Genomic DNA, 56,319 nt, shown 5'->3' on the forward strand with positions numbered 1-56,319 from the left:
GCGTTGACGGTCATTGAGCGCTTGCGCGGAGCGCAGCCGAAGGCGTTGATGCAGCCACCATTCAAAACTTCACCGCCACACTCATCCAGTACCGCCGGCCATCCTCTACATGCCCATAGTCGGTGTAGTTCACCTGCTTGTCGAAGAGGTTGTAGATCCCGGCAAACACCGACACGTTCTTGGTAACCGCATAGGTCGCCCCCAGGTCGACAAAGGTGTATGACGGCGCCACCACGGTGCTGGAAGACGGCCCCGTGATCGGCTGGCTTTCCTTGCCGCGGTAGTTGACGCGCGCCCAGGCGTTGACCTTCTCGGTAGGCCGCCAGTTCAGCGTGGCCACCAGCAGGTGCATCGGCAACTGGTTCAGCGGCTGGCCCTGGTACTGGCCGCTCTTCTGTTCCGACTTGGTATAGGTATAGCTGCCGGTCAGCGACCACGCTTGCGCGATCGGCCAGCGCAGGCTGGCTTCCACCCCGCGCGAGTAGGCGCGGTCCACGTTCATGTAGGTGGTCGGGGCGGCGCCGAAGCGGTTGGGTCCGTCGGTGCACTGCGTGGCCGGGCAGGCGACGCGCGTGATCTTGTCCTTGAAGTCGTTGTTGAACAGCGTCACGCCCGCCTGCAGGCCGTTGCCCTTGTCATAGAGCAGGCCCAGTTCCTGCGACAACATCGTCTCTGGCTTCAGGTCCGGATTGCCGTACATATTGCCGCCGCGGCTGGTCTGGCCCCAGCCGGCCACGGTCTGGCGCAGGTCCGGCGCACGGAAGCCGGTCGACACCCCGCCCTTGACCGTCCAGCGCTCGGCCGCATGCCACACGCCGTACAAGCGCGGGCTGTAGTGCTGGCCGAAGTTCTGGTCATGGTCCATGCGCACGCCGCCGGTCAGGGCAAAGCTCTGCGCCAGGCGCCACTCGTCTTCGGCAAACAGTGCCCACTGGTAGCGCTCGACCTGGTTCGGGCCGCCGGCGATCTGGTTGCCGGTCTGGTCGTTCAGGCGCTGGTTCAGGTATTCGCCGCCGACCGACAGCATATGGTTGCCCAGCGGCATGGCCCAGCTGGTGCGCAGGTCCAGGTTCTTGATCTTCATCCGGCGGCTGCGGTTGTCGAACTCCTCCTGCTGGATATAGCTGTCAGAGACGCCGAAGCCCCAGCGGCCGGTATGCGACAGCGCGTATTTCTCGCTGCGGTAGTCGGTCTCGGAGGAGGTGGGGCAGCCGGACCGCGGGCAGGCGGTGCCGGGCGGCAGCGGCGGCACGGTCTTGCCCACGGTCTCGCTGCGCAGCTGGCGCATGCCCGTGGCCTCGAACACGATGTCGTGGTTGCGCGTGGGCGTCAGCGCCAGCTTGGCGGTCAGGCTCTCGGCGCGGCGGCTGCGGAAGCCGTAGTCGATATCGTCTTCGATGCGGTGCGTGCTCTGGCCGTACAGCTGCAGGCCCAGCAGGTCGCTCTTGAGCGGGCCGGCCAGGTAGAAGTTGCCCTGGTAGAGATTGCCGGAGTCGCTGTTCTCCTGCAGCGTGGCGTCGCCGCGCAGCTCGCCCGTCCACGTCCTGGGCACCTTGCGCGTGATGATGTTGACCACGCCGCCTATGGCATCGGAGCCGTACAGCGACGACATCGGCCCGCGCACCACCTCGATGCGCTCGATCGCGGACAGCGGCGGCGTCCAGCTGCTTTCCACGCCGGACGAGTCGGAGTTGGTGCGGGTCTCGCGCGAGCTCTGGCGCTTGCCGTCGATCAGGATCTGCGTGTACTTGGCGCCCATGCCGCGCAGGCTGATGTCGGTCCGGTCGCCGCCGCCGCTGACGATCACGCCGGGCACTTCCACCAGCGCATCGTTGATGTCGCGATAGGCCTTGTTCTCCAGGTCTTTGCGCGTGACCACGCTGATCGACGCGGGCGCGTCGCGGATGTCCTGCTCACTGCCGGCGGCCGTCACCACCACGGTGGCGAGGGTAGCTTCCGCCTTCGGCGCCTGCGCCTGCGCCCAGGCTCCGGTCATGCCGGAGGCGGCGCATACCGCCGCCAGCATCCGCATCCATTGACCCTGTTGTACGCCCGCCGGTGCTGCCAACTCTGCCGCCGCCCTTGTTGCCGACCCGATCCCGGCGACCTGCCTGAACTTCATCATTTTCCCTGTCTTCTGTAAATAACAATCATTCTCATATTAGAATTCCAGGTGAAGGTGCCTACCAGTCACTTCAGCAATGCGGTGAAGTTCACCGAGCAAGGCAAGGTGATCGTCACGGCCATGCGCAAGCCGGGCGGCGGCGTGGAAATCCGCGTCATTGACACCGGCATCGGCATCGCCGGGCGAGACCAGATCCGGCTGTTCGAGCCCTTCGTCCAGGCCGAGCAGCCCGACACGCGCCACTACGGCGGCACAGGCCTCGGCTTGTCGATCTGCCGCCGGCTGGTCGAACTGATGTCTGGCGAGATTCGGGTGGTCAGCGAGCCCGGACTGGGCAGCTGCTTTACCGTCAGCCTGCCGCTGGTCACCGCCGGTGCCGCGGCGTCAGCCGACGCCTGGCCGCGGACCGCGCTGCGTGGACTGACGGTCGGCCTGAGTGTCACCTTGCGCGAGCTCTACCAGGGTGTGGAGCAGTTGCTGCAGTTCTATGGCGCACGGGCGGTCAAGTATGACCCCGACGCGCCGCCGGCCACGCCGGTCGATGTCCTGGTGTGCGATGAGCAGGCCATGCCGCGCTGCAGCGACGCCGATGTGGTGGTGTCGGCCATGGCGCCTGCAGTGCCGGACCTGACGCAGACGCCGGTGGTGGCATCGCCCTATGCATGGCGCGGCTTGCTGGCGGCGATCGCGGCAGCGGCAGGCGTGGAAGTGACGGAAACGCAGGCGCCACTGTCGGCGCGCGAGTATGCGCCTGCCACGCAGCTGGCGCTGCTGCTGGTGGAAGACCATCCGATCAACCAGGTGGTGATGCGGGAGCAGCTTGAAAACCTGGGGCAGAAGGTCGATCTGGCCAGTGACGGGCCCGAGGCGCTGTTGATGGCATCGGGCCGGCACTACGACCTGGTCCTGACCGACCTGCAGATGCCTGGCATGGACGGCTTCACGCTGGCGCGGCGCCTGCGCGATGCCGGCCTGGCTACGCCGATCGTTGCCGTCACCGCCAGCGTGGGGCCCGATGTGGCCGAGCGATGCCAGCAGGCCGGCATCGACCGATGCCTGACCAAGCCAGTGGGGCTGGTGACGCTGCGCAAGCTGCTGGAAGACCTGTCCAGCGCCCATATGGCAGCGCGGGCAGCGCCGGGCCAGCATGCAGGCGGCGACACACTGCTGCATGCCGACGCGCTGCGGCGCGACCAGCGCGCACTGGCCGAGGCGCTGCTGGCAGGCGACGCCGAAGCGTTTGCCCAACGTTTGCACGGCTTGGCCGGGGCCCTGTCGGTGATGGGCCATGCGCTGCAGAGCCAGGCGTGCCGCTGGCTGGAGCAGGCGGTCAGGCGCTCGGGGCTGGTGGCCATTGGTGCTGACTGGCAGGCCTTCCATGCCGAACTCGAACAGCTGGCAGATGGGCTGGAGTCACAGGGCGGCACGCAGGGTGCCAACTACACGACGGATTTAAGGCATGCCTGATGGAGCGGTCACGCGCCGGGCGCGATACTGCATCCGTGGAGCGTCTTCCCGATCGCTCCGCATTCTCCCGGGTGCGTCCTGTCGCGAGAAACTTCCCTGCCGCCTGCTTGCCCAGCAGGCGTTTTTTTGCGCAGGGCAAACTGATCGAGGTGGCGAACCATGGCTAGCAAACTGCTGAAGACACTTCACGAGACGGCTCAGGATTTCGCGGAAGGCGGCCTCATCGATGCACATCACGCGCAGCGCATCATCGCCCATGCCTTCAGGGGCATGGGGGGGGGGGCTNATCTCCGCCCATTTGCTTTCTCAGGCCGTCACGGGCCGGGTCCCGGCGGATGCGCGCCCTGGGGTATGATCGGAGGTCAAGATCACACCCACATCCGATCCGTTGCCATCGCCGGCAATGATTCGCGTTCCCATGCATCGGCGTTGCGGCACTGCCCGGATACGTCTGCCAGGCTATGACGAAGTCACCGGCTCAGGACCCATCCAACGCAGCGCCGCTGCATGAGCAGATCTACGCTCGGATTCGTGCCTCGATCCAGCAAGGGCAACTGAAACCCGGGCAGCGGGTGCCATCCTTGCGTGCGTTTGCGGGCGAGCTCGGCGTGGCGCGCGGGACCGTTCAGGTCGCCTATGAGCGGCTCCTGGGTGAAGGTTACCTCATCGCCAGAGGCCCTGCGGGAACGTTCGTTTCCGAGCAAATTGCGCCATCGCGCCCCCACCGCGTGGCCGCCGCGGCTGGATCCAGCCGCACGCCACCGGACCAGGAACTTGCCGAGGTTTCACTCGAAACGGATGGTGGAATCCCCGCGCCGTTGCAACTGGGGCTTCCCGCGCTGGATGAGTTCCCGCGAAAACTATGGACGAGGTTGATGGCGCGGCAAATACGCAGCGCCGGCTCGCTGACCAGGCCGGCGTCAGCCGGATTTGGCCCGCTGCGAGAAGCGCTGGCCGCTTACCTGCAGCGCTCACGGGGCATCGACGCCCAGCCGCACCAGGTGTTCGTCGTGCCGGCTTATACGGCCAGCCTTGCGCTGATTGCGGATGCGCTCAGGCTGGCGGGCGAAAGCGCCTGGGTTGAGGATCCCAGCTACCCTCCGACTGCCCAGTCACTCAGGCGCCTGAACCTGCAGGTCCGGAATGTGCCAGTGGATGATCATGGCCTCGACGTCGAATTTGGGCGTCAGCATTTTCCAGAGGCGCGCCTGGCCGTAGTGACGCCATCGCACCAGAGCCCGACTGGCGTGGCACTGACACTGCAACGTCGCGTCGAACTGCTCGACTGGGCCGGTGAGCGGGGCGCATGGATCATCGAGGACGACTACGACGGCGAGTTTCGTTACCGCGGCCACCCGTTGCCGGCCTTGAAGAGCCTGGACACATGCGACCGGGTGATCTATTGCGGCACGCTTAGCAAGGTGCTGTACCCGGGGCTACGGCTCGCTTACGTGGTCGTGCCACAAAGTCTGGTGCCGACCATGGATCTGGCCTGCAGGCGCACGGTGCATGGCGGCTGCCCCGAACTCTTGCAAGCCGTGGCGGCGGAGTTTATTGCGCAGGGGCACTTCGCCCGGCATATCAAACGCATGCGCACGCTTTACGCGCGACGACGCGCAATGCTGGCCGAGGCGCTGGCGCCATACAAGACGGACGGCTTCACTGTTTGCCTGCAGGATGGCGGCATGCACCTTCTGATCGACGTCAGGGACGATCTTGACGATCTGGCGATGGCCCGTCGTGCGCGCAAGGCAGGATTCGCCGTCCATTCGCTGACCGCCTGGCGGTACGGTGCGCCAGGGCGGCGTGGCTTGATGATGGGGTTTACCAATCTGCGCAGTCAGACTGAAGCCGATCGCCTGGTTGCCGAGCTGATGCGCGCGCTGAAAGCATAGACGATCGCCATCGGGCGCTTGACAAATAGTCAACCAGTCGTCTATTGTCCTTCCCATCTGCTCACTAACTATTGCGACGTGCCAAGACCCCCCAACCCCGAAATCCGTAGCCGGCTGCTTATCGACGGTGGTCGTGTGATTCACAGCGCCGGTTTCAACGGGTCCGGCGTGCAGGACATCGTCGCTGCCGCCGATGTTCCTAAGGGTTCCTTCTACAGCTATTTCGACAGCAAGGAAGCCTTTGCCGCCGAAGTGCTCGAAGCCTATTGGGATGCCATTGAGCAACGCCATGGCAAAGTGATGTATGACGCGCGCATCACGCCGTTGGCCAGGATCGAAAAGTTGTTCGAGTTGCTGGTGGCGGACCACGCGGCACAAGATTTCAGGCTCGGGTGCCTGGTGGGCAACCTTTCTCTCGAATTGTCCAATACCAGCGGTGAAGTCCGAACGGCTCTGGAGCGCATTCTGGCGCGCTGGGAAGGTATCATCACAGCCTGCCTTGATGAGGCCAGGCTGCGCCAGGAACTGCCAGCGGACGTTGATTCCGCGCAGCTCGCGTCCATCATTATCGAAGCCTGGGAAGGGGCGGTCCTGCGCAGCAAGGTCGAGCGCAATGGCGACGCCTGCCGACGATTTCTGCAAATCACCCTCAAGCGCTTGTTGTACTGAGATTTTTTTGCGATTTTAAATAGACGACTGGTCATGTATATTCAGGGCATGGCCTAGTTGAAAACGATAAACATGTGTCTATTGACTGTGTCATCGCCCAACTACATTGAAGCCTGCTCAAACCAGCACGCATCGGCACCATGACCAGGCACCTGACGCTCAGACCTATTCAAGGCAACGCGCGCACGCGCCAATAAAGGAGTCTCACCATGTCTTCAGATCGCAGCCTCGACCAAGGCCTATCGCGACGTAACCTGCTGTTGGGCAGCGCGGCCGCAGCCGGCGCGCTGGTGGCTTCCGGCTTGCCCGGACCTGCGGCGGCAGCACCGTCGGCAGAAAAGGCGAACACCGCAAAGGCAAGCGGCAAGGCTTCAGGCAGCTACATCACGGCAAAGGACGGCACCCAGCTCTATTTCAAGGACTGGGGCGCCGGTCGCCCCGTTGTATTCAGTCATGGCTGGCCACTGAGCTCGGACAGTTGGGAATCCCAGATGATCCTTGTTGCTTCGGAAGGGCACCGTGCCGTTGCACATGACCGTCGTGGCCACGGCCGTTCAAGTCAGCCATGGAATGGCAATGAGATGAACACCTATGCCGACGATCTGGCCACGGTGTTCGAGACGCTCGACCTGCGGGACGCTATCCTGGTGGGCTTCTCCACGGGTGGTGGCGAGGTGGCCCGATACATCGGCCGGCACGGTACGCGACGCGTTTCAAAGGTGGTGCTGGTTTCAGCCGTGCCGCCTTTGATGGTGAAGACCGCCGCCAATCCGCGCGGACTGCCAATCGAAGTATTCGACGGCCTGCGTGCCGCACAACTTGCCAATCGGTCCCAGTTCTACAAGGACGTGCCGGCGGGGCCGTTCTATGGCTTCAACCGACCCGGTGCAAAGCCGTCGCAGGGGTTGATCGACGCATGGTGGGCGCAGGGCATGCAGGGTGGACACAAGAGTACGTACGACTCGATCAAGGCATTCTCCGAGACCGATTTCACCGAGGATCTCAGGAAGATCGATGTGCCGACCCTGATCATCCACGGCGACGACGATCAGATCGTGCCGATCGACGCCGCTGGACGCGCATCGGCAAAGCTCGTCAGGAACGCGAAGCTGATCGTCTACCCCGGTGCGCCGCATGGGCTCACCGACACCCACAAAGATAGATTCAACGCCGACCTGTTGGCATTCATCCGTAGTTGAAACGACGCCGCATCTGCCGGACCCCACGAAGGCGCCGGCAGACCGGCTCACCATAAGAGGTACTTCCCATGTGCAACCACCACACCCCCTATGCAGATCCCGTTGATCCGGCTCTGCCGAAGTCCGGCATTACGCTGGACCTGCCACGCACCGCGCTCGTCGTGATTGACCCGCAGATCGACTTCATGAGCCCCGAAGGCCGCAGCTGGGGCGTGGTCGGAGAAAGCGTGACGGAGCAGAACCTCGTGGCCAACCTAGTCCGTCTGTTCGAGGCCGCAAAACAGGCGGGCATCACGGTCGCCATCTCTCCCCACTATTACTTTCCCCATGACCACACATGGAAAGTGCAGGGCCCCGCCGAAATGTTCCAGCATGCCATCGGCATGTTCGACCGTCCGGGCGCGCTGAACCTGGACGGATTCCGTGACTCGGGCGCGGACTTCATGCCGGAACTCAAGCCGTATATCGAGGATGGCAAGACCATCATCTGCTCCACGCACAAGCTGTACGGCCCGCAGGCCAACGACCTTGTCCTGCAATTGCGCAAGCAGCGCGTCGACCAGGTGATCCTTGCTGGCATGGCCGCCAATCTGTGCGTCGAATCCCATCTGCGGGATCTGCTGGAGCAAGGTTTCGAAGTTGCTGTCGTGCGCGACGCCGTAGCAGGGCCGAAGCTACCCGAAGGGGACGGATATCACGCGGCACTGGTCAACTTCCGCTTCATCGCAAACGCGCTGTGGGATACCAACGAAACCGTGCAGCGGTTGGCAGGAAAGGTTGGAGCAGCCGCGTAGCGCCTGTCGTGCGCCGGGGGCGCCAGCCCCTGGCGCGGCAATGGCAGGGTGCATGACTGTCTAGTTCAAAGAATGCATAGAGGCGACTCACATGCCTAAGATTCCTTCGCGCTACAGCTATTTCGCCTATGGTGTTATCCAGGCCGGATTGACCTGCTCCATCGCTGCTGCCATCGCAAGCCTTCCATTTGCAGAAGAAGGCCTGTTCTTTCAGCACTGGCTAAGGTCCTGGAGCGTTTCCTGGCTGACCATGCTGCCGGTTGTCGTGTCGGCCACGCCCATCATTCGCTGCCTGGTCGATCGCATGACAAACCACTCTTAGGTCATACCGTCATATGTCGATGGTCGATGGCCTAGTTGAAATCGATAAACATGTGCCTGTTGACTGTGTCATCGCTCAACTACATTGAAGGCTGCACAAACCAGCACGCATCGGCACCATGACCAAGAACCTGATGCTCGGACATGCGGAAACGGAGGCCGAGATCCGCGCCTGCTTCCCTGTCATGCGGCAACTGCGCCCCAAGCTGCAAATGCCGGAAGACTTTCTCGACACCGTCATGGTGCAAAGTGGACAAGGGTACCGGCTGCTCGCGCTCTGGGACGACGGCAAACCTGTTGCGCTGGCCGGATATCGGCGTCTTGAAAACCTGATCCACGGGCGCTTTCTGTACGTCGACGACCTGATTACCGATGCCGAGGGCCGGGGGCAGGGTCACGGCGAGCGTCTGCTGCAAGCGCTTTGCGAGCTTGGACGCACAGAAGGCTGCCAGCGACTTGTCCTGGATACCGCACTCGCGAACGCGCTGGCCCAGCGCTTCTATTTCCGTTCCGGCCTGCTCGCCAAGGGCCTCCACTTCTGCATGGAGCTGCAATGAAGCTCCTCAACCTGCTGCTGCTCGATTGCTGCCCGCGCCGTGACTATTCCACGAGCCGGCGCTCCGAGTCGATCTGGCGCGGGGATGCCGCGCTCCCTAACATGGAATCGTTCCACCTTCCTCAGCACGGAGAAGCATCATGAAGATTGTCATCATTGGCGGGACTGGCCTGATCGGCTCGAAGACCGTCGCCATTCTGCGCCAGGGCGGCCACGAGGTCATGGCCGCCTCGCCCAGGAGCGGTGTCAACAGCATCACTGGCGAGGGGCTCCAGGAGGCCCTGACCGGCGCCCAGGTGGTGATCGACCTTGCCAATTCCCCATCGTTTGAAGACAAGGCGGTGCTGGAATTCTTCGAGACTTCCGGCCGCAACCTTCACGCGGCGGAGACCGCAGCGGGCGTTCAGCACCATGTCGCGCTGTCCATCGTCGGCACCGACCGGACGCCCGAAAACGGCTATTTCCGCGCCAAGGTCGCGCAAGAAAAACTGATAGAGGCCTCGGGCATCCCCTACACCATCATCCGCTCGACCCAGTTCATGGAATTCATCGGCGGCATCGCCGATTCCAGTGCGCAAGGAAATGTCGTCCGCCTTTCGCCTGGGCTGTTCCAGCCGATTGCTGCGGACGACGTCGCCGGACTCGTTGCCGATGTAGCGCTCGCGCCACCGCGAAACGGCATCGTCGAGATCGCCGGCCCGGAACGAGCCCCGTTCAACGAGATCGTCGCCCGCTATCTCAAGGCGGTGGGCGACCCGCGTGAAGTCGTGCGCGACCCCGAGGCCCGCTACTTCGGCGGCCGGGTCGAGGAACATTCGCTGGTGCCGTTGGGCGAGGCGTGCCTCGGGCGCATCGGCTTAGAGGAATGGCTGCGTCAATCGCAGCAACGATAGTCCGCAGGGCGCATGCCCACGTAAGCAGCACCGGTTCGTCAGTCCCACATTGAGCAGATCACCAGGAGCAAACATGACCCAACGTACGAATTACTTCCAGCAATCCCCGGAACTGTCCAAGAAGCTCATGGAGTTCGGCGCGCTGTTCCAGAAGACCACGATCGAACAGCCCATTCGCGAGCTTGTCGAGATTCGCGCATCGCAGCTCAATGGCTGCGCGTTCTGCGTCGACATGCATATCAAGATGGCGAAGATCCACGGCGAGCGCGAATTGCGCCTGCATCATGTGGCGATCTGGCGCGAGTCGACGCTGTTCTCGCCGCGCGAACGCGCCGCGCTGGCCTGGACCGAGGTGCTGACCAGGCTTCCCGCCGAAGGCGTGCCCGACGATATCTATGAGCGCGTGCGCACCCAGTACAGCGAGAAGGAACTGTCTGACCTCACCTTCCTCGTGGGGGCGATCAATACCTGGAACCGCCTGAACGTGGCATTCCGCATGGTGCCTGGTTCGTCGGACAAGGCGTTCGGGCTCGACAAGGCCAACCTGGAGTGATGCCATGAAGACGGTCACTTCCGTTGCGGCAGCACTTGTGTTGTCGTGCCTGACGGTTGCAAAGCCGGCCGCCGCCGCGCCGGAGGCGAGTGTCACGCCCCTGGTCAAGGAAGCGTTGCCCGAATATCCGGGGAAGGAAGCCGAGATGATCATCGTGGAGTATCCGCCGGGCAGTGCCGATCCCGTGCATCGCCATGACGCCCACGCCTTCGTCTACGTGCTCGAGGGCAGCATCGTCATGGGCCTCAAGGGCGGAAAAGAGGTAACGCTCAAAGCGGGCGATACCTTCCACGAAGGTCCCAACGATATCCACACCGTCGGACGCAATGCCAGCAAGACGCAGCCAGCAAAGTTTGTCGTGTTCCTGATCAAGAACAAGGGCGCGCCGATCCTGACGCCGGTGAAGTAGTCGTCGTCCAATTTGGCACCGGCAATGCCGGTGCGCACTGTCCGGCCGGCAAGAGCGGCGCTACCGCATGCTCTTGCCGTGCCGCTGTTTTCTAGGGTGGCGTGAAGGGTTGTGGGACGGAAATTGATACTACGTCGGTTTCTTGGCAATATCACCATCACAAAATCAGGTCCCGGGCAGCGATCTGGTCGGTGGTGAGGGCGGTTGGCCGTGCTGCCTGCCGGCAGTTCGGACCTCGGACCCGCGACCTGCCGCCCCGCCGCGAGATGCGCACCATGCACCTGGGAAAATCGTACACAATATCCGAGTTCACGTTCTGGTCGAGACGGCAACTTTATGCCTCGCTAGCATGCGGTTCGCTGCCCGTAGTCCTTTATCAGTTCTTCGGGCTGAAATGGCTGTCAATCCCGGTCTCGGTTGTGGTGCTGCTGGGCACCGCCACGTCATTCATCGTGGGCTTCCGGAACGTGCAGACCTACAGCAGGGCCCTGGAGGCACAGCAGATCTGGACTGAGATCCTGAACGGCAGCCGGTGTCTGGGTGTGATGAGCCGGGACTTTCTGGCAGGGCAGGCGGCCGGGCGGGATCTGGTTCTCCGGCATTGCGCATGGCTGACGGCGCTCCGCTATCAACTGAGAACCCCAAGGATCTGGGAAAGCGCGGGCAAGGCATCCAACGTGGAGTACCGGAAGTACTACCGGGTTCCAGAGTGGGAGACTCCATTGGACGAGGCGCTTGCGCGTTATCTGCCACAGGCCGAACTCGACTCGCTTGCGCACGTCGAGAGCAAGACAAGCCGGTTGCTGGGAACGCAGTCAGCGACGATCAGGCGGTTCCTTGACGCTGGCGAGATCGGCAATACCTTCTATCTGGAGTTGGTAGGATCGATCAGAGGCTTCTTCGCGCAGCAAGGACGGGCGGAGCGTATCAAGGACTATCCGTATCCCAGGCAATATGCGGTCGTCAACAAGCTCTTTGTCCGTACGTTTTGTCTGCTACTGCCTTTTGGCATTCTTACAGAGTTCGAAAAGCTCAATGCCAGCGTTTCAGGCGTCATGCATGGCAACATGATCTGGCTGGTCATTCCATTTAGCACGATGATCTCCTGGATGTACCTCGCGCTGGAGCAAGTGGGCGAAAGCACGGAGAACCCGTTCGAAGGAAACGCCAATGATGTGCCCATGGCACAGATCTGCCGGAAGATCGAACACGAACTCATGGACATGCTTGGCGAGAAGTGCGATATCCCCGCGCCAACGGCCGGGCACGGTATTGTCCTCTGACCACTCAAGGTTATCGCTTTCCCACCTCCGACCACTTAGTCAGGCATCCTGTCATGTCTGCGGGCCGTGCGTCGTCTTATCGCTCAGTGCGCAGCCGCGATCGACAGCTTGCGAGTCGGCGTTTCGCGGTCGCGGTAGATCGCCCAGGTAACGGCGGCGGCGACCGGGCCGACCGGCACGTTGATGTAGAAGATCCACGACCACGCGTAGCCGTCGGTTAGCCAGCCGCCCAGCGCCGGGTTGGCGATGGGGCCGAAATTTCCATACGACCGACTTTATTTCTCGCGATCACAAGGCCATGACGCGGCTGACCGATCTGCCCCTATAATGCTTGATAATGCAACGATTGATCGAGCAATAAAATGACCCCACAGCCAGATAAGTCCGTGGCCAACGGCCAGGTGCTGCCGTTTCGCGAGTCCCTGCTGGCCATGCTGGGCGTGGCCTTTGTGGTGATGCTGGTGGCGCTGGACCAGACCGTGGTCGGCACGGCGCTGCCGACCGTGGTGGCCGAGCTGCAAGGCTTCGAGTACTACGCCTGGGTTGCCACGGCCTATCTGCTGACATCGGTGATCACCGTGCCGGTGTTCGGGCGGCTGGGGGACTATTACGGGCGCAAGCCGTTCGTGCTGGCATCGATCGTGGTCTTCTCGGTGGCCTCGGCGCTGTGCGGCATGGCGCCGAGCATGCCGTTCCTGGTGCTGGCGCGCGCGCTTCAGGGGATTGGCGGCGGCATGCTGGTCGGCACCGCCTTTGCCTGCATTGCCGACCTGTTTCCGGATACGCATGTGCGGCTGCGCTGGCAGGTGATGATGAGCGCGGCATTCGGCATTGCCAATGCGGTGGGGCCGTCGCTGGGCGGGCTGCTGACGGAGTGGTACGGCTGGCGCGCGGTGTTCTATGTCAACCTGCCGATTGGCGTGCTGGGGCTGTGGTTTGCGTGGCGCTACCTGCCGCACCTGCGCCAGCAGGCGCACAGCGGGCCGATCCGCGTGGACTGGCTCGGCGCCTTGCTGATCGCAGCCGGGCTGGGATGCGTGCAGCTGAGCGTTGAACTGCTGCCGGCACGCGGGTTCGATGCCTATACGGGCGGCTTGCTGGTGCTGGCGGCGGTGGCACTGGTGGCGCTGTGGCAGTGGGAGCAGCGTTGTGCCAACCCGATCCTGCCGGTGGAGATGTTCCGCAACCCGGGGCTGGCGCCGTTGTTCCAGCTGGCGGTGTTCACGGGCTTCACCATGTTCGCGCTGCTGCTCTATGCACCGCTGCTGTTCCAGGGCGGCTTTGGCTATTCGCCGAAGGAGGCCGGCATCCTGATCACGCCGCTGGTGGTCTGCATCACCGTGGGCAGCATTCTCAACGGCCGCATCGTCACGCGCATCCGCCGCCCGAATACCATGCTCTTTGCCGGCTTTGGCATGCTGGCGGTGTCCTGCCTGGGCCTGTCGCAGGCCACGCGCAGCATGCCGCACGGCGTCTTGCTGACGATCATGCTGATCGGCGGATTCGGGCTCGGCTTCATCATGCCGAACCTGACCGTGTTTGCGCAGCAGACGGCAGGGCGCGAACACCTTGGCATTGCCACGGCCATGCTGCAATCGCTGCGCATGGTAGGCGGCATGGTGGGCACCGCGATCGTGGGCACGCTGGTCACGCGCAGCTATACCGGCGGTGTGGAACATGCGCTGTCCGCCGCCAATGCCGGACAATGGACGGCGCGCATGGCGGATCCGCAGGTGCTGATCGACAAGGCGTCGCAAGTCGCGTTGCTCGGCCAGCTGGAGCAAGCCGGGCACAATGGCGCACTGTTGCTGGAACAGGCACGCGTGTCGCTGGTCAGTGCCATCCACCTTGGCCTGGTGGTGGCTGCGGTGGCCGCCGCGCTGGGCGTGTGGTGCGCCCGCCGGGTGCCGTCGATCAAGCTGACCCGGGCGCCGGCGCCCGCCATGGCCGCCGACTGATGCGCCGGCCTGCAACGTAACCTGAGGAAAATGGATGGAACTGGAGCGACAAAGCGTGGCCGTACTGCAGCAGTTCGGCCGCACCTACCGCGCCTACGCGGCTGCGTTCGAACAGCGCCTGGGGCTGCCGCTGCCCCGCTGGCGCATCCTGCATGCGCTGCATCACCAGGAGGGCGCGATCGGCCAGAAGGCGCTGGCTGACCTGGTCGGCATGGACCCCGGCGCGCTGACGCGCCAGCTCAAGGCCATGCAGGAACTTGGCTGGGTGGAGCGCAGCACGTCGGAACGCGACAACCGCGTGACCCACGTCACGCTGTCACGGGCCGGCCAGCAGGTGGTGGCGCACGCCATGCCGCTGCGCTCAGCCTTTCTGGAGGATGTGCTTGCCGAGGTGTCGCCGTCGACCATGCGCGAGCTGTCGCGCGGCCTGGCGCGGCTGGAGGCCGGCATCGCATACGCGCAGGCCCACGCGGCACAGGCAGCCGACGCCGCCTGATACGGCGCGCCCGTGCCGCCGGCGCTCAGGCAGTCGGCAGCATGCCGTTAAGCGCCGCAAACTCAAACAGTTCCCGGTCGTTGGTGACGCCGAGCTTCTGCATGGCGCAGTTCTTCTGCCGGCTGATGGTCTTGACGCTGCGGCAGAGCAGGACGGCGATCTCGCTCACGGACCGTCCGGTCAGGTACAGCCGCAATACTTCCATTTCACGCCGGGACAGGCGCTCCGCGCCGGCCTGGCCGGGTCCGGCCGGGTTGCCGGGATCGGCCTGCGACAGCACTTCCAGCGCGGATTTGCCGATGTAGTGGAAGCCCCGCTGGATACGGCAAACCACGGTCACCAGTTCTGACAGCGGCGAGTTCTTGAGCAGCAGGCCGTGCACCTGGGTGTCGAGGATGGAGCGCAGCACCAGCGGATTGGTGATCATGGTCAGCACGATCACGGCCAGCGACGGATGCCGCCGCCGCAGGCTGGCAAGCAGGCGCAGGCCGTCGCTGTTGCCCTCGCCCTGCGCGGGCATGTGGTAGTCGGTGATCACGACATCGGGACGCAGGCTTTCCACGCTGTTCAGCAAGGCCGTCGCGCTGGTCACGCAGCCGCACACCTCCCACCCGGTCTGGGTATGCAAGCGGTCCGCGACGGCCGCGCTGACCAGGGGGTGGTCGTCGGCAAGCAGGATCCTCAATGTCATCTGGTTGCTCCTCGATTCTTGTTCGTGGCAGCGCCGGCATCAAGAAAACGCCGCACGTCGGCGAGACGTGCGGCGCAAAAACGACGCCAAACAATACGACGCCAGACAACTGCGTGCATTGCCCCGGGACCGGGCCAAACGGGAGACGGCCGGACCGCAGCAATGCCATTGCAGGATATCGGCCGCGCGGTCTGGCGAAACTAGGAGGATTCGCAAAGCGCAGCCGTGGCGCAGCGGCCTGCACCAGGCAAAGTGGCGCGAGTGTAGCGCAGGGTCAGCGCTCGGAAAAATGTCTCAAGACTGTAATAAAAGCGCCGCCGCTGCCGCGCAGCCAAAGAAAAAAGCGCTGGCAGCCATGGGGCTGCCAGCGCCTTCCGGGCGCAGGTGCGGGAGTTGCGTCAGGCCGGCGCGGGCTGCGCGTGGGCTGCGGAGCGCCCGTTACGGCGGCTGTCGATGGCCTTGAGCGGGTCGCGCAGCACGGCGCTGCCGACATCCATGATGTCGCGCAGCACGCCCTTGTCGCCGCTGCGCTCCGGTGCCCAGAAATGCAGTGCGGCCCATTCAGGGAAGCTGCTTGGCGGTGCCAGCAGGCGCGTCTTGCGCTCGCGCGTGACCAGCGGCACGTTGAAGTCCAGCACCGGGCAGATGCCCCCGGCCGAATGCAGCAGCGTGATCTGGGTATGCCATGACGGGACCACGGTCTCGCGATGCCCCGGAGTGCTGGCCTGGCGGCTCAGGAAGGCCCGCAGCGGGCTGCCGGCCTCGCAGTCTTCCTGCAGCAGGATCCAGTCGCTTTCGCCTTCGTCATGGCTGCCGCCGCGCGTGGCGCTGACCAGCCGGCGCGGCGTGGCCATGATGTTGTGCTGGCGCACGCGTTCGGGGTCGTGGCCGCTGTCGACGATGAAGGCGCAGTCCAGTTCGCCGCTGCCGAGATGGCCGGCAAGGGCGGCGTCGGCAATCACCGGACGCGTGACAAAGCTGTCTTGCGGAAACTGCTCGCACAGTGCCGTCAGGATCTCGGTGATGACCGGGTCGCCGATCGACGATGAAAAGCCGATCGAAACGCGCCTGCCGTCGTCGCGGCGCTTGCTCAGGCCAGGCTCGCCGGGGCGCACCAGCAGGTTCCATTTGGCCAGGATCTGCCGCGCCGTCTGCTCCAGGCGCAGCGCATGCGGAGTGGGTTCGAGCATCCCGTTGCGCTTGACGAACAGCGGATCGCCGGTGATTTCGCGCAAGCGCGCGAGGCTGTAGGCCACCGTGGGCACGCGTCCCTGCGTGCAGGCCGCAACGGCGCTGAGGTCCCGGTATTCCATGACCAGGACAAAGACATGCAACAACTTCGTGCTGACGTGACGCATTCCGACTTCTCCCGATCCATGACTTTGTTTTCTTTATTTTCTTGTTGGTCCGACACCTACAGCGCTGCGTCGGACAAAGGGCGCAAGCGCGGCCTGGTGTCAGGGCAATGATCCGGTCCCTGGCAGTGACAGGCGCAAGCGGCATGCACGGCGCGCGCTGCGGGCATGCACGGATGAGAACCAGGTGGGCAAAAGCCCGGGCAGGATGCTGCGAAAACGCATGGCACGACTCCTAAATGTCCGACTTGCGTCGACAAATGGCGCAGTGACGACTCGATCCTTCAGGCCCGGTACATGTTGGCAGCGTGGAATGCGCACCGTACAACGTCAGGGTGGTGCGGGCTGCCTGGCCGCTCTTCTGCCGGCGCCGCCAGGGCGCCGCGCGAAGGCGTGCGAAATTTAGTTGTGCCGAGGAATCTTAATACATGCTCAGCGAAAGTCATAGAAACTTGAATTGATGGCAGTCTTCTAATTTTGTTTAGCACCTCTTTGTCTGTACATCAATACATGGCTTGAAATCGGGGCTGCAGGGAGATTCATGCACGACCACTGCCATGCAGAAGGCCGTCATGCCGATGTGTTATCGGGGCCTGGCATCTCCGTTTCCGCGATGCGCAGTGCTAATGGTCTAACTGGATTCCAAATTGGCTTAACGAAATTTGGCAATGCGCGCCAGCGCCGGCGGCAGCTTGCGCAGAGATAATTTTCTTAACTCGCGCAGCGAAGACACTGAATTGCCTTTTGGCGCGGCCGTGGGCTAACGTAGCGCCAGAGTCGGCACGGTTGGCGGCGCGGCTGGCGCCGCTTGTGGCCCGCCGTTGTGATGCGGAGAGATTCGTGAACAGACGGTATTCGGAAGAGCAGATCCGCAGCTACCTGGCCGAGGCTGCCAGCGGCGTGCCGGTGCGTGAGCTGTGCGCGCGCTATGGTTTCAGCGATGCTTCGTTCTACGGATGGCGTGCCCGTTACGGCCAGCCCAACCAGGGTGATGCACGTGACGGCCGCAAGTTGCGCGAGCTGCAGGAAGAGAACGCCCGGCTGAAGAGTATGCTTGCGGATGCGCTGCTCAAGCTTGAGCTGATGCGCAACCGTACCGGCCGCCGCAATGGCACTGGCAAGGATCGCTAGCGGCGGACGGTTCTTGCAATGCGCCGCGGTGTCGGTACCACGTACCGCGGAGGGTTCTGGAGTATTGGTTTGACGAAGTTTCTGATCAAGGCGGGCGTGCTGGCATGCGCCGCCATGGTGGTTGCCCCGGCGTGGGCGGCCAGTAATGCATCGGCGGCCGCGGCCGCCGGCACGCCGATGGTGGCCCCGCCGCCACCACGGATGCTGGACGAAGCCACGGCCGTGGTGGAGGGACCTGATGGCAAGGTCTCCGCGTCGCAACGGCAGCACTGCCAGTCATTGCTGGACCAGATCAACGCGCTGCCCGGCGGGCCGCAGTGGTCCACCGGCAAGTCGTCGGTAACCACTGCCGACGGACGCACGTATCCGACACTGGAACGCCAGGCAGACCGCAAGCGCCTGGAAGACGCGTATCGCCAGGAATGCACGCAGCAGCGCCGCTGAGGCGCCCCCCGGCAGCAGGCCGTCACCTGCGATTTGTGGAGAGCCGACATGCACCGTTTCAAACACCTCTTCGCATGGTGCCTGGCACTGATGCTGATGGCGCCGCTCGGGCCAGCAATGGCGCAATCCAAGCTGAGCAACGCCCAGCTTGACCAGCTGACCGCGCCGATTGCCCTGTATCCCGATGCGCTGCTGTCGCAGGTGCTGATGGCGGCCACCTATCCGGCCGACGTCGCGGCTGCGGCGCAATGGTCCAAGGCCAATCCCAGCCTGTCTGGCGATGCCGCGACCAAGGCGGTCGCCAGCCAGGCCTGGGACCCCAGCGTGCAGTCGCTGGCCGCGTTTCCATCCGTGCTCGACATGATGGGCCGCCAGCCGCAGTGGGTGCAGTCGGTCGGCGACGCGTTCCTGGCCCAGCCCAACGACGTGATGGATTCGGTGCAGCGGCTGCGGGTGCAGGCGCAGAAAGCCGGCACGCTGAAGACGACCGAGCAGCAGAAGGTCGTGACGCAGACCACCGGCGGCACCACGATCGTGCAGATCGAGCCGGCCAACCCGCAGGTGGTCTACGTGCCGGCCTACAACCCGACCACGGTCTACGGCACCTGGGCGTACCCCGCGTATCCGCCGGCCTACTACCCGCCGCCGCCGGGCTCCGTGTTTGCCACGGCACTGGTAACGGGCATCGGCTTCGGGCTTGGCGTGGCGGCGGTCGATGCGATGTGGGGCGGGTTCGACTGGCATGACCATGACGTCAACATCAATGTGAACCGCTACAACAATATCAACGTCAACCAGCGCCTGGACGTCAATCGTGCCAACGTGAACTGGCAGCACAACCCCGCCAACCGCGGCAACGTGCCCTACAACAATGCGGCGGTGCGCGGTCGCTATGACCAGCAGCGCCAGTCTGGCCTCGCCAGCCGCCAGCAGGGTGCGCAAGCCGGCCAGCGCGTGGGGGCCGGCGGCGGGGTGCAGCGCCAGCCGTCCCAGCGCGACCAGGCGCGTGAGCGTGCCGCGCAGTCGTTCGAGGGCCGTACCGGACAATCCATCCCCGGCCATGCGGGCGGGGCGGCAGAGCGCTCGCGGCCCGGTGCCGCCGGCGCTGGCGTGCAGAATCCGCGGCCTGCCGGTGCCGAGCGCCAGCGCGCAGACCAGGCCCAGGCCCGCGACCGTGCCCGCAATGCCAACCGGGACAGCGCGCTGCGCGATGCCGGCAACGGCGACCGCGTGCGCCAGCAGACCCAGCGCGCGGCGACGCCGCAGCGGGAAGCGCCGCATGCGCGCCAGGCCGGGTTTCACCAGAACGGCGGCGCGCGCCAGGGCGGTGGGCTGGGCGGCGGCGGTGGAGGCCGGCCCGGCGGCGGCGAACATTTCGGCCATGGTCGGAGGTAAATCATGATGCACATGACCGCTAATCCCTTCTCTGCCGCAGCCGGAGCGCGCGCGCTGCGCACGCTGGTGGTGGCCGCGGCCCTGTCCCTGGGCCTGCCGGCGATGGCTCAGCAGGTGTTCCCGAGCCCTGACGCGGCCGCCGAGGCGCTGGGCGATGCCATCGCGCGCAGCGACGGCGGCGCACTGCAGCGCGTGCTGGGCAAGCAATACCAGTCGCTGGTGCCGGAGGGCTCCATCGACCGGGACGACGTCTACGAATTCCTTGGCGCCTGGGCGCGCCACCATGCCGTGCAGCCCGATGGCGAGCGCCGCGCGCTGATCGCGGTCGGGCAGAGCGGATGGACCTTCCCCGTGCCGCTGGCAAAGCAGAAGGACGGCTGGCAGTTCGACCTGCGTGCCGGCCAGCAGGAAGTGCGCCGCCGCCGGCTCGGGCGCAATGAATTGGTGACGATGGAAACGCTGCTGCAGTTGGCCGATGCCCAGCAGCGCTACGCGGAGCAGGTGGGGCAGGGGCGCTACGCAACCCGGTTGATCAGCGCGCCGGGCAAGACCAACGGCCTGTACTGGCCCGCGGCCAGCGAGCAGGACGCCAGCCCGATCGGCCCCGATGCGCTGGCAATGGGCCCGGACACGCCCGCCGCAGACGCTTTCTACGGCTACCACTACCGGATCCTGCCGCCGGCCAAGGGCAGCGACGCCAAGTACGGGCTGATTGCCTGGCCGGCCCGCTATGGCGATACCGGCGTGCATACCTTCATGCTCGGCAGCGACCGTGTGTTCTATGAGCGCGACCTCGGGCCCGGCACGGCATCGCGCGCCAGGACCATCCGCAGTTTTTCGCCTGCCGGCTGGCAGCGCGTGGCGGACCGCTGAGCCATTGGCCCCTGAGCCCCGGCCAGCCGCCTAGGCCAGCCGGGGTTCGCCGAACTCCCCGCCGTAGGCTTCTGATCTGGCCGCCGCCGGGCGCGGGACCGGATCCAGATCGGCATAGACCGCGGCCAGCCCGTCGCGGTCGATGATGCGCAGGTGCCGCTGGCGCACCGAGATCAGCCCGACCGAGGCAAAGCGCGACAGCAGCCGCGACACCGTTTCCAGGGTCAACCCCAGCAGGCTGGCGATGTCCGTGCGCGACATGGCCAGCGTTAGCGCGCCGTCGCGGTTGCCGTCGCGGCGCGCCTGCTCGCCGGCCAGGTCGAGCAGCAGCATGGCCAGGCGCTGCGCCGCCTTCATCGATCCCACCGCCACCAGCAGTACGCGTTCGCGCTCGGCGTTGCGGCGCATCGCTTCCAGCACCGTTTCACGGAATGGGGCGGCCTGCATGAGCGTGCGCAGGGATTCGACCGATACCGCGCAGACCACCGCATCCTGCAGCGCGATTGCGCCGGTTCCGTGGACCGGGCCTTCGTGCGGCTCAAGCCCCAGCACATCGCCGGGCAGAGAAAACCCCGTTACCTGCCGCCAGCCCAGCGGCGATTCATAGACCTGCTTGGCGCTGCCATGGCGCAGGGGGTAGACCGTCAGCGCAGGGCGGCCCTGGCGAAACACATGCTCGCCCGTGCGTACCTCTACCGGCTCCGGCAGCAGCGCCATCGGCGCGTGCGACAGGGGCGCTTGCGCCCGGGCGTTGTGGCAAACGTGGCGAAAGAGGCAGAGCAGGCAGGCTGGGGCGCCGCTGTCCGGCATGGTGTCATTGTCCTCCCGGTGGCGATGGCCAAGTATAAAACGCCGGCAACGCAAGCCATCTCGCTGCGATCTGCATTCTTTCGTATTGCTAATTTAAAAATTTCGCATTGCGGGGGCAAGGCTCGTTGCGTTTGTGCCATAAGGGCGGAAGCACGGCGGCGGGCGTAATGCTGATTGTGATATGCTGCAACGCAACAATAAAGGCATAGGAGGAGATCGCGTCACACGATCAGGAGTCCTCATGACCAAAAGCTTTGCCGCTGACTGGCACGCGCAGATCCGGCGACTGAGCCGTGCGCAAGCCCGCACGGAAGCCCAGGTGAAGTCCTGGCTGGGCCGCATGGATTCGCTTAATCCGCACACGCCTGCTCGGCCTGATGGCCCGCCGGGCAAAGTCCGGCCAGCCCGGCCGGCACCCGCGCCGGGTTCCCTGCCCGGTACCTGGCAGGCGCACAGGCTGCGCCTGGCGCCGCTGCCGGGCGAACTGGTGCCGCAACTCTCTTATCACCTCTACATACCGTCCAAGGCCCATCGCGGCCCGTTGCCGGTGGTGGTGGTGCTGCATGGCTGCCGCCAGACGCCGGATGACCTGTCGGCCGGCACCCGCATGAATGCGTTGGCAGAGCGCGAGGGATTTATCGTGGCCTACCCGCAACAGCCCTTGCGGCGCCAGGTGCAGCGCTGCTGGCAGTGGTTCGACCTGGGCGCCACCGAGGGCGGACGCGAGGCGCAGGCGGTGGCCGCGCTGATCGACACGCTGGCTGCGCGCCACGACGTGCGCGAGCGCGAGATCTACCTGGCCGGTATGTCCGCCGGCGCGGCCATGGCCGCGGTGGTGGCGCTGCGCTACCCGGGCAAGGTGGCGGCCGCGGCCCTGCATTCCGGCGTGGTCATCGGCGCGGCCGACAACCCGCGCGCCGGCCTGCGGGCCATGCAGCAAGGCTCGGCCGCCGATCCGTCATGGCTGCTGGATGCCGCCGGCGTGACGCCGGGCGGTCCCGAGATGCCCGCGCTGGTGATCCACGGCCTGGCCGACGATGCCGTGCATCCGGTCAATGGCCGTCTGCTGGCGCGGCAGTTCCTGGCTTACAATGGCTTGGAAGACCGGCTCGCCGGTACGCCCGCGCAGTCCGACCCGGAGGACGAAGCGTCGGGCCGGTCCCATGAATACCGCTTCGGCCGCTGGCGCCGCGACCTGGTGACGCTGGTGGAAGTGGAGGGCCTGGGCCACGCCTGGAGCGGCGGCGATGCCAGCTATGGCTACCACAGCGATATCGGCCCGGATGCCAGCACGATGATGTGGCAGTTCTTCAGCCAGCACCGGCGTTGAAATCCGGCAGCACCAATGCGCATGAAGCGCGCATGAAAAAAGGGAGGGCGCCTGCCCTCCCTTCTTCTTTGCAGCAGCAGCGTCAGCCGCGCGAGCGGTTCTTGACGAACAGCGCAGTCACCATGCCCAGCACGCACAGCGCGACCACATAGTGGGCCGGCGCCAGCGGATCCTGCTTCAGCATCAGCGTGACGGCCATCGGCGTCAGCCCGCCGAAGATCGCATACGACACGTTGTACGAGAATGACAGGCCCGAGAAGCGCACCTGCGCCGGGAACGCATTGACCAGCACGAACGGCACCGCGCCGATGGTGCCGACCAGGAAGCCGGTCAGCGCATAGAGCGGCAGCAGCAGGTCGGGGCGGGTGAAGATCGTGGTGTAGAACGCGTAGGCGCAGATGGCCAGCAGCAGGCCGCCGAAGAACAGCGTGCGGCGCGCGCCGATGCGGTCGGCCAGCGCGCCGGAGACGACGCAGCCGACTGTCAGGCACAGCGTGGCGACGCTGTTGGCGACCAATGCCGTGCGCGCGTCAAAGCCGTACAGTTTCTGCAGGAAGGTGGGCGTCATCAGGATCACCACCACGATGCCGGCCGACAGCATCCAGGTCAGCAGCATCGACACCGCGACGCTGCCGCGGTGGTTGCGCACCACCGACTTCAGCGGCATTTCCGCGGCCAGCGCCTTGCGCTTCTGCAGTTCGGCGAAGACCGGCGTCTCATGCAGCCAGCGCCGCAGGTACATGGAGGCGATGCCGAACACGCCGCCGATCAGGAACGGCACGCGCCAGCCGTGGTCGGCCAGCTCGGCCGGGGTGAAGACGCTGTTGATGCCGGTGGCGACCAGCGAACCCAGCAGGATGCCGGCAGTCAGCCCCGCGGTCAGCGTGCCGCAGGCATAGCCGACATGGCGCGCCGGCACGTGCTCCGATACGAACACCCAGGCGCCGGGCACTTCGCCGCCCACGGCGGCGCCTTGCAGGATGCGCAGCACCAGCAGCAGCACCGGCGCGGCCAGGCCGATCGACTGGTAGGTGGGCATCAGGCCCATCAGCAGCGTGGGCACCGACATCAGCAGGATCGACAGCGTGAACATCTTCTTGCGGCCGAGCAGGTCGCCGAAGTGCGCCATGATGATGCCGCCCAGCGGCCGGGCCAGGTAGCCGGCCGCGAAAATGCCGAAGGTCTGCAACTGGCGCAGCCAGTCCGGCACCGACGGCGGGAAGAACAGCTGCCCGATGACGGTCGCGAAAAAGACGAAGATGATGAAGTCGTAGAACTCAAGGGCGCCGCCAAGCGCGGCAAGGGCTAGGGTCTTGTAATCCTGGCCGGTCAGCGGGCGCGCGCTGGCTCGCGGCGCGCCGACGCCTGCGGCGGTACTGCTGGTGGTAGACATGAATGGACTCGCATGGAAGAGATCGCATGCGAAGCGCGCAGCACGGAATACGTGATGGGTGTGGCCGGAGGGTACAGCGCAGGGGGAGGCAGGCACGATGTGGCGGGTAAGCCGCAGGCTTGCGACAAAACGCTTCGCAAAGGACGTAAAGATACCAGATCGGCTCATGCAGCGTTGAGGGGTCAATTCTGATTTCTTTGCTTTGTCCTAAACCGTTGCCATAATGTCGAAAAATGTGAAATCCGGGGCACAAACCATCGTGCAGCGCCGGAATGCGGGGTCAGATCTTCTGGAACGACATGGCTTTCAAGCAATCCATCCAGGCAGTGGCTGCCACGCCACGCGGCCGGCTGGCGACTCGCGTCGCCGGCGGCGTGGTCGCGGCGCTCGCGGTGTTCGGGCTGGCGGGGTATTTTGGCGGCCCGCCGCTGCTCAAATACCTGATTGAAAAGAACGCGACCGAGGCGCTGGGGCGCAAGGTCACGCTGGGCAAGGCCCACGTGCGCCCGTTCGAGCTGGCGGCCACGCTGACTGACCTCACTGTCTATGAGCGCGACGGCAAGACCCCCGCGCTGACGCTGGGCGAGGCCGAGGCCAATACTTCGCTGGCCTCGGTCTGGCATCTGGCGCCGGTGGTGGACAACCTGCATGTCGACCGGCTGGCCGTGCACGTGCTGCGCGGCGCCGACGGCCGCATGAGCTTTGCCGATGTCCAGGACAAGTTCGCGGCCCTGCCGCCCAAGCCGGCCGATGCCAAGCCGGCGCGCTTTTCGGTCAACAACATCGCGGTCACCGGCAGCAGCTTCAGCTATGACGACAAGCAGCTCGGTTCCAGCCTGCGCGTCGACAACCTGACGCTGACCCTGCCGTTCCTGTCGAACCTGCCGCATGACGTCGAGATCGTGACGCGGCCCACGCTGAGCGCGCAGGTCAACGGCACGCCGCTGGCGCTGGACGGCGAGGTGCTGCCGTTTGCCGATTCGCGCCAGACCCGGCTCAACGTCAACCTTGACGGCCTGGAGGTCGCGCGGCTGATGGCGTTCGCGCCGCCGCTGCGCGATGCCGAGGTCAAGTCCGGCAAGCTCGATACGCGCCTGACCGTGGCCTTCCGCCAGCAGAAGGACACGCAGGAGATGCTGGTGATGGGCACGGCCGCGCTGCGCGATGCCGAGGTCGTCACGCGCGCCGGCCAGCCGCTGGTCAAGAGCGGCCGCCTGGCGGTGGATATCGGCAGGCTCGAGCCGCTGGCCCACCGCGCGCAGTTGCGCAGCGTGGAGATCGAAGGGCTCGGCGTGGAAGCCGCGCGGCGCGCGGATGGCTCGCTGAACCTGGCCACCGCGTTCCTGCCGAAGGCCGTCAGCAAGTCCACCGATGGCGTGGCGCCGGCACCGGCACCGGCGGCACCAGCATCCGCGCCGGTCGCGGCGTCAGGCGCCCCGGCAACGCCCGCGGCGGCGCCGGCCACGGCAACCAAGGACGTGCCGTGGCGCTATGCGATCGACCGCATCGTCGTGAAGCAGGCCAGGCTGGGGTTTGAGGACGCGCTGGCGCCATCGGGCCCGGGCAAGCTTGCACTCGGCCCGCTCGATGCCGAGGTCAAGGGTTTTGCCGGCACCGACGGCGACAAGCCGGCCAGGATCGAGGCCACGCTGACCGTGGCCGACGGCCAGACCCTGCAGCATGCAGGCGACCTGCTGCTGCGCGACGGCACGCTGGCCGGCACGCTGGAAACCACCGGCCTGCGGCCGCAGGGGTTTGCCGCATGGTGGCCGCGCGAGCTGCGCAGCCAGTTCGGCACGACCGCGGTCAATGCCGAGCTGAACTACCGCATGTCGTGGGGCACGCCGCAGTTCCAGTTCGTGCTGGAAAAATCGCGACTGGAACTGGCGCCGCTCTACGTGGCCACGCGCGATCCGGTGACGATGCCGGTTCCGGCCGCCGCACGCGATGCCGATGCCAGCGCAAGACCCGCCGGCAACGACAATGCCGCCCCGCGCAGCGCACGCCGCGCGCGTGAGCGCGCCGCCGACCGCGAGGGCGCCAACCTGCCGCTGCTGCAGGCTGAAAAGCTGGTGCTGGAAGATATCCAGTTCGACCTGGCCAAACAGACCTTCGCCACCAGCCAGGTCACCCTGGCCAGTCCGCAGATCGCTGCCACGCGCGACCATCGCGGCGAGCTGATCGAGATGGCGCGGCTGTGGGCCACCGAGTCGGCGCAGCAGGCGCGCGCCACGCCGCGCCGGAATGGAGCGGCCGCCGCACCGGCCACCAACGGCAAGCCAGCGGGTGGAGGCTGGAAGGCAGACATCGGCAAGGTCACGGTGGAAGGCGGCAGCGCCCGCCTGGCTGACTACCAGCCGGCCGGGGCCAACCGCGGCCGCCCGGTGATCCACGAGTTCCGCAATATCGCGCTGAGCACCGGCGCCGTCGCCTGGCCGCTGACGCCGGCGGCGGTGCCGCTCAAGCTGCATGCCGAATCCGGTCGCCGCGGCGTGATCGGCCTCGATGGCACGGTGTTGCCGACCGTCCCTGCCAGCCGGCTGCAGCTGGACCTGCGCGAGGTGGAGGTGAGGCCGCTGCAGCCCTACCTGGCTGACCGCTTCAACGCCGCCCTGCGCACCGGCACGCTGACGGCAAAGGGCAAGCTCAATGTCGATGCGCCAACCGGCAAGCCCATCGCCGCGCAGTTCAGCGGCAATGTGCAAACCGGCAACGTGCGCACGGTGGACCGCGTCAGCGGCGAAGACTTCCTGCGCTGGCGTTCGCTGGCGGTGTCGGGCATCGACTTTGCCATGGACGAGAGCAAGGGCCCGATGCGCGTGAGCCTGGGCAATGTCGCGCTGTCTGACTTCTATGCCCGCGTGATCCTGAACGCCAACGGCCGCCTGAACCTGCAGGACGTGATGGCCGGCGGCGCCGAGAAGGGCGAGGCGGCGCCATCCACCAGCCTGACACAGGCCAACCCGGCATCGGCGCCGGCAACGCCGCCGGTGCAGGCCGGCGCTACGCGCACGGCCCAGGTCGAGCAGAAGCCGGGCGGGCCCAAGCCGCAGGTGCGCATCGGCGGGGTCTCGGTCGAGAAGGGCAACATCAATTTCTCGGACTTCTTCGTCAAGCCCAACTACACCGCCAACCTGACCGGCATGAAGGGCAAGGTGTCCAAGGTGTCGTCGGGCGACCCCACCCCGGCCGACCTGGTGCTGGATGGCCGCATCGACGACGATGCGCCGGTCAATATCAGCGGCAAGCTCAATCCGCTGGGTGAGCAGCTGTTCCTGGACATTTCCGCCAAGGCCTCGGGCGTGGAACTGACGCGGCTCACGCCGTATGCGGCCAAGTACGCCGGCTACCCGATCACCAAGGGCAAGCTGACGGTGGACGTGGCCTACAAGATCGAGAACGGCAAGCTCGATGCGAGCAACCACCTGTTCCTGGACCAGCTCACCTTCGGCGAGCGCGTCGACAGCCCGGATGCGACCAAGCTGCCGGTGCTGCTGGCGGTGTCGCTGCTGAAGGACCGCAACGGTGTGATCGACGTGAACCTGCCGGTGTCGGGCTCGTTGTCGGATCCGGAGTTCAGCATCGGCGGCGTGATCGTGCGCGTGATCGTCAACCTGCTGACCAAGGCGATCACGTCGCCGTTCTCGCTGATCGCCTCGGCCTTTGGCGGCGGCGGGGGCGAGGAGCTGGGCTATGTCGAGTTCGCGCCCGGCACCGCGGCGCTGACGCCGGCGGCCAAGGACAAGATCACCAAGCTGGGCCAGGCGCTCAATGACAGGCCGTCGCTGCGGCTGGAGATCAGCGGCCGCATCGACCCGGCCACCGACGAGGCCGGCGCGCGCCGCGCGTGGCTGGATGCGCGCGTGGCCGAGCAGAAGCGGCGCGACCAGCGCGACAGCGCACAGGCAGGCGGCGAGGCCGGCAACGACGAAGCCGGCGAGCAGGGCGCCGAGATCAAGGTCTCGAAACAGGAATACCCGAAGTACCTGGAGCAGGTCTACAAGCGCACTTCCATGAAGAAGCCGCGCAATTTCGTCGGCTTCACCAAATCCCTGCCGCCCGAGGAAATGGAAAAGCTGCTGATGGCCAACACCACGGTCACCGAGGCCGACCTGAAGCGCCTGGCCGAGCAACGCGCACTGGTGGTCAAGCAGTCGCTCGAACGCGAGGGCAAGGTGCCGGAAAGCCGCCTGTTCCTGACCGCGCCCAAGCTCAGCGCCGACGGCATCAAGGACAAGGGTGCGCCCAACCGCGTGGACTTTTCCATCCGCGGCTAGCGCGGGTGGCGGCGCCGCACCGTGCGGCGCCGCCACAGGCCCTACCCGGAAAACCGGTATGATTCGGCCCGGACAATCCGTTCCATAGCCGATTCAGGAGTATGTTTTGCAGCAGGATCAAATGGAAGCCGCCGTCGCCTACAAGACCTGGGTGTGTGTGATCTGCGGCTGGGTCTACGACGAAGAACAGGGCTGGCCGGAAGACGGCATCGCCCCCGGCACGCGCTGGGAAGACATCCCCGACGACTGGCGATGCCCGGAATGCGACGTCGGCAAGGCCGAATTCGCAATGATCGAGCTGTAACGCCGCAGGCACTTCCCTGGCTGGCAGACCCTTGCTGGCTCAGCCCTGGGCTTGCGCCAGCATGGCAGCAAGCAGCACATTGGCGCCCGCCTCGAGATGCTCGGGCCTGGCGTCCTCGATCTCGTTATGGCTGATGCCGTCCTTGCACGGCACGAAGATCATTGCCGTCGGCGCCACCCTGGCCAGGTAGACCGCGTCGTGGCCCGCGCCGGTAACGATGTCGCAATGCATGTAGCCACGCGCCGCGGCCGCCTGCCGGACATGCGCCACAAGCTCGGGCGCGAAAGGCGTCGGCTCGAAGCGCTGGATCGCTTCGACTTCCACCGCCAGCGCGGCACCTGTGGTGCTGCCGCTGGCCAGTGCCGCGCACGCAGCGCGCAGCCTTGCTTCCATCCGGTCAAGCTGGCCGCCATCGAGATGGCGAAGGTCGACGCTGAATTGCACCCGCCCCGGGATGACGTTGCGTGAAGACGGGTGGACATTGACCACCCCGACCGTCCCCCGGCCATGGGGCGCAAAGTCGTTCGCGATCTTCGTCACTTCCTGGAACAGGAACGACGCGCCATGCAGGGCGTCCCGGCGCAGCGGCATGGGGGTGGGGCCGGCATGCGCCTCCATGCCCGTCACCGTGACGTCATACCAGCGCAGGCCAAGCGACCCCGTCACCACGCCGATGACCTTGTCCTCGGCCTCGAGGATCGGGCCTTGCTCGATATGCGCCTCGAAGTACGCGCCAACCTTGTGGCCGACCGGCGCGGTGCCCGCATAGCCGATCGCCGCGAGTTCGCCGGCAACGGACTTGCCGGCGTTGTCGGTTGCCGTCAAAGCGGTGGCTTCGGGGAAAACGCCGGCGAACACGCCCGATCCCATCATCACCGGCACGAAGCGCGCGCCTTCCTCATTGGTCCAGATCGCCAGTTCCAGCGGCGCCTCGGTGGCCACGCCGTGCTGGTTGAGCGTGCGCATGACTTCCAGCCCGGCCATCACGCCATAGCATCCGTCGAACTTGCCGCCGGTGGGCTGGGTGTCGATATGGCTGCCGGTCATGACCGGGGCAAGCGCGTCGTTGCGGCCCGCGCGGCGCCCGAAGATATTGCCCACGCGGTCAATGCGCACCGCCAGGCCGGCGTCGCGCATCCAGCCGGTGACGAGGTCGCGCGCCTGCCCGTCCAGCGCGGTCAGGGCCAGGCGCGCATTGCCGCCCCTGGGCGTGGCGCCGATCCGCGCCAGGTCCATCAGCGCTTGCCACAGGCGTTCGCCATTGATCGTGATTGCGTTCATGTGCCCGTCCCTGACTGTTGGATGCCGCCGAAGAAGGCCGTTGCATTGGCGGCGAGCGAATCGAGGTGATACCCGCCTTCCTGCACGATCAGCGTGGGCAGGCCCAGTGCGGCAACGGCGCGGCCGAGGCGGCCGAAGCCTGCGGTGGACACGTCCACCAGCGACTGCGGATCCTCGCGGTAGATGTCGAAGCCGAGCGACAGCACCAGCGCGTCTGCCTGGAAGCGTTCGATGGCGCCGCGTGCCGTGTCCAGCTTGTCGAAGAAGACGGACTCGGGCGAACGGTGCGGCATCGGCAGGTTGATGTTGTGGCCGGCGCCTGCGCCGCGGCCGTGCTCATCGTCGAAGCCCGCCACCACCGGATAGAAATTGGTCGGGTCGCCGTGGATCGACACGTAGAGCACATCGGCCCGGTCGTAGAAGATCTCCTGGATGCCCTGGCCGTGATGCATGTCGGTATCGAGGATGGCCACGCGGCCAAAGCGCGCGCGCAGGGCCTGGGCGGCGATCGCGGCATTGTTCAGGTAGCAGAAGCCGCCCGCCGCGTCGCGCCGGGCATGATGGCCCGGCGGCCGGCACAAGGCATAGGCGCGGCGTTCGCCGTCCAGCAGCGCGCGGGCCCCGGCCACCGCGCTCTGCGCCGACCAGTAGGCCGAGCGCCAGGTGTTCAGGCCCACCGGGCAGCTGCCGTCGGCGAGATAGCGCGCGGCCTGCGCCAGCACGCCGCGCAGGGCGTTGGGCTCGCGCACGAAGATATTGGACATGACCTCGTCGCCCCAGTCCTGCGGCAGCTCGCGCCAGCTGGCATGGGCGTCCTGCAGGAACCGCAGGTAAGGCTGGTCGTGCACCGCGGCAAGCGGCGCGAGGCCGTGGTCGGCGGGGGCGTGGAGCGCGAAGCCAAGCGCCTCTGCCGCCTGCACCAGCCGCTGCGCCCGCGCGGGCAGCTCCTGCGGCGAGCGCATCCTGCCGCGCGAGTAGTAGCTCTGCGGATGGTGCAGCAATTGCTCGGGATGGAAAAACGTCAGCATGGGGTTTGCATTCTCTGTGGAAAGCCGTCAGGCCTGCGCGGCTTGCGCGGCGGGTTGTGGTTGCTGGCGCTGGCGTGCATCGATGCCGGCGATGCACAGCAGCGACACGCCGGCCAGCAAGGTGTAGAACACCGCCAGCGGCCACCATTGGCCCTGGAAGCGCTGAGCTAGGATGGTCCCCACCAGCGGTGTCAGCCCGCCCGCCACCGCGCCGCAGACCTGGTAGGACAACGAGATCGCCGAGTAGCGCACGCGCGTTTCGAAGACACCGCTGACAAAGCCCGCGATCACCGAATAGAAGCTCGCCATGCACACCACCGCCAGCGCGATGCCGAGCACGATGGCCGGCGCCTGGCGCGTCTGCACCAGCAGGAACATCGGATAGGGTGAAGCCATGGCCAGCAGCGCGGCCAGCTTGAGGAAGCGCGCGCCGCCAAGCTTCTCTGCCAGCCAGGCGGCCAGCGGCTGCGCCAGGAACTGGATGATGGCGACGGCGAACAGGCAGTCGAGGATCAGCGTCCTGGGCAGCGACAGGTATTGCGTGGTGTAGGCAATCATGAAGGTGTTGGTGAAGTACACCCCCGCAATGCCGATGGTATTGGCGCCGATGCACAGCAGCACCGGCACGCGGGCCGTGCGCCAGACTTCGGCAAGCGGCAGCCTGGCAGTCTTGCGCTGCGCCTGCACCTGCGCGAACTCGGGCGATTCATTCACACCCAGCCGGATCGCCACGCCCACCAGCAGCAGCGCCGCGCTGGCCAGGAATGGCAGGCGCCAGCCCCAGTCCATGAACACGTCGTGCTCCATCGACGTCACCGCGCGGAAAGCCAGCAGCGACAGGATCAGGCCGGCCGGGCTGCCGAGCTGCGCGAACGAGGCGAAGAAGGTGCGGCGGCCCTTGGGGGCATGCTCGCCCGCCATCAGCACCGCGCCGCCCCATTCGCCGCCCACGGCGATGCCCTGCACCACGCGCAGCAGCACCAGCAGCACCGGCGCGATGGCGCCCGCGGTGGCGTAGGTCGGCAGCAGGCCGATGCCGATGGTGGCCACGCCCATCATCATGAGCGTGGTCATCAGCGCTTTCTTGCGGCCGATGCGGTCGCCCCAGTGGCCGAACACGATGCCGCCGAGCGGACGGGCAAAGAAGCCGACCGCGAAGGTGCCGAATGACGCCAGCGTGCTCAGGAAGGGATCGCCGCCGGGAAAGAACAACGGGCCGAACACCAGCGCGGCCGCGGTGGCGTAGATGTAGAAGTCGTACCACTCGATCATGGTGCCGACAAAGGCGGCGGTGGCGGCGCGCACGGGCTGGCGCGTGCCGGAAGGGGACACTTGCATGGACTGGCTCCTCACTATGTTTGTGCCGCTGCATCAGGGGCAGCTGTGGGAGGAGTTATCGCCCGTTGACAAACATCAGTCAAATTTCTAATATTTATTTTTCATATAACCTGAATTTATATGGTGGCGTGATGGAGCGTTCTGCCCTGGACCGGGCCCTGCTGACCGACCGGCTCGACTGGAACCTGCTGCGCACCTTCCTGACCATCGTCCACGAACGCAGCCTGAGCCGCGCCGCGGTGCGGCTGCATATCACCCAGCCGGCGGTGAGCCTGGCCTTGCGCCGGCTCGAAGAGCATCTGGGACACACCCTGATCGAGCGGCGCGGCAGCAATTTCCGCCTGACCCGGGCCGGCGAAGAGGTGTTGCGCATCGCCACCGACGTCTATGGCAGCGTGGCGCGGCTGGGGGCGGAACTGGCGGAGCAGCAGGATGAAGTCAGCGGCCTGCTGCGGCTGCTGACTGTGAGCCGGATCCATTCCGGCGTCTATGACGAATGCCTGGCCGCGTTCCATCGGCAGCATCCGCGCGTCACGCTGCAGGTTGACGTGATGCGCAGCACCGAGATTGCGGACGCGCTCGCGCAGAAGGCTGGCGGCGTGGGCCTGAGCCTGTACCGGCAGCCGGGCCGGCAGTCGGGCGACGGGCTTGAGCACATGCTGTTCCTGCGCCAGCGCTACGCCATCTTCTGCGGGCGTCATCACCGGCTGTTCGGACGCACCGGGCTGGCCATTGCCGACCTGCTGGCCGAGAACTTCGTGTCGTTCAGCAGCGACCAGCTTGGCGACGTGCTGGCGCCATTGGCCGTATTCCGCGACCAGCACGGTTTTTCGGGCCGCATCGTCGCGACCTCGCCCAGCCTCGATGAAATCCGGCGGCTGGTGTTCGCCGGCTATGGCATTGGCTGCCTGCCGGAACACATCGTGGCCGACGATGTCGCCCAGCAACGGCTGTGGCGCCTGCCGCCCGAAGAGGGCGTGGCCGATATCGACATGTACCTGCTGTGGAATCCGGAGCGGCGCCAGACGCCGGCCGAGGCGGCGTTCCTCGATCACTTCCGGCACTACGTGGCGCGCTATTCGCTGATGGAGCGGCTGGGAGAGTCAGTGAACGCGCCGCTGGCGGCGTTGCGCGCGCCGACGGCGTGACGGACTACTGCCCGGTTCGCGTACCGGGCAATGGTGCAGGAGGAGGTTTGTTGCGCCTAGCCGTGCCGTCGCAACGTTTGCCGGCACAGCCCCGCGCGTTGCCGTTGTGCAGCGCAGCGCCGGTAGCGCATCCGGTATGGATGGCTGCAGCGCCAGATGGCCCGCAAGACGGTAATGAACAACAGCGCCGCCATGACGGCAGCGAGCAGGCCGATCGACATAACGGCCCTCCTCCCCAAAAACCGTCTGTCCGGCCTCTGGGGGTCAGATCAGCAGCGGTAATGCCTCCAGCACCAACACCGCAACCAGTGCGCCGATCAGGGCGCCCATGGTCCGGCAACTGATGCGCAGGTATTTGGCGGTCACCGGGATCGAACCCATGGCGATCACGCCTACCAGCGCCATCGGAATCAGGAATACAAGATCATGCGCGTTGAAGTGCATGGTGGTCTCCTGTCTCTCTCTTTTGTGATTCCAGTATAGGCAGTGTGTGCCCGATGCACGGCTGCTTGCATCGGGATTGTCCCGAACCCGGGCGATGCGGATGCCACCCAGGTATCGATGCGCGCACATAGGGCCGTTCAGGCGTTGCGCTGCGTACGCATGCCCCACGTTTTTCGCCATGCGAACCCCGAAGCGCGAAACACGTGTCCTATGCTGATCAGAGACGCGGGGCCCCGTTCCCATTCAAGTCCAATGCCCCGCGGACCGAGAGAGACGGAGGTGGCTATGGAACTTCACATGCAATCGCACCACTACGTGCGGCGGCAGCCGGACTGGACCGCGGCAGCGGTCTCGGGGCTGGCGGCCGGGGCGTTGCTGCTGGTGCTGGAGCTGTTCTGGTCGTCGATGGTGTCGGGCGTGAACCCGTGGATCGCCACGCGCATGATCGCCGGGATCCTGATGGGCCAGGACGTGCTGCAGAGCGCAACGTTCACCGTCGGCACGGTGGCCGCGGCGCTGGTGATCCATTTCGTGCTGGGCGCCGTGCTGGGCATGATCCTGGCGGCCATCATCGCGCCATTCACGCTGGATTCCAGCCTGGGCATGGCAATGCTGGCGGGCGCCGTGTTTGGCCTGGTGGTGTACTTCTTCAATTTCTATGTGATGACGCGGGCCTTCCACTGGTTTGTCGAGGTGCGTGGGTGGCATACCTTCATCGGGCACCTGATTTTCGGGATGGCCGCGGCGGCATGCTACTGGAAGCTGGAGAGCAAGGACGTATCGCACTGACATCGCTTCGGGGCAGGGCGCGGCGAGCGCCCCGGTTGCGTTGCGCACGCCAGCCCTTGGGGTACGTGCGCAAGGCCTGCGGCGGCCGGAACCAAGGGTTCCTGCCGCCGCTTTTTCTCGCGCTGCGCGCTTGTGCAGTGCGACACCAATGCATTGGCATGTCGCCTTGCAGTGACCTGACGGCATGCACTAGTCTTATGTCTACCTGCGTGACTTGCGCATCCCTCGCCGCGCGCGAGGAGGAGGGTGGATATGGCGTTGGCCATCGCACTCGTAGTCATGGTCGTCGCTTCGGTGCTCTTCCATTTCCTGAGCCCGTGGTGGGCGACCCCGCTGGCGTCCAACTGGCAGCAGATGGACGACACGCTGACCATTACCCTGGTCATCACCGGCATTTTCTTCATCGGCATCAACCTGTTTGTCGGCTACATCGTCTGGCGCTTCCGGCATGACGCGCCGCATCCCAATGGCGGCACCGGCCACCGCGCGTCCTACCACCCGGAGAACGGCAAGCTCGAGCTGTGGCTGATCGGCGGCACCACGCTGGGCGTGGTGCTGCTGCTGGCGCCGGGCCTGTTCGTCTACGCCGACTACGTGCGTCCGCCGCGCGAAGCGATGGTGATGGAAGTGGTGGGGCAGCAGTGGTCCTGGGCCTTCCGCTTTCCAGGCAAGAGCGGCCAGCTGGGTGCGTCCGATCCGCGCTTTGTCACCGGCGCGAATCCGCTCGGGCTGGACCCCGACGATCCGCGCGGCCTGGACAATATCGTCATCGTCGGCCCGGAGGTGCACCTGCCGCTGAACCAGCCGGTCAAGGTGCTGTTGCGCTCCAAAGACGTGCTGCATGACTTCTACGTGCCGCCGTTCCGCGCGCGCATGAACATGGTGCCGGGCATGGTGACGTCGTTCTGGTTCACGCCGACGCAGGCGGGGCGCTTCGATATCCTGTGCGCGCAGCTGTGCGGCGTGGGGCACTACAACATGCGCGGCACGGTGGTGGTGGAAGAACCGGCTGCGTATGAGGCATGGCTGGCCAAGCAGCAGACCTTTGCCATGACGCTGGCCAAGGCCGCGGCACCGCCGGCGGCAATGGCTGCTGCGGCACCCGGCGCCGCTGGCGACGCCGGCACCGTCGAGAAGGGCCGCGCGCTGGCGCAGAGCAAGGGCTGCGTCGGCTGCCACAGCATCGACGGCAATCCGGGCGTGGGGCCGACCTGGAAGGGCCTGTACGGCAAGACCGAGACCTTTGCCGACGGCAGCAGCGCCAAGGTGGACGATGCCTTCCTGCACAAGGAGATTACCGACCCCAATGCGCGGCTGATCAAAGGCTTCGGGCCGGTGATGCCGAAGTTGCCGATGAGCGAGGATGAGGTCGCGGCGCTGACCGCCTATATCAAGTCGGCCGGCAGCGGGGCGGCCGAGGCGGGCACGGTTGCGCCGGTTGCGCCCACGGACGTGCCCGCCGGCCCGGCTGCCGCGACCAGCGCCGCCACCACGGCAACCGCTGGCTCTGGCGCGCCCGCTGCCACGCCCGGGGCCGCGTCCGGCACCTATACGACTTCGACGGCCGTGGCCGTGCCGCCCTCGGCGGCACCCGCGCCCGCCAGGAAGTGAGGAGACCCGCATGGCTTACGCCGACGATGCCGCCCATCACGCGCCGCAGAGCTTCTGGACCCGCTATGTCTGGAGCCAGGACCACAAGGTGATCGCCGTGCAGTACACCATCGTGGCGATCGTGGTGGGGCTGGTGGGCGTGGCGCTGTCCAACCTGATGCGCATGCAGCTCGGCTTCCCGGGGCGCTTCGAGTTCATCGACGCCAACCGTTACTACCAGTTCGTCACCATGCACGGCATGATCATGGTGATCTACCTGCTGACCGCATTGTTCCTGGGCGGCTTCGGCAACTACCTGATCCCGCTGATGGTGGGGGCGCGCGACATGGTGTTCCCCTTCCTCAACATGCTCAGCTTCTGGGTCTACCTGCTGTCGGTGATCGTGCTGCTGGCCAGCTTCTTCGTGCCCGGCGGGCCCACCGGCGCGGGCTGGACGCTGTATCCGCCGCAGGCCATCCTGCCCGGCACCCCAGGCCATGACTGGGGCATCATCCTGATGCTGGTGTCGCTGGCGATCTTTATCGTCGCGGCCACCATGGGCGGCCTCAACTACGTCACCACCGTGCTGCAGGCGCGCACGGAAGGGATGACGCTGCTGCGCATGCCGCTGTCGGTGTGGGGCATCTTCATGGCCACCATCCTGGCGCTGCTGGCGTTCCCGGCGCTGTTCGTGTCGGCGGTGATGATGCTGCTGGACAAGACCCTCGGCACCAGCTTCTTCATGCCGGCGATGGTGTCGATGGGGCAGCAGCTGCAGTACAAGGGCGGCAGCCCGCTGCTGTTCCAGCACCTGTTCTGGTTCTTCGGCCACCCCGAGGTGTATATCGTCGCGCTGCCGGCCTTCGGCATCGTCTCGGACCTGGTCAGCGTGCATTCGCGCAAGAGCATCTTCGGCTACCGCACCATGGTGTGGGCGATCCTGGCGATCGGGGTGCTGTCGGTGGTGGTGTGGGCCCACCACATGTTCGTCAGCGGCATGAACCCGTACTTCGGCTTCTTCTTTGCCACCACCACGCTGATCATCGCCATCCCCACCGCGATCAAGGTCTACAACTGGGTCATCACGCTATGGCGCGGCGATATCCATTTCACCGTGCCGATGCTGTTCGCCATCGCCTTCATCAGCACCTTCGTCATCGGCGGGCTGACCGGGCTGTTCCTGGGCAATGTCAGCGTGGATATCCCGCTGTCCAACACCTACTTCGTGGTGGCGCACTTCCATATGGTGATGGGCGTGTCGCCGATCCTCGTGGTGTTCGGCGGCCTCTACCACTGGTACCCGAAGGTAACGGGCCGGATGCTGGACGACAACATGGGCCGGATCCATTTCTGGGTCACCTTCGTCGGCACCTATGCCATCTTCTTCCCGATGCACTACCTGGGCGTGCTGGGCATGCCGCGCCGCTACTACGCCTACGAGAACTACGCCTTTATCCCGGAGTCGGCGCATGTGATGAACATGTACATCTCGGTGGCCGCCTTCATCGTCGCCACGGCGCAGCTGCTCTTTGTCTTCAACCTGGTGTGGAGCCTGTGGCATGGCCGCAAGGCCGACGCCAACCCGTGGCGCGCGGCCTCGCTGGAATGGCAGACGCCGCAGACGCCGCCCGCGCACGGCAACTGGGGGCCGCATCTGCCGGTGGTGTACCGCTGGGCCTATGCCTACAGCGTGCCGGGCGCGCGCGAGGACTTTATCGCGCAGAACGCGCCGCCGGAAGAGGGCGGGGCCGAGCCTGAACCGCATGCCAGCCGCGGAGCCGTAGCATGAACGCCGAAGCCCTGTACAAGGTCAGCCGCGACGATTTCGGCGGCAATCCGTCCGACGAGAATGCCGCCAACCACCGGCCGCAAGGGCGCGCCCCCGCAAGCATCGGCCTGTGGGTGTTCATGGGCGTGGTGACCTCGCTGTTTGCGCTGTTCCTGACCGCCTATGCGCTGCGCATGGACAGCCCGGACTGGCACCGCATCGGGCTGCCCTGGCAGGTGTGGCTGTCCACCGCGCTGCTGGGAGCCGGCAGCGTGGCGATGGCGGTGGCGTCGCGCGCCGCGGGCCGGGGCGAGATGGCCGTGGCCAGGCAGGCGCTGCGCCTGGGCGGTCTGGGCGCGGCCGGCTTCGTCGCCTCGCAGCTGTGGGCCTGGCAGGCACTGGGTGCGATGCAGGTGATGCCTGCCGGCAATCCGGCCGGCAGCTTCTTCTACCTGCTGACCGCGATGCACGGCCTGCACGTGCTGGGCGGCCTGGCCGGCTGGGGCGTTGCCATGTCGGCACGCGGCAGCGGCGAGGCCGCGGTGCTGCGCATGCGGCTGTGCGCGCGCTACTGGCATTTCCTGCTGGCGGTATGGGTGGTGCTGCTGGCGGCGCTGGGGTGGCTCACGCCCGAACTGGTGCGCTATATCTGCGGCACGGCCTAGCGGCGGCGGCAGCAAGGAGGACCGGCATGTCAACGCAACTGTCTTCACCATCGGGCACACCCGGCGTGGCGCCTGCGCCCCAGGTGGGCGGCGTGCGCGGCCTGCTGGCCGACTGGTCGTCGGACCAGCAGGCCTTCAAGGTGTCGTGGGGCAAGGCGATGATGTGGATCTTCCTGCTGTCCGACACCTTCGTCTTCAGTTGCTTCCTGACCGGCTACATGACCGTGCGCATGTCGACCACGGTGCCGTGGCCCAATCCCAGCGAGGTGTTCGCGCTGCACGTGGGGGGCGCCGACATCCCGTTGCTGCTGATCGCCATCATGACCTTCGTGCTGATCACCAGCAGCGGCACCATGGCGATGGCGGTCAATTTTGCCTACCGGCGCGCGCGCCGCGAGTGCGCCATCCTGATGTTCGTCACCGCGCTGTTTGGCGTGATGTTCGTCGGCATGCAGGCCTTCGAATGGACCAAGCTGATCGTGGACGAGGGCGTGCGCCCGTGGACCAACCCGATGGGGGCGGCGCAGTTCGGCTCTACCTTCTTCATGATCACGGGCTTCCACGGCCTGCATGTGTCGTGCGGCGTGGTGTACCTGCTGATCGTGGCCACGCGCGTGCTGCGCGGGCGCTACGAGGCCACCGGCAACTACCAGATCGTGGAGATCGCGGGCCTGTACTGGCACTTCGTCGACCTGGTCTGGGTGTTTATCTTTGCGTTGTTCTATCTCTGGTGACGGCCATGGCATCGAATCCGGCAACTCCCGCAACCCCGGTGACGCCAGGGCATGGCTCCGGCCACGATGCCGGGCATGCCGCGCACTCCGGCCAGCAGCATCCCATCGGGCTGTACCTGAAGATCTGGCTGCTGCTGTTCGTGCTGTCGACGCTGTCCTACCTGGTCGACTATTTCCATGTCACCGGCTACCTGCGCTGGACGCTGATCCTGGTGTTCATGGGGCTGAAGGCGGGGCTGATCGTGGCAGTGTTCATGCACATGGCATGGGAGCGCATGGCGCTGATCTGCGCCATCCTGGTACCGCCGCTGTGCCTGCTGGTGCTGGTCTGGCTGATGGCGGAAGAAGCGAATCATACGTTCCTGACGCGCGGCATCTTCTTCCGCTGACGGGGAGGCGCCGCCGGCCCCGGGGAGGGAGCCGGCGGCAAGCCGCCTTGCGCCGCGCCCGGCCGCTCAGGCCTGGGTGATGAACTTGGTCACCAGGTAGCCGTCGAAGGTTTCCTGGCCGCCTTCGCTGCCGATGCCAGAATCCTTGATGCCCCCGAACGGGGTCTCGGCCAGCGCCATGCCGAAGTGGTTGATGTTGACCATGCCGGCTTCCAGGCCGTTGGACACTTTGGTCGCGGTCTTCAGCGAGTTGGTGAACACATACGAGGCCAGGCCGAAGGGCAGGCTGTTGGCGCGGCGCAGCACCTCGGCCGTGTCCTTGAAGCGCGTCACCGGCGCCACCGGGCCGAACGGCTCGTCGGTCATCAGGCGCGAGTCGTCGGGCAGGTCGGTAACCACGGTGGGCGCGAAGAAGTAGCCTTTGCCGCCCAGGCGCGAGCCGCCTGCCACCACCTTGCCGCCGCGCTGGCTGGCATCGTCCAGGAACTGCTCCATCGACAGCACGCGGCGCTCATGCGCCAGCGGCCCCATCTGGGTGCCGTCTTCCAGGCCGTTGCCCACCTTGATCGAGCCGATCACCTCGGTAAAGCGCGCCAGGAAGCGGTCATAGGCCTTCTCCTGGACGTAGAAGCGCGTCGGCGACACGCATACCTGGCCGGCATTGCGCAGCTTGAAGCGCGCCAGCATCTCGGCGGCGGGGTCGATGTCGGCGTCATCGAACACCAGCACCGGCGAATGGCCGCCCAGCTCCATGGTCACGCGCTTCATATGCGCTCCGGCCAGCGCCGCCAGCTGCTTGCCCACCGGCACCGAGCCGGTGAACGAAATCTTGCGCACGATCGGCGATTCGATCAGGTAGGTCGAGATCTCGCCGGGCACGCCCCAGACGATGTTGAGCACGCCCGGGGGCAGGCCGGCATCATGGAACAGCTGCGCCAGCGCCACCACCGCGCTGGGCGAGTCTTCCGGCCCTTTCAGGATCAGCGTGCAGCCGGCGCCCAGCGCCGACACGATCTTGCGGATGGCCTGGTTGAACGGGAAGTTCCACGGCGTGAAGGCGGCGCACACGCCGATCGGCTCGCGCACCACGATCTGGCGCACATTGGGCTGGCGCGGCGGGATCACGCGGCCATAGATGCGGCGGCATTCCTCGGCGTGCCAGTCGGCGTGCTCGGCACAGACCATCACTTCGCCGACGGCCTCGGCCAGCGGCTTGCCCTGGTCCAGCGTGATATTGCGGCCGATCTCCCTGGCGCGCTCGCGGGTGAGCTCGCCCACGCGGCGCAGGATCTTGGCGCGCTCCAGCGGCGAGGTCTTCTTCCAGGTTTCAAACGCGCGCTGCGCGGCGGCCAGCGCGCGGTCCAGGTCGGCGCGGCTGGCATGCGGCAGCTTGCCCAGCACTTCCTGCGTGGCCGGGTTGATGACATCCTGCTCGCGCCGGTCGCCTCCCTTGATGAATTCCCCGTCGATATAGAGGGCGAGATCCTGGTACATGCGTGTTCTCCTGGTGGGCGGTGAAAACGCAAGCTTAACCCGGTGGCCGCGTTCATGCAGCGCGCCGGGTGCGTTCCCAGGAGGAATGTGCGGGAATGTCCCCCGCGGCTGGTTCAGGCGGTATCGCGCGTGCGCGCCACCGGCACGATTTCAGCCCCGGTGCGGGTGGCTTCCACCACCAGGATCACGAGCAGCGTGATCAGCGTCAGGCCGAACACCGCATAGTCGATGCTGTCGCCTTCGATGGCGAACAGGCTGGGCGCGTAGGTCGGGCTGGTGCAGATCATGGTGCCCGCCGACATGCCGGTGTAGTGCATGCCGCAGACGGCAACGCCCATGACCACGGCCGCTGCCAGCTGCTTGCCGCGGGTCTTCACCGTGGTGGCCAGCCACAGCGCCACCACCGACACCACCACCGCGATCACCACCGACAGCCCGATGATGGCCAGGTCCCAGTCGAAGCGGGTGTTGGAGCGGATCGCCGCCATGCCGGTGTAGTGCATCGCCACCACGCCCAGCCCGGTCAGCACGCCGCCCTTGACCACGTTGTCGGTACGGCTGCCGCGCGGGCGCGAGGCGATCGCCAGCCCGGCACCGGCCAGCACCATCACGACCACCAGCGAAGCCAGCGTCATGAACAGCCCGAACTCGCGGTGCGTGGGGGTCTGGTAGGCCACCATGCCGATGAAGTGCATCGACCAGACCGCGCCGCCGCCCAGCGCCACGCTGGCGCACAACAGCCGGTCCACGTCCAGGCGGCCGTCGGGCATGCGCACGCGCCGCGACCAGCGCAGGCCCACGTAGGCGCCGCAGACAGAGATCAGGAACGACAGGCCCACCATCGGCCAGTCATAGGCAAACGGCACCAGGGCGCCGGAAACAGGCTGGAAACCGACAAACATGACCCCACCTCCTCGTTTTGACTGCGACTGAAGGGCGCACGCGCATGCCGGGCATTGCTTCCGGCAGCCGGCCTGGGACGCAGTGGTCCCGCGCCGAGTATGCGGGGGGCCGCAACCGGAGGGGAATAACTCATTCAGGTAAAAAGCGCGGTGCCGTGCCGGCCATGTGTCCTTGTAGCCGCCTCCGGGCAGGAATAGACTGGGCGGATTTCCCCATGCGCGACGCCTCATGAAGCCAGACGCCAGACTGACCACCGGCCCGATCGGCCGCACCCTGCTGCTGTTCTCGCTGCCGGTGCTCGGCAGCAACATCCTGCAGTCGCTGAACGCCTCGATCAATTCGGTCTGGGTCGGCCGCTTCCTGGGAGAGGCCGCGCTGACGGCAACCTCCAACGCCAACATCATCCTGTTCTTCCTGCTGGGCGTGGTGTTCGGCATCAGCATGGCCAACACCATCATGATCGGCCAGGCCGTGGGTGCGCGCGACCTGGACGAGGCGCGCCGCGTGGTCGGCACCAGCACCACCTTCTTTGTCGGGCTGTCGGTGCTGGCCTCGGCGCTGGGCTATTTCTATACGCCGGCGATCCTGGCGGCGATGCACACGCCGGAAGACGCCGCGCCGCTGGCCGTGAGCTACCTGCGCATCATCTTCCTGGCGCTGCCGTTCATGTACTTCTACAACTTCGTGATGATGACGCTGCGCGGCGCGGGCGATTCGCGCACGCCGTTCTGGTTCATGCTGTTGTCCGTGGTGCTGGACGTGGCGCTCAATCCGGTGCTGATCTTCGGCATGGGCCCGATCCCGGCGCTGGGCATCGCGGGCTCGGCGCTGGCCACGCTGATCGCGCAGCTGGTGAGCCTGGCGGCGATGATGGTGCTGCTGTACCGGCGCCGCCATTTCCTGCTGCTGCACCGCGCCCAGTTGGCACTGCTGCGGCCCGATCCGGCGATCCTGCGGGCGCTGGTGGTCAAGGGCTTGCCGATGGGCCTGCAGATGGTGGTGATCTCGTCGTCGGCGATCGTGATGATGGCGCTGGTCAATGCCTATGGCTCGCAGACCACCGCCGCCTACGGCGTGGCCTCGCAGTTGTGGACCTATGTGCAGATGCCCGCGCTGGCGGTAGGCGCGAGCGTATCGTCGATGGTGGCGCAGAACGTCGGCGCCGGACTGTGGCAGCGGGTGTCGCGCATCACGCGCGTGGGGCTGCTGATCAATGTGGTGATGACCGGTGCGCTGGTCGCGCTGATCTATCTGTTCAACCGGCATTCGCTGGGGCTGTTCCTGGGCACTGACGGCGTGGCCATCGGCATCGCGCAGCATATCAACGTGGTGGTGCTGTGGTCGTTCATCCTGTTTGGCTTCACCATCGTCATCTTCGGCACGGTGCGCGCAACCGGCGCGGTGATGGCGCCGCTGGTGATCCTGTTCCTGTCGATGTGGGTGATCCGGCTGCCGTTCGCGTGGGTGCTGGGCCCGCGCATCGGCGCCGAGGCGATCTGGTGGAGCTTCCCGCTGGGCTCGGTGGTGTCTGTGGTGCTGGCGGCCGGCTACTACCGCTTCGGCAACTGGCGCCGCAGCCATATCCTGCCCACCGTGCCGCATCCGGCGCAAGCCGTGGGGCAGGCGCCCGATACCAGCATGGGAACGCCTTGCGAAGACGCGGGCGAGGTCATTGAGGAGACCGCCTCGGCAACGCCCGAGCCCGCAGGCGTGCGCTGAGCTGCAGCGGCCCGTGATCGTGCCGCCGGCTTTGAAAGCCATTCGAAAGATCGGTGTGTCATCGTGTCATCGCTGGCACTCCCTCCCGGCGCACGCGTCGCCTGCCTGGCCAGGGCAGGCGCGCGTCCTTCCGGCCGCGCCTTGCCTTGACGCAAGCGCGCGTGCCGTCTTGTTCGCCTGATATTCCCGTCGACTTTTCTTCCGGATTCTTCACGAATAAATACATCACGTTGTGATGTATTTATTCGTGCGCGTCGGCTGGATTTGCCTTGTTTTCTAGGGGTATCGGTGAATACCCCTAAACCAAGACAAATGAAAGGCACCTGAAAGATCACGTCTCTAAGGTTCGGTTCAACCGTCGGGGAGCATGCCTTGTGCATGCCTTGCCGCCCGAGCCAGTGCATCCCCGGCACGGCATTTCGTGAACTTTGAGGAGAATCGTTTTGCGCATACGCAGCCAAAAGGACTTTGCCTCCGGCCTGATGTTCGTTCTGGTCGGTCTGGGCTTTTCCTGGGTCGCTCGCGGCTATTCCATGGGAACGGCCGCCAAGATGGGACCCGGATATTTTCCATTCCTGCTGGGACTGGTGCTGGCAGTGCTGGGGGCGGTGGTGGTGCTGTCCTCGCTGTCGCCCAAGGGCGAGGAAGACCATCTCGCCCGCTGGGACCTGAAGACGTTGCTGTGGATCCTCGGTTCGGTGGTGCTGTTCGGCCTGCTGCTCAAGCCGCTGGGCATGGTGCTGTCGGTGTTCGTGCTGGTGATGGTGTCGTCGATGGCCAGCCATGAATTCAGCTGGAAGGGTGCGCTGCTCAACGCCGTGGTGCTGGTGCTGATCAGCCTTGGCGCATTCGTCTACGGCATCAACCTGCAGATGCCGGTGTGGCCGGCCTTCATCACCGGTTAAGGAGCGCCGACCATGGAATTATTTGATCACCTTGCGCTGGGCTTTTCCACGGCCCTGTCGCTGCAGAACCTGGCCTACGCCTTCCTGGGCTGCGTGCTGGGTACCCTGATCGGCGTGCTGCCGGGCCTGGGGCCGCTGGCCACCATCGCCATGCTGCTGCCGATCACCTACACGCTGCCGCCGGTGGCCGCGCTGATCATGCTGGCCGGTATCTACTACGGCGCCCAGTACGGCGGCTCGACCACCGCCATCCTGGTGAACCTGCCTGGTGAATCGTCCTCGGTGGTGACCACCATCGACGGCTACCAGATGGCAAGGCGCGGACGGGCAGGGGTGGCGCTGGCCACCGCCGGCCTGGGCTCGTTCTTCGCCGGCTGCGTGGCCACCCTGATCCTGGCCGCGTTCGCCACGCCGCTGTCCGAACTGGCCTTCAAGTTCGGTCCTGCCGAATACTTCTCGCTGATGGTGCTGGGCCTGATCGGTGCCGTGGTGCTGGCCTCGGGGTCGCTGCCCAAGGCGATCTCGATGATCGTGCTGGGCCTGTTGCTCGGCCTGATCGGCACCGACGTGAACTCGGGCGCCGCGCGCTTCTCGTTCGACGTGCCGGAACTGACCGACGGCATCGATTTCGTGGCGCTGGCCATGGGCATGTTCGGCTTTGCCGAGATCATCGCCAACCTGGAGCAGAAGGAAGCGCGCGAGACCTTCACCAACCGCGTGACCAACCTGTTCCCGACCAGGGAAGATTTCAGGCGCATGATCCCGGCCGTGCTGCGCGGCACCGCACTGGGCTCGGCGCTTGGCATCCTGCCCGGCGGCGGCGCGGCGCTGGCCTCGTTCGCTGCGTACTCGCTGGAGAAGAAGACCTCCAGGTACGCGCATGAATTCGGCAAGGGCGCGATCGAAGGCGTGGCCGGTCCGGAGTCTGCCAACAACGCCGCGGCGCAGACCTCGTTCATCCCGCTGCTGACGCTGGGCATTCCGCCCAACGCGGTGATGGCGCTGATGGTGGGGGCGATGACCATCCACAACATCCAGCCCGGCCCGCAGGTGATGACCAGCAACCCGTCGCTGTTCTGGGGCCTGATCGCCTCGATGTGGATCGGCAACCTGATGCTGATCATCCTGAACCTGCCGATGATCGGCATCTGGGTGAAGCTGCTGACCGTGCCGTACCGCTTCCTGTACCCGGCGATCCTGGTGTTCTGCGGCATCGGCGTGTACTCGGTCAACAACCAGACCTTCGACGTGTTCATGGCCGCGGGCTTTGGGATCATCGGCTACCTGTTCCTGAAGCTGCGCTGCGAACCCGCTCCGCTGCTGCTGGGCTTCGTGCTGGGACCGATGATGGAAGAGAACTTCCGCCGCACGCTGCTGCTCTCGCGCGGTGACTTCACCGTGTTCGTGACCCGGCCGCTGTCGGTCGGCCTGCTGATTGCAGCCGCGGCCCTGGTTGCAGTAGTCGCCCTGCCGTCGATCAAGGCCAAGCGCGAAGAAGCGTTCCAGGAAGAATAGCTCCACGCGCGCTCCCCGGAATCGCGCCGGCCCGGCTCATGCCGGACGGCGCACGCAACGCAAGCAAACGGGGTGCCTTCGCGCACCCCGTTTGCTTTCGCGGGCCGATCGCGCGCTCGCGTCCACCCGCCATCAAGAACCAGTGCCCGACTGCGGCAGCAGTCATGGGCTGCGCATGATGATCAGGATTCCCGCACCATCGGGTGCGCCGACAGCGCCCATGAAACCGCCTATCTTTGACCGGTTTTTCTCACGTATCTATGTGCTCAAGCTCGTCCAGTCGAGCCCGTCCACGGTCCTGAGCCTGGTCGACCGGCTGCGCGAGCGTGGCATCGACAAGAATATCCGCTCGTTGCGGCCGATCCTGCGCAGTCTGATGATGGCGCGGGCCATTACTGCCGAACTGGTTGAAGGCAGTGGCCGCGTCTATTGCATCACCGAGCAGGGGCGGGCGGAACTGGAGGCTTATATGTCGCACCTGGCGGTGCTGAAGGCGGAGCTGGAGCCGGGGGCAGAACAGTAAGGGCGGTCAGCCGCCACCCGGCAGACAAAAAAGGCCGGTCCTGCGGACCGGCCTCCTGCATGCTGCCCGCCTGCCGCAGGCAGCTGCAAGCACGCTGTTACTGCGTTACGAGTTCAAGACCAGCTTGCGACTCATCATCGCCGCGTGCGACCAGCACCTTGATCTTGTTCGGCACGGTCGCGCCGATGCCGTCGACCGGGATCGTGGTGATCAGCCAGTCGGCGTTGTTGGCCAGCGTCAGCGCGCCGGAATCGAAGATCACAGTCTTGGTCCCCGCGGTGGTGATGCGCAGGCGGTAGGTGGTGTTGCCATCCACGTCGATCGAGTCGGCGCCCGAGGCTGGCACAGCCTGCTTGTAGCCCACGTTGGCGAAGGTCGGGCCCACCGAATTCAGGTCGATGGCCGGCAAGGTCAGGTAGATGTCAACGTTCTGCGCATTGAACGAGGCGTTCAGGCTGCGCACGCGCGCCTTGTGCGACAGCAGGCCCTTTTCGAACGGGTCGTCGATGGTCAGCGTTTCCGCGGCGGTCGCGCCGGGCAGTGCCACTACCGTGTACTTGTGGCCAGTGGCGGCGACGATGGTGGCGCGGCCGATTTCCGTCTGCGTGCCGGTGCGGTTGAACGAGATCAGCTGGTTGCCGGTCTCCACGTTGAAGTAGGTCGAGACGAACTTGTAAGGCTTGTTCACGAAGCTGGTCAGGGTGCCGTTCTGCAGCACGTCGACATTCGGTCCGCCGGTGATGGCGTGGATCACGCGGATGCTGGGCTTGCTCAGCCCGATGCGGTCGTCGATGCCGTCATCACCGCCGCCGCAGGCGGTCAGGACCGCGGTGGCAGCTAACGCGAGGCCGATGAACAGGGACTTGGATCGGAACATGGGTCACCTCTTGCTGTTGAAGTCAGAGACGATCTGGCCCATGCCCGCGCGGGGGCGCGCCGGTCGCGTGGCCAGTTGGCTGTCTGTCGATGCCAGGCGCAGCGATTGCACCTGCCGTGATGCAACGATAGGTATCAACCCAGGGGCGAGACAGGCGCGAGGTTCCGAATTGCATGTCGGACAATTCCGACAAGCGGTGACGCGTGCGTCCGTGGCGGGGCCGGCCAGGCCCGCAGGCGCGGGGCCTGGCGGACGTGGGCGGGGCAGGTGGCCCGGTTGGCCGGGTGGACGCCAGTGTGTAACCGGTTGTTGCAGCGGTGCTGCTGCAGTGACTCAGCCTTGCGCCATCATCACCTGGTTGCGGCCATTGCGCTTGGCCTGGTAGAGGCCTGCATCGGCTGCTTCCACCACCTGGTTCGGCGACTGGTCAGGCTGGGGCACCAGCACGGCGCCGCCGACGCTGACGGTGACGCAGTCGGCGGTGGGGGAACCGCTGTGGGCAATGGTCAGCGCCTGCACCGCGCGCCGCACCTTTTCGGCCAGCAGCCGCACGCCGCCCGGCGAGGTCGCCGGCAGCACCATGGCGAATTCTTCACCGCCGAAGCGCGCGGGCAGGTCGGTGGCGCGCACGCAATTGTCGCGGATCACCGTGGCCACGCGGCGCAGCACCTCGTCACCGGCGACGTGGCCGTAGGTGTCGTTGTAGGCCTTGAATGCGTCGACGTCGATCATCAGCAGCGCCACCTGGGATTGCTCGCGCAGCGCGCGGCGCCATTCCGCGCCGAGGTATTCATCGAAATAGCGCCGGTTGGACAAGCCGGTCAGGCCGTCTGAATTGGTCAGCCGCTGCAGCTCCAGGTTGGTTTCCAGCAGCTGTTGCTGGCTTTGCCGCAGCGCGCGATAGGCTTCGTCGCGCTGCAGCTGGTTCAAGTACGAGCGCGAGTGGTAGCGGATGCGCGCAATCAGCTCGATGCTGTCGGGCAGCTTGACCAGGTAGTCGTTGGCGCCGGCGGCGAACGCCGCGCCCTTGGTCGCGGCTTCTTCCTTGGTCGACAGCACGATGATGGGGATGTCGCGCGTGGCGGGATTCTCGCGATAGCGCTGCACCAGCGTCAGGCCGTCCACGCCCGGCATCACCAGGTCCTGCAGGATCACGGTGGGCTTGGTGCGCTGCGCCACCGCCACGGCCTCATCGGGCTGCGAGCAGTAGTGGAAGTCGATGTCGGGCTCGGTGGAGAGCGCGCGGCGCACCGCTTCGCCGACCATGGCCTGGTCGTCCACCAGCAGCACCATGGCAAGGTAGTCCTTGTCGGCCGCAGGCGCTGCGGGTCGGTTGGGTAATCCGGGTTGCATGTTCAGTTCCTGGGTGTCACGGTCCCGGTGCCGGCCGGGACGTATTGCATTGGGTCAAAGCAGCGCCGCGCCGCCGCATGCCTGCACCAGCCGCGGCGCAATGCGCGGCAGCGGCAGGATCTCGGCGGCCGCGCCCATGGCTGCGGCGGCCTTGGGCATGCCGTACACGGCGCTGGTGGCGCGGTCCTGGGCAATGGTCAGGAAGCCGCGATCGCGCATGGCCTTCAGCCCCAGCGCGCCGTCGCGGCCCATGCCGGTGAGGAGCACGCCGATCACGTCGCCGCGCCAGTGCTCCACCACGCTTTCAAAGAACACATCGATGGAGGGGCGGTACAGGTAGTCGCAGGGCTGTTCGGTGTAGGCCATGCGCGTGGGGCTGGCCAGGCGCAGGTGGTCGTTGGTGCCGGCCAGCAGCACCGTGCCGGCCTGGGGCGCGTCGCCGGCGCGGGCAATGCGCACCGGCAGCTTGCACTGTCCGTCGAGCCAGTCGGCCATGCCGGCGGCAAAGGCCTCGTCCACATGTTGCACGGTGACCACCGCGGCGCCGAAGTCCGCCGGCAGTGCCCCCAGCAGCGCGGCCAGCGCGGCCGGGCCGCCGGCCGAGGCGCCGATCGCCACCAGCCGTGGTGCGGCCACTGCGCGCGGCGCCGCCGTCAGCGTGTGCTGCGGGGCCACGCGGCCGGCCAGCAGGCGGCCGATATTGCGCAGCTTGCGCAGCAGCGGCCCGGCGGCAAGCTGGGCATCGGGCTCGGCCAGCGTGGGGGTGTCGACCGCGTCGATGGCGCCGTGGCCCATCGCGTCGAACACCTGCGAGGCGTTGCGGCCCAGGTCCATGGTCACCACCACGATCGCGCAGGGCGTGGCGGACATGATGCGCCGGGTCGCCTCGACCCCGTCCATGACTGGCATCAGCAGGTCCATCAGGATCAGGTCCGGGGTCTTGCGCGCGGCCATCTGCACCGCCTGTTCGCCGTCGCCGGCGACCCAGGCGATCTCGAACGACGGATCCAGCGCAAGCGCGCGGCGCAGCGCGGCTACCGCAAGCGCCGAGTCATTGACGATGCCGATTTTCATGGGCGTGCCTCGCCGATCAGGTCCTGGACCGCGTCGAGCAACGCGGCGTCGTGGAAACTGCCCTTGGCCAGATAATAGTCCGCGCCGGCCTCCAGGCCGCGCTGGCGGTCCTGCTCGCGGTCCTTGTACGACACTACCATCACCGGCAGCTGCCGCAGCGCGGCGTCCTGCCGGATCCGGCGCACCAGCTCGATGCCGTCCATGCGCGGCATGTCGATATCGGTGATGACCAGGTCGAAGAGCTCGGCGCGCAGCACGTTCCAGCCGTCCATGCCGTCGACCGCCACCGCCACGTCATAGCCGCGCCCGGCCAGCAGCTTGCGCTGCAGCTCGCGCACGGTGAGCGAGTCATCCACCACCAGCACGCGCCGCGCGCGCGCCTGGACGCTGGCCACGGCCGCCTGCCGCACGCCTTCGATGAGGCCCTCGGAGACCAGCTTCTCGACCGAGCGGATCACGTCCTCGACATCGAAGATCAGCACCGGCGTGCCGTCGTCGGTGAGGCTGCCGGCGGCGATGTCGCGGACCTTGCCCAGTGCCGCGGGCAGCGGCTGCACCACCAGCAGGCGCTCGCCCAGCATGCGGTCGACGGCAATGCCATAGATGCGCTCGGCCTCGCCGATGACCACCACCGGCACCTGCTCGAGCACATTGGCAGCGTCAGCCTCGGGGCGCTGCAGCACCTGCGCCGCGCTGACCAGCCCGATGGCGCGGCCTTCGTGGCGGAAATGCTGGTGCCCTTCGGTCTGCTCGATCTCGCTGCGCGCCACCGAGGCCGCGCGCAGCACGCGGCCCAGCGGGAAAGCATAGGCTTCGCCCGCGACCTCCACCAGCAGCGTGCGCACCACCGACAGCGTCAGCGGCAGCTCCAGCCGGAAGTGCAGGCCCTGGCCCGGCTGCTGCGTCAGGCGCAGGCTGCCGCGCACGCGGCGCACCATCTCCTGCACGGCATCGAGGCCCACGCCGCGGCCGGAGACCTCGGAGACCGTGTCGCGCATGCTGAAGCCCGGCAGCAGCAGGAAGTCGAGCAGCTCTGCCTGCGACAGCCGCGCCGCGGTCTCTTCGGAGGCCAGCCGCCGCCGCACGATGGCGCGGCGCAGGGCTTCCAGGTCGACGCCGGCGCCGTCGTCGAAGATCTCGATGACCAGGCGGCCCGCGTTGTGGCGCGCCTGCAGCGTGACGCAGCCCTGTGCCGGCTTGCCCTGCACCGCGCGCACCTCGGGCGCTTCGATGCCGTGGTCGACCGCGTTGCGCAGCAGGTGCGCCAGCGGCGCGTCCAGCGCTTCCAGGATATCGCGGTCCACCTGCGTGCCGGCGCCGATCAGCTCCAGGTGCACCGGCTTGCCGAGCGTGCGCCCGAGGTCGCGCACCATGCGCGCGTAGCCGGTCAGCGCGTCCGCCAGCGGGCGCATGCGCGAGGCCAGTGCGCTGTCATAGAGCCGGCGCGCCAGCCGCGTGGCGCGGTGATCGTATTGTTCGAACTCTTCCAGCCGCGCAGCCAGCTGGTCGTGGCTTTCGTCCAGCAGCTGGCGCAGTTCGGCCAGCGCGGTGTGCGCAGCCGCGCCCGCGTTGCCGTCCTGTGCGTCCTGCAAGGCTTCCTGCAGCGCATCGACGGCGCGCAGTGCGCGTGCCTGTTGCCGCCTTGCTTTCTGCAGCGAGGCGCCGAAGGGGCGCAGCCAGTGCGACTCGACCATGGCCTCGCCGGACAGCGCCAGCAGCTGGTCAAGCGCATCTGCATTCACGCGCAGCATGCGCTCTTGGGTGTCGTTTGCCGGTGCCGGCGGCGCCGGTATCGCGGGAGCTGGTTCCGGTAACGGGGCCGGGTCCGACGCCGGCGGTGCCGGCACGACCGGCGCCCCGGCGCCGCCATCGACCGTGCCCAGCCGCTGCACCACTGCATCGATCTCGGCGCGGCCGGCGTGCTCGGCCCAGCCCGGATCGCCGCCGGGCGGATGGCCGATGCGCAGCAGCAGGTCGGTGCCTTGCAGCAGCGCGTCGATATGCGCGGCGGTCAGCGGCAAGCCGCCCTGTGCGGCGACCAGGCAGTCTTCCATGGCGTGTGCCACGCGCACGCCGCCATCGAGCCCGACGATGCGGGCCGCGCCCTTGAGCGAGTGGGCGGCGCGCATGCAGGCTTCGAGCTGCTCGGCGGCTGCCGGGTTGCGCTCCAGCGCCAGCAGGCCGGCATTGAGGACTTCGGCCTGGGCATCGGCCTCGAGCGCGAACAGTTCCAGCAGCGAGGCGTCGCGCAGTTGCTCGGAATTCATGCCAGGCTCCTGGCCAGCGCCTGGCGCACCAGTGCGGCATCGAGCAGCCCGACGCTGCGGTCCTGGTCGAGGAAGAGCGCCTGCGTGTAGCGCGCCGAGGCCCGCGCAAGGGTGGCGGGCAGCGGCTGCAGCGCGGGCTGCGGCACGCGGGCGATGCCGGACACCTCGGCCACCGGCAGCGCGATCGCGGCGCGGCCCTGCCCGAGGATCAGGAAGCGGCTGCCGCTGGCACTTTCACCGGCGCCCGCATCGAACAGCCGGGCCAGCGACAGGCAGGCCAGCAGGTTGCCGCGCACCGCGGCCAGTCCCAGCACGGCGGCATCGCGCCGGTGCGGCAGCGAATGGATCGGGCAGGGCGCGGTGACTTCGCCCAGCGCGGCGGTCGGCAGGGCCAGCCACTCATCGCCGATGCGGAACACCAGGCAGGCCAGCGCGGTGCCGCGTTCGGCCGGCAAGGCCCCGTCATCGTCGCTGAGCGTGGCGGCATCGGGCAGTGCGTCCGGCACCACGTCCAGCCGTTGCGCGTCCAGCAGCATGGCCGCGGCCTGGGCGTAGGTGGGGCAGTTGCGGCAGTGCGCGTGCTCGGCCAGCGCGGGGCACGAGCCGTGGCCGCGCACGCCGATGCGCCGCCAGCAGTCGTCGATGTTTTCGGTGCGCAGGACAATGCCTTGGGGCTCAGCCATGGTGCTTGCGGGTGTGGCGTTGCGCGCGCTGGCGCAGGCGCATGGCGCCGTCGTGATCGCCTTCGGTATCGAGCAGCGCGGCCAGGTGGTACAGGCTTTCCTGGTGCGCCGGGTCCAGGTACAGCGCCTTGCGGTAGGCGGCATGGGCCTGCGCGGCGCGGCCGGCGGCGTCGTGCAGCACGCCCAGCATGCAATAGGCGTCGGCGTTGGCATCCGGGGTGCGCTCGAGCAGCGCCAGGCAGGCGGCGGTGGCGGCCTCCAGCTCGCCGCGGTCGGCCTGGGCGGCAATCGCAGCCAGCGCGTCGCGCTGATCGTTGCCAGGCGCGGGCGCTGCAGGCCGCAGGGGTGTGACCGGGGCGGGCCGCATCGAGGCTGGTGGCCTCGGCAGCCGTGGCGGTGCGGCCATGCGGGGCGGCTGGGCCGCGTGCACGGGCGCACGCGGCGCCGCCCTGGCTGCGGGCACGCCGGACGGCTTGCGGAAGGCAAAGGTCAGCGGCAAGCCGACCGGCTCCAGGCCCTGCGCGCTCAGCACGCTGGCCTCGGCCGGCCCGACAAAGAGCAGGCCGTCGGCAGCGGCCAGCCGCGCCAGCGTCTGCACCGCATGCCGCTGCCCCGGCGCGTCGAAATAGATCAGCAGGTTGCGGCAGAACACGAAGTCATAGGGCGGCTCGCCGGCCAGCAGGCCGGGATCGACCAGGTTGCCCTGCAGCAGCCGCACCTGCGCGCGCACGCGTGCATCCAGCACATAGCCGCTGGGCGTGGCCGTGAAATAACGGTCGCGGAAATCCAGCGGCGCGCTGCGGAAGGCGTTTGCGCCGTATTCGCCCTGGCCTGCGCGGGCCAGCGCGCGGGCGCTGATGTCCACCGCATCGATGGCAAAGCGGCCCGCCGGCACGCCCGCGTCGAGCATGGCCATGGCGATCGAGTAGGGCTCTTCGCCGGTGGAGCAGGGCAGGCTCAGCACGCGCAGCGTGCGCCTGCCGTCGGCAAAGGCGCGCTCGGCGGCAAGGCGGCCCAGCGCCAGCAGCGCTTCGCGATGCCGGAAGAACCAGGTCTCGGGCACCACCACGGCCTCGATCAGCGCCTGGAATTCATCGGCGGTACCGTGCAGCAAGTCCCAGTAGGCCTGGGTGTCCGGCGCCTGCCGTGCCTGCTGGCGCTCGCGCACGGCGCGTGCCACCGCGCCGGTGCCGATGGCGCCCGCGTCCAGGCCGATGCGGGCCTTGAGCAGGGCCTCGATGTGCGTGGCAGTGCTCATGCCGCGGCCTCCCCGGAGGGGTCGGCAAACAGCATGGCATGGACGTCGTCGGGCAGCAGGGCATCGACCCGCACCCACTGCAGCAGGCCGCGCGCGTCGTGCCGCACCGGCCCCAGGTAGCGCGGGCTGGCCCCGGCGATGCCGCCGTCGACAAACGATTGCGCCGGGCAGCGCAGCGTCTGGGTCGCCGATTCCAGGCGCAGGCCCAGCAGCCGGCTGGCCTCGCCGCCATGGCGGCGGTAGTGGACCAGCACCGTGCGCGTGCTGGTGCGCAGCGCCGCCGGCACGCCGGTGGCCAGCGCCGGCAGGTCGATCACCGGCACCGGCTGGCCGCGGCGCTCCATCAGGCCCGCCACCCAGGCCGGCGCGCCGGGGATCTGCTTGAGGCGCGTGAGCGGCAGCACCTCGGCCACCTCGGCGGCATCGAGCGCATAGTGGTCAGCGCCAAGGCGGAACAGCAGGAAGAGTTTCATGGCGGCGGGGCGCAGGCCCTAGACCTTGAAGCGCGATACGCCGCTGCGCAGGTCGTTGGCCACCAGGGTCAGCTCGTCGATCGCCTGGCTCGACTGGCGCAGCGACTCCACGGTCTGCTGTGCGGCCTCGGACAGCTGCATCAGCGCCTGGTTGATCTGCTCGGCGCCGCCGGCCTGGGCCTGCATGCCTTCGTTGACCATCAGCACGCGCGGCGCCAGCGACTGCACCTGCGCGATGATCTGCGACAGCTGGTCGCCCACCTGCGTGACCTCGGACATGCCGCGGCGCACTTCCTCCGAGAACTTGTCCATGCCCATCACGCCCGCCGACACCGCCGACTGGATCTCGCGCACCATCTGCTCGATATCGTAGGTGGCCACCGCGGTCTGGTCGGCCAGGCGGCGGATCTCGGTCGCCACCACGGCAAAGCCGCGGCCGTATTCGCCGGCCTTCTCGGCCTCGATCGCGGCGTTCAGCGACAGCAGGTTGGTCTGGTCGGCCACCTTGGCGATGGTGGTCACCACCTGGTTGATATTGCCGGCCTTTTCGTTGAGCGTGGCCAGCTTGGCATTGACCGAGCCGGCGGCGTCCATCACATGCTGCATGGTGCCTTCCATGCGCGACAGCCCAACCTGGCCGGTGCCGGCCAGCCCGGCTGCCTGCTCGGCGGCGCTGGAGACTTCATGGATGGTGCGCACCAGGTCGCGCGCGGTGGCCGAAATCTCGCGCGAGGTCGCGCCGATCTGGGTCGTGGTGGCGGCGGTCTCGGTGGCAGTGGCCTGCTGCTGGCGCGCCGTCGCGGCGATCTCGTTGACCGAGGTGGTGACCTGGATCGCGGTGCGCTGCGCCTGGCCCACCAGCGAGGTCAGCTCGCCCGTCATCTGGTTGAAACCTGCCTCCACTTCCTGGAATTCGTCCTTGCGGCGCAGCGCCATGCGCAGGCGCAGGTCGCCGCCGCGGATGCCGGACAGCAGGTTGACGATCGACTGCATCGGCACCGTGATCGCGCGCAGCAGCAGGTAGCCGCAGACGATGGCGACCACCAGGGCCACGATCAGCGCCGCTTCGATGCCGATCTTGGCCGCATTGACGGCGTCGTCGATGCCGCGCGCCGCCCGCGCATTGACCGCGCTGTTGTCGTCCACCAGGTGCTGGGCGGCCTTGCGCGCCTCGATCCAGCGGTCATGCACGGTGCCGCGCAACGCGGCTGAGGCGGCGGCGCCGTTCCACTCGCCGGTCCGGGTCAGGATCTGGGCTGCCTGTTCGTATTGCGCGCGCAGGTCCCGGTAGGCCCTGAAGGCGACACGATCCTCGTCGCGCGTGATCGAGGCCTCGTACTGCTGCTCGACCTTGTCGAGCCGGCCGGCGGCGTCCTGGCCCTGCTGCTGGAAGCTGCGCCGCTCGGCCTCGTCGGCGGCATTGATGGTCTGCCACGCCAGCACGTATCGCTCGCCCCAGATGCCGCGGATGCCGGTACTG

General features: G+C 66.7%; 52 protein-coding genes and 1 pseudogene (1 of these 53 only partly in view). 32 read left to right on the forward strand and 21 right to left on the reverse strand.

Features of this window, described 5'->3' with window-relative positions; translation table 11 throughout:
- Window positions 1-61: 61 nt before the first annotated feature.
- Window positions 62-2,032: a ligand-gated channel protein gene (locus tag CF68_RS25115; protein ID WP_035824129.1), complete on the reverse strand. Its 1,971-nt coding sequence runs from the start codon at window positions 2,030-2,032 to the stop codon at window positions 62-64.
- A gap of 147 nt (window positions 2,033-2,179) precedes the next feature.
- On the opposite strand from CF68_RS25115, the gene CF68_RS25120 reads away from it, so the two are divergent.
- The 12 genes from CF68_RS25120 to CF68_RS25170 all read left to right on the forward strand — a co-directional run bounded on the left by CF68_RS25120 (window position 2,180) and on the right by CF68_RS25170 (window position 12,164).
- On the forward strand, window positions 2,180-3,592 hold the full coding sequence (locus tag CF68_RS25120; protein WP_235205883.1) for a hybrid sensor histidine kinase/response regulator: 1,413 nt from the start codon (window positions 2,180-2,182) through the stop codon (window positions 3,590-3,592).
- A 461-nt stretch (window positions 3,593-4,053) separates the two neighbouring features.
- On the forward strand, window positions 4,054-5,487 hold the full coding sequence (locus CF68_RS25125; protein WP_035824130.1) for a PLP-dependent aminotransferase family protein: 1,434 nt from the start codon (window positions 4,054-4,056) through the stop codon (window positions 5,485-5,487).
- A gap of 135 nt (window positions 5,488-5,622) precedes the next feature.
- A complete protein-coding gene (locus CF68_RS25130; protein ID WP_235205884.1) occupies window positions 5,623-6,156 on the forward strand; it encodes a TetR/AcrR family transcriptional regulator in 534 nt (177 codons plus the stop codon).
- Between the two features lie 209 nt (window positions 6,157-6,365).
- Entirely contained in the window at window positions 6,366-7,355 is a 990-nt protein-coding gene (locus CF68_RS25135) for an alpha/beta fold hydrolase (protein ID WP_035824135.1), read from the forward strand.
- Between the two features lie 68 nt (window positions 7,356-7,423).
- A complete protein-coding gene (locus CF68_RS25140; RefSeq protein ID WP_035824136.1) occupies window positions 7,424-8,149 on the forward strand; it encodes a cysteine hydrolase in 726 nt (241 codons plus the stop codon).
- 91 nt (window positions 8,150-8,240) lie between these two features.
- A complete protein-coding gene (locus CF68_RS25145; protein ID WP_035824137.1) occupies window positions 8,241-8,471 on the forward strand; it encodes a DUF2798 domain-containing protein in 231 nt (76 codons plus the stop codon).
- A gap of 118 nt (window positions 8,472-8,589) precedes the next feature.
- The gene (locus CF68_RS25150; RefSeq protein WP_035824139.1) at window positions 8,590-9,027 is read left to right on the forward strand and encodes a GNAT family N-acetyltransferase; all 438 of its coding nucleotides are present in this window, start codon (window positions 8,590-8,592) and stop codon (window positions 9,025-9,027) included.
- Complete coding sequence (locus tag CF68_RS37520; RefSeq protein ID WP_161786873.1) at window positions 9,024-9,170, forward strand: hypothetical protein; 147 nt, start codon at window positions 9,024-9,026, stop codon at window positions 9,168-9,170. Before CF68_RS25150 ends, CF68_RS37520 begins: the two co-directional genes overlap by 4 nt.
- Window positions 9,167-9,919, forward strand: coding sequence for an SDR family oxidoreductase (locus CF68_RS25155; protein WP_035824141.1), 753 nt, complete (start codon window positions 9,167-9,169; stop codon window positions 9,917-9,919). The genes CF68_RS37520 and CF68_RS25155 overlap by 4 nt, the downstream gene beginning before the upstream one ends.
- A gap of 73 nt (window positions 9,920-9,992) precedes the next feature.
- Complete coding sequence (locus CF68_RS25160) at window positions 9,993-10,472, forward strand: carboxymuconolactone decarboxylase family protein (RefSeq protein WP_035824143.1); 480 nt, start codon at window positions 9,993-9,995, stop codon at window positions 10,470-10,472.
- 4 nt (window positions 10,473-10,476) lie between these two features.
- A complete protein-coding gene (locus CF68_RS25165; protein WP_035824145.1) occupies window positions 10,477-10,881 on the forward strand; it encodes a cupin domain-containing protein in 405 nt (134 codons plus the stop codon).
- A gap of 275 nt (window positions 10,882-11,156) precedes the next feature.
- Window positions 11,157-12,164 carry a bestrophin family protein gene (locus CF68_RS25170; protein ID WP_035824225.1) on the forward strand — a complete coding sequence of 336 codons (1,008 nt, stop codon included), beginning with the start codon at window positions 11,157-11,159 and terminating at the stop codon, window positions 12,162-12,164.
- Window positions 12,165-12,262: 98 nt separating this feature from the next.
- Here CF68_RS25170 and CF68_RS39065 read toward each other — a convergent pair.
- Window positions 12,263-12,418, reverse strand: a pseudogene (locus CF68_RS39065) (EmrB/QacA family drug resistance transporter); the annotation flags it as partial.
- Between the two features lie 108 nt (window positions 12,419-12,526).
- On the opposite strand from CF68_RS39065, the gene CF68_RS25175 reads away from it, so the two are divergent.
- A complete protein-coding gene (locus CF68_RS25175) occupies window positions 12,527-14,122 on the forward strand; it encodes an MDR family MFS transporter (protein ID WP_051591678.1) in 1,596 nt (531 codons plus the stop codon).
- A 34-nt stretch (window positions 14,123-14,156) separates the two neighbouring features.
- A complete protein-coding gene (locus CF68_RS25180; protein WP_035824147.1) occupies window positions 14,157-14,618 on the forward strand; it encodes a MarR family winged helix-turn-helix transcriptional regulator in 462 nt (153 codons plus the stop codon).
- 25 nt (window positions 14,619-14,643) lie between these two features.
- Here CF68_RS25180 and CF68_RS25185 read toward each other — a convergent pair whose 3' ends face one another.
- Both CF68_RS25185 and CF68_RS25190 read right to left on the reverse strand, forming a co-directional pair.
- Complete coding sequence (locus tag CF68_RS25185; protein WP_035824149.1) at window positions 14,644-15,309, reverse strand: response regulator; 666 nt, start codon at window positions 15,307-15,309, stop codon at window positions 14,644-14,646.
- 398 nt (window positions 15,310-15,707) lie between these two features.
- A complete protein-coding gene (locus CF68_RS25190; RefSeq protein ID WP_035824151.1) occupies window positions 15,708-16,667 on the reverse strand; it encodes a LysR family transcriptional regulator in 960 nt (319 codons plus the stop codon).
- Between the two features lie 837 nt (window positions 16,668-17,504).
- Between CF68_RS25190 and CF68_RS37525 the strand changes: the two genes are divergently transcribed.
- From CF68_RS37525 to CF68_RS25210, 4 genes are all read left to right on the forward strand, one after another.
- Entirely contained in the window at window positions 17,505-17,795 is a 291-nt protein-coding gene (locus tag CF68_RS37525) for a transposase (RefSeq protein WP_035824154.1), read from the forward strand.
- Window positions 17,796-17,864: 69 nt separating this feature from the next.
- Window positions 17,865-18,239 (forward strand): hypothetical protein, encoded by a 375-nt coding sequence (locus CF68_RS25200; protein ID WP_035824156.1) that lies wholly within the window; start codon window positions 17,865-17,867, stop codon window positions 18,237-18,239.
- A 48-nt stretch (window positions 18,240-18,287) separates the two neighbouring features.
- Entirely contained in the window at window positions 18,288-19,634 is a 1,347-nt protein-coding gene (locus CF68_RS25205; protein WP_035824157.1) for a DUF3300 domain-containing protein, read from the forward strand.
- Window positions 19,635-19,637: 3 nt separating this feature from the next.
- The gene (locus CF68_RS25210) at window positions 19,638-20,507 is read left to right on the forward strand and encodes a DUF2950 domain-containing protein (RefSeq protein WP_051591679.1); all 870 of its coding nucleotides are present in this window, start codon (window positions 19,638-19,640) and stop codon (window positions 20,505-20,507) included.
- A 30-nt stretch (window positions 20,508-20,537) separates the two neighbouring features.
- Here the strand turns inward: CF68_RS25210 and CF68_RS25215 are convergent, their stop codons facing one another.
- A complete protein-coding gene (locus tag CF68_RS25215; protein WP_035824159.1) occupies window positions 20,538-21,317 on the reverse strand; it encodes a Crp/Fnr family transcriptional regulator in 780 nt (259 codons plus the stop codon).
- A gap of 241 nt (window positions 21,318-21,558) precedes the next feature.
- On the opposite strand from CF68_RS25215, the gene CF68_RS25220 reads away from it, so the two are divergent.
- The gene (locus tag CF68_RS25220) at window positions 21,559-22,647 is read left to right on the forward strand and encodes a PHB depolymerase family esterase (RefSeq protein ID WP_035824162.1); all 1,089 of its coding nucleotides are present in this window, start codon (window positions 21,559-21,561) and stop codon (window positions 22,645-22,647) included.
- An 82-nt stretch (window positions 22,648-22,729) separates the two neighbouring features.
- Here the strand turns inward: CF68_RS25220 and CF68_RS25225 are convergent, their stop codons facing one another.
- Window positions 22,730-24,040 (reverse strand): MFS transporter, encoded by a 1,311-nt coding sequence (locus CF68_RS25225; protein WP_035824164.1) that lies wholly within the window; start codon window positions 24,038-24,040, stop codon window positions 22,730-22,732.
- Between the two features lie 272 nt (window positions 24,041-24,312).
- On the opposite strand from CF68_RS25225, the gene CF68_RS25230 reads away from it, so the two are divergent.
- Both CF68_RS25230 and CF68_RS25235 read left to right on the forward strand, forming a co-directional pair.
- Window positions 24,313-28,317: a DUF748 domain-containing protein gene (locus tag CF68_RS25230; protein WP_035824166.1), complete on the forward strand. Its 4,005-nt coding sequence runs from the start codon at window positions 24,313-24,315 to the stop codon at window positions 28,315-28,317.
- Window positions 28,318-28,438: 121 nt separating this feature from the next.
- Window positions 28,439-28,621: a rubredoxin gene (locus CF68_RS25235; RefSeq protein ID WP_035824168.1), complete on the forward strand. Its 183-nt coding sequence runs from the start codon at window positions 28,439-28,441 to the stop codon at window positions 28,619-28,621.
- Between the two features lie 39 nt (window positions 28,622-28,660).
- Here CF68_RS25235 and CF68_RS25240 read toward each other — a convergent pair whose 3' ends face one another.
- From CF68_RS25240 to CF68_RS25250, 3 genes are read right to left on the reverse strand one after another with little or no spacing between them, the layout of a single operon-like run.
- A complete protein-coding gene (locus tag CF68_RS25240) occupies window positions 28,661-29,902 on the reverse strand; it encodes a Zn-dependent hydrolase (protein ID WP_035824171.1) in 1,242 nt (413 codons plus the stop codon).
- Complete coding sequence (locus tag CF68_RS25245; RefSeq protein ID WP_035824173.1) at window positions 29,899-30,930, reverse strand: histone deacetylase family protein; 1,032 nt, start codon at window positions 30,928-30,930, stop codon at window positions 29,899-29,901. The genes CF68_RS25240 and CF68_RS25245 overlap by 4 nt, the downstream gene beginning before the upstream one ends.
- Window positions 30,931-30,957: 27 nt before the next feature.
- Window positions 30,958-32,268 carry an MFS transporter gene (locus CF68_RS25250; RefSeq protein WP_035824175.1) on the reverse strand — a complete coding sequence of 437 codons (1,311 nt, stop codon included), beginning with the start codon at window positions 32,266-32,268 and terminating at the stop codon, window positions 30,958-30,960.
- Between the two features lie 131 nt (window positions 32,269-32,399).
- Between CF68_RS25250 and CF68_RS25255 the strand changes: the two genes are divergently transcribed.
- The gene (locus tag CF68_RS25255) at window positions 32,400-33,416 is read left to right on the forward strand and encodes a LysR family transcriptional regulator (protein WP_035824177.1); all 1,017 of its coding nucleotides are present in this window, start codon (window positions 32,400-32,402) and stop codon (window positions 33,414-33,416) included.
- A 56-nt stretch (window positions 33,417-33,472) separates the two neighbouring features.
- Here CF68_RS25255 and CF68_RS37785 read toward each other — a convergent pair whose 3' ends face one another.
- Both CF68_RS37785 and CF68_RS25260 read right to left on the reverse strand, forming a co-directional pair.
- Window positions 33,473-33,637 (reverse strand): hypothetical protein, encoded by a 165-nt coding sequence (locus CF68_RS37785; protein ID WP_200872590.1) that lies wholly within the window; start codon window positions 33,635-33,637, stop codon window positions 33,473-33,475.
- 43 nt (window positions 33,638-33,680) lie between these two features.
- Window positions 33,681-33,860, reverse strand: a complete 180-nt coding sequence (locus tag CF68_RS25260; protein WP_035824179.1) for a hypothetical protein — start codon at window positions 33,858-33,860, stop codon at window positions 33,681-33,683.
- A 285-nt stretch (window positions 33,861-34,145) separates the two neighbouring features.
- On the opposite strand from CF68_RS25260, the gene CF68_RS25265 reads away from it, so the two are divergent.
- The 6 genes from CF68_RS25265 to CF68_RS25290 all read left to right on the forward strand — a co-directional run bounded on the left by CF68_RS25265 (window position 34,146) and on the right by CF68_RS25290 (window position 39,795).
- Window positions 34,146-34,649: a membrane protein gene (locus tag CF68_RS25265; RefSeq protein ID WP_035824181.1), complete on the forward strand. Its 504-nt coding sequence runs from the start codon at window positions 34,146-34,148 to the stop codon at window positions 34,647-34,649.
- Window positions 34,650-34,901: 252 nt separating this feature from the next.
- Window positions 34,902-36,260, forward strand: coding sequence for a cytochrome c oxidase subunit II (locus CF68_RS25270; RefSeq protein WP_035824183.1), 1,359 nt, complete (start codon window positions 34,902-34,904; stop codon window positions 36,258-36,260).
- A 10-nt stretch (window positions 36,261-36,270) separates the two neighbouring features.
- The gene (gene ctaD / locus CF68_RS25275; RefSeq protein ID WP_035824185.1) at window positions 36,271-38,028 is read left to right on the forward strand and encodes a cytochrome c oxidase subunit I; all 1,758 of its coding nucleotides are present in this window, start codon (window positions 36,271-36,273) and stop codon (window positions 38,026-38,028) included.
- The gene (locus CF68_RS25280; RefSeq protein WP_035824187.1) at window positions 38,025-38,672 is read left to right on the forward strand and encodes a bb3-type cytochrome oxidase subunit III; all 648 of its coding nucleotides are present in this window, start codon (window positions 38,025-38,027) and stop codon (window positions 38,670-38,672) included. Before ctaD ends, CF68_RS25280 begins: the two co-directional genes overlap by 4 nt.
- Before the next feature lie 26 nt (window positions 38,673-38,698).
- Entirely contained in the window at window positions 38,699-39,406 is a 708-nt protein-coding gene (locus tag CF68_RS25285) for a heme-copper oxidase subunit III family protein (protein ID WP_035824190.1), read from the forward strand.
- Between the two features lie 5 nt (window positions 39,407-39,411).
- Window positions 39,412-39,795: a cytochrome C oxidase subunit IV family protein gene (locus tag CF68_RS25290; protein ID WP_035824192.1), complete on the forward strand. Its 384-nt coding sequence runs from the start codon at window positions 39,412-39,414 to the stop codon at window positions 39,793-39,795.
- Window positions 39,796-39,861: 66 nt separating this feature from the next.
- Here the strand turns inward: CF68_RS25290 and CF68_RS25295 are convergent, their stop codons facing one another.
- Entirely contained in the window at window positions 39,862-41,289 is a 1,428-nt protein-coding gene (locus tag CF68_RS25295) for an NAD-dependent succinate-semialdehyde dehydrogenase (RefSeq protein ID WP_035824194.1), read from the reverse strand.
- A 113-nt stretch (window positions 41,290-41,402) separates the two neighbouring features.
- Window positions 41,403-42,191 carry an MHYT domain-containing protein gene (locus CF68_RS25300; RefSeq protein WP_035824196.1) on the reverse strand — a complete coding sequence of 263 codons (789 nt, stop codon included), beginning with the start codon at window positions 42,189-42,191 and terminating at the stop codon, window positions 41,403-41,405.
- Between the two features lie 229 nt (window positions 42,192-42,420).
- On the opposite strand from CF68_RS25300, the gene CF68_RS25305 reads away from it, so the two are divergent.
- The 4 genes from CF68_RS25305 to CF68_RS25320 all read left to right on the forward strand — a co-directional run bounded on the left by CF68_RS25305 (window position 42,421) and on the right by CF68_RS25320 (window position 46,854).
- A complete protein-coding gene (locus CF68_RS25305; protein WP_035824198.1) occupies window positions 42,421-43,911 on the forward strand; it encodes an MATE family efflux transporter in 1,491 nt (496 codons plus the stop codon).
- A 443-nt stretch (window positions 43,912-44,354) separates the two neighbouring features.
- Window positions 44,355-44,816, forward strand: coding sequence for a tripartite tricarboxylate transporter TctB family protein (locus tag CF68_RS25310; protein WP_035824200.1), 462 nt, complete (start codon window positions 44,355-44,357; stop codon window positions 44,814-44,816).
- Window positions 44,817-44,828: 12 nt separating this feature from the next.
- Window positions 44,829-46,331 (forward strand): tripartite tricarboxylate transporter permease, encoded by a 1,503-nt coding sequence (locus CF68_RS25315; RefSeq protein WP_035824202.1) that lies wholly within the window; start codon window positions 44,829-44,831, stop codon window positions 46,329-46,331.
- A gap of 220 nt (window positions 46,332-46,551) precedes the next feature.
- Window positions 46,552-46,854, forward strand: a complete 303-nt coding sequence (locus tag CF68_RS25320) for a helix-turn-helix transcriptional regulator (RefSeq protein ID WP_035824204.1) — start codon at window positions 46,552-46,554, stop codon at window positions 46,852-46,854.
- Window positions 46,855-46,951: 97 nt separating this feature from the next.
- On the opposite strand, the gene CF68_RS25325 is transcribed toward CF68_RS25320, so the two are convergent.
- The 8 genes from CF68_RS25325 to CF68_RS25360 form a co-directional block, all read right to left on the reverse strand.
- Window positions 46,952-47,731, reverse strand: a complete 780-nt coding sequence (locus tag CF68_RS25325; protein WP_035824206.1) for a DUF4397 domain-containing protein — start codon at window positions 47,729-47,731, stop codon at window positions 46,952-46,954.
- Between the two features lie 333 nt (window positions 47,732-48,064).
- Window positions 48,065-49,084 carry a diguanylate cyclase domain-containing protein gene (locus tag CF68_RS25330; RefSeq protein ID WP_035824208.1) on the reverse strand — a complete coding sequence of 340 codons (1,020 nt, stop codon included), beginning with the start codon at window positions 49,082-49,084 and terminating at the stop codon, window positions 48,065-48,067.
- 54 nt (window positions 49,085-49,138) lie between these two features.
- Window positions 49,139-50,158: a chemotaxis response regulator protein-glutamate methylesterase gene (locus CF68_RS25335; RefSeq protein WP_035824210.1), complete on the reverse strand. Its 1,020-nt coding sequence runs from the start codon at window positions 50,156-50,158 to the stop codon at window positions 49,139-49,141.
- The gene (locus CF68_RS25340; RefSeq protein ID WP_035824212.1) at window positions 50,155-52,425 is read right to left on the reverse strand and encodes a hybrid sensor histidine kinase/response regulator; all 2,271 of its coding nucleotides are present in this window, start codon (window positions 52,423-52,425) and stop codon (window positions 50,155-50,157) included. Before CF68_RS25340 ends, CF68_RS25335 begins: the two co-directional genes overlap by 4 nt.
- On the reverse strand, window positions 52,422-53,108 hold the full coding sequence (locus CF68_RS25345) for a chemotaxis protein CheW (protein WP_035824214.1): 687 nt from the start codon (window positions 53,106-53,108) through the stop codon (window positions 52,422-52,424). Before CF68_RS25345 ends, CF68_RS25340 begins: the two co-directional genes overlap by 4 nt.
- Window positions 53,101-54,366, reverse strand: coding sequence for a protein-glutamate O-methyltransferase CheR (locus tag CF68_RS25350; protein ID WP_035824215.1), 1,266 nt, complete (start codon window positions 54,364-54,366; stop codon window positions 53,101-53,103). Before CF68_RS25350 ends, CF68_RS25345 begins: the two co-directional genes overlap by 8 nt.
- A complete protein-coding gene (locus tag CF68_RS25355; RefSeq protein WP_035824217.1) occupies window positions 54,363-54,839 on the reverse strand; it encodes a chemotaxis protein CheW in 477 nt (158 codons plus the stop codon). The genes CF68_RS25350 and CF68_RS25355 overlap by 4 nt, the downstream gene beginning before the upstream one ends.
- Window positions 54,840-54,857: 18 nt before the next feature.
- Window positions 54,858-56,319 carry the 3' portion of a methyl-accepting chemotaxis protein gene (locus CF68_RS25360; protein WP_051591680.1) on the reverse strand. It continues 155 nt past the right edge of the window, so only the last 1,462 of its 1,617 coding nucleotides appear in the window; its start codon lies off the right edge, out of view — the gene reads right to left on this strand; the stop codon is at window positions 54,858-54,860.

The organism is Cupriavidus sp. SK-4 (assembly GCF_000611125.1).
Lineage (GTDB): Bacteria > Pseudomonadota > Gammaproteobacteria > Burkholderiales > Burkholderiaceae > Cupriavidus > Cupriavidus necator.

Bases quoted from the DNA above. Each gene is read 5' to 3' on its own strand.
- CF68_RS25115 (WP_035824129.1), bottom strand. From the start codon at position 2,032: ATGCGGATGCTGGCGGCGGTATGCGCCGCCTCCGGCATGACCGGAGCC.
- CF68_RS25125 (WP_035824130.1), top strand. From the start codon at position 4,054: ATGACGAAGTCACCGGCTCAGGACCCATCCAACGCAGCGCCGCTGCAT.
- CF68_RS25135 (WP_035824135.1), top strand. From the start codon at position 6,366: ATGTCTTCAGATCGCAGCCTCGACCAAGGCCTATCGCGACGTAACCTG.
- CF68_RS25140 (WP_035824136.1), top strand. From the start codon at position 7,424: ATGTGCAACCACCACACCCCCTATGCAGATCCCGTTGATCCGGCTCTG.
- CF68_RS25145 (WP_035824137.1), top strand. From the start codon at position 8,241: ATGCCTAAGATTCCTTCGCGCTACAGCTATTTCGCCTATGGTGTTATC.
- CF68_RS25150 (WP_035824139.1), top strand. From the start codon at position 8,590: ATGACCAAGAACCTGATGCTCGGACATGCGGAAACGGAGGCCGAGATC.
- CF68_RS37520 (WP_161786873.1), top strand. From the start codon at position 9,024: ATGAAGCTCCTCAACCTGCTGCTGCTCGATTGCTGCCCGCGCCGTGAC.
- CF68_RS25155 (WP_035824141.1), top strand. From the start codon at position 9,167: ATGAAGATTGTCATCATTGGCGGGACTGGCCTGATCGGCTCGAAGACC.
- CF68_RS25160 (WP_035824143.1), top strand. From the start codon at position 9,993: ATGACCCAACGTACGAATTACTTCCAGCAATCCCCGGAACTGTCCAAG.
- CF68_RS25165 (WP_035824145.1), top strand. From the start codon at position 10,477: ATGAAGACGGTCACTTCCGTTGCGGCAGCACTTGTGTTGTCGTGCCTG.
- CF68_RS25170 (WP_035824225.1), top strand. From the start codon at position 11,157: ATGCACCTGGGAAAATCGTACACAATATCCGAGTTCACGTTCTGGTCG.
- CF68_RS25175 (WP_051591678.1), top strand. From the start codon at position 12,527: ATGACCCCACAGCCAGATAAGTCCGTGGCCAACGGCCAGGTGCTGCCG.
- CF68_RS25180 (WP_035824147.1), top strand. From the start codon at position 14,157: ATGGAACTGGAGCGACAAAGCGTGGCCGTACTGCAGCAGTTCGGCCGC.
- CF68_RS25185 (WP_035824149.1), bottom strand. From the start codon at position 15,309: ATGACATTGAGGATCCTGCTTGCCGACGACCACCCCCTGGTCAGCGCG.
- CF68_RS25190 (WP_035824151.1), bottom strand. From the start codon at position 16,667: ATGCGTCACGTCAGCACGAAGTTGTTGCATGTCTTTGTCCTGGTCATG.
- CF68_RS25205 (WP_035824157.1), top strand. From the start codon at position 18,288: ATGCACCGTTTCAAACACCTCTTCGCATGGTGCCTGGCACTGATGCTG.
- CF68_RS25210 (WP_051591679.1), top strand. From the start codon at position 19,638: ATGATGCACATGACCGCTAATCCCTTCTCTGCCGCAGCCGGAGCGCGC.
- CF68_RS25215 (WP_035824159.1), bottom strand. From the start codon at position 21,317: ATGCCGGACAGCGGCGCCCCAGCCTGCCTGCTCTGCCTCTTTCGCCAC.
- CF68_RS25220 (WP_035824162.1), top strand. From the start codon at position 21,559: ATGACCAAAAGCTTTGCCGCTGACTGGCACGCGCAGATCCGGCGACTG.
- CF68_RS25225 (WP_035824164.1), bottom strand. From the start codon at position 24,040: ATGTCTACCACCAGCAGTACCGCCGCAGGCGTCGGCGCGCCGCGAGCC.
- CF68_RS25230 (WP_035824166.1), top strand. From the start codon at position 24,313: ATGCGGGGTCAGATCTTCTGGAACGACATGGCTTTCAAGCAATCCATC.
- CF68_RS25235 (WP_035824168.1), top strand. From the start codon at position 28,439: ATGGAAGCCGCCGTCGCCTACAAGACCTGGGTGTGTGTGATCTGCGGC.
- CF68_RS25240 (WP_035824171.1), bottom strand. From the start codon at position 29,902: ATGAACGCAATCACGATCAATGGCGAACGCCTGTGGCAAGCGCTGATG.
- CF68_RS25245 (WP_035824173.1), bottom strand. From the start codon at position 30,930: ATGCTGACGTTTTTCCATCCCGAGCAATTGCTGCACCATCCGCAGAGC.
- CF68_RS25250 (WP_035824175.1), bottom strand. From the start codon at position 32,268: ATGCAAGTGTCCCCTTCCGGCACGCGCCAGCCCGTGCGCGCCGCCACC.
- CF68_RS25255 (WP_035824177.1), top strand. From the start codon at position 32,400: ATGGAGCGTTCTGCCCTGGACCGGGCCCTGCTGACCGACCGGCTCGAC.
- CF68_RS37785 (WP_200872590.1), bottom strand. From the start codon at position 33,637: ATGTCGATCGGCCTGCTCGCTGCCGTCATGGCGGCGCTGTTGTTCATT.
- CF68_RS25260 (WP_035824179.1), bottom strand. From the start codon at position 33,860: ATGCACTTCAACGCGCATGATCTTGTATTCCTGATTCCGATGGCGCTG.
- CF68_RS25265 (WP_035824181.1), top strand. From the start codon at position 34,146: ATGGAACTTCACATGCAATCGCACCACTACGTGCGGCGGCAGCCGGAC.
- CF68_RS25270 (WP_035824183.1), top strand. From the start codon at position 34,902: ATGGCGTTGGCCATCGCACTCGTAGTCATGGTCGTCGCTTCGGTGCTC.
- ctaD (WP_035824185.1), top strand. From the start codon at position 36,271: ATGGCTTACGCCGACGATGCCGCCCATCACGCGCCGCAGAGCTTCTGG.
- CF68_RS25280 (WP_035824187.1), top strand. From the start codon at position 38,025: ATGAACGCCGAAGCCCTGTACAAGGTCAGCCGCGACGATTTCGGCGGC.
- CF68_RS25285 (WP_035824190.1), top strand. From the start codon at position 38,699: ATGTCAACGCAACTGTCTTCACCATCGGGCACACCCGGCGTGGCGCCT.
- CF68_RS25290 (WP_035824192.1), top strand. From the start codon at position 39,412: ATGGCATCGAATCCGGCAACTCCCGCAACCCCGGTGACGCCAGGGCAT.
- CF68_RS25295 (WP_035824194.1), bottom strand. From the start codon at position 41,289: ATGTACCAGGATCTCGCCCTCTATATCGACGGGGAATTCATCAAGGGA.
- CF68_RS25300 (WP_035824196.1), bottom strand. From the start codon at position 42,191: ATGTTTGTCGGTTTCCAGCCTGTTTCCGGCGCCCTGGTGCCGTTTGCC.
- CF68_RS25305 (WP_035824198.1), top strand. From the start codon at position 42,421: ATGAAGCCAGACGCCAGACTGACCACCGGCCCGATCGGCCGCACCCTG.
- CF68_RS25315 (WP_035824202.1), top strand. From the start codon at position 44,829: ATGGAATTATTTGATCACCTTGCGCTGGGCTTTTCCACGGCCCTGTCG.
- CF68_RS25320 (WP_035824204.1), top strand. From the start codon at position 46,552: ATGAAACCGCCTATCTTTGACCGGTTTTTCTCACGTATCTATGTGCTC.
- CF68_RS25325 (WP_035824206.1), bottom strand. From the start codon at position 47,731: ATGTTCCGATCCAAGTCCCTGTTCATCGGCCTCGCGTTAGCTGCCACC.
- CF68_RS25330 (WP_035824208.1), bottom strand. From the start codon at position 49,084: ATGCAACCCGGATTACCCAACCGACCCGCAGCGCCTGCGGCCGACAAG.
- CF68_RS25335 (WP_035824210.1), bottom strand. From the start codon at position 50,158: ATGAAAATCGGCATCGTCAATGACTCGGCGCTTGCGGTAGCCGCGCTG.
- CF68_RS25340 (WP_035824212.1), bottom strand. From the start codon at position 52,425: ATGAATTCCGAGCAACTGCGCGACGCCTCGCTGCTGGAACTGTTCGCG.
- CF68_RS25345 (WP_035824214.1), bottom strand. From the start codon at position 53,108: ATGGCTGAGCCCCAAGGCATTGTCCTGCGCACCGAAAACATCGACGAC.
- CF68_RS25350 (WP_035824215.1), bottom strand. From the start codon at position 54,366: ATGAGCACTGCCACGCACATCGAGGCCCTGCTCAAGGCCCGCATCGGC.
- CF68_RS25355 (WP_035824217.1), bottom strand. From the start codon at position 54,839: ATGAAACTCTTCCTGCTGTTCCGCCTTGGCGCTGACCACTATGCGCTC.